Source organism: Halalkalibacterium ligniniphilum, assembly GCF_000334155.1.
Classification (GTDB): Bacteria; Bacillota; Bacilli; order Bacillales; family Bacillaceae_D; genus Halalkalibacterium; species Halalkalibacterium ligniniphilum.
Genome location: NZ_ANNK01000054.1, coordinates 1 through 57671 on the forward strand (window position 1 = coordinate 1; position 57671 = coordinate 57671).

Below are 57671 nucleotides of genomic sequence, written 5' to 3' on the forward strand. Positions count from 1 at the left end.
CCACGAATCCATGTATTCGTGGCAACCTCCCCTATCCATATGGAATATAAGCTAAAAATGACGCCTGACCAAGTCGTCGAAACAGCTGTTGCGTCAGTAAAATATGCAGCAAGTAAATTCCATCATGTTCAGTGGTCAGCTGAAGATGCAAGCCGCTCAGATTTTGCGTTTTTAGCGCAAATTATTGAAGAAGTGATTCAGGCGGGAGCCACAGTTATTAATCTGCCTGACACCGTTGGTTATACAACGCCGCAGGAAATTAAAAATATGTTCCTTTATTTAAAAGAACATGTTCCGAGCATTGATAAAGCGATCCTTTCAACGCATAATCATGATGATTTAGGGATGGCTGTTGCCAATTCTCTTGCTGCGATTCAAGCGGGCGCAAATCAAGTTGAATGCACGATTAATGGAATCGGTGAGCGGGCAGGAAACGCTGCGCTTGAAGAGATTGCCGTTGCCCTTAATATTCGCAAGGACCATTATCAAGCTGACACTGGTTTAACCTTAAAGGAGATTAAAAGAACAAGCTCGCTTGTCAGTAAGCTGACAGGGATGGTCGTTCCGAATAATAAAGCAGTTGTTGGACAGAATGCTTTTGCCCATGAGTCAGGCATTCATCAAGATGGGGTCCTGAAAAACAAGGAAACCTATGAAATCATTACGCCTGAGCTTGTCGGAGTTTCATCGAACTCAATGGTGCTTGGTAAGCATTCAGGAAGACATGCATTTAAAGAAAAGCTGAAGGAGCTTGGATTTACTGGAACCGAAGATCAATTAAACAGAATATTCAAATCATTCAAAGATCTTGCGGATAAAAAGAAAGAAATCACCGAGGATGATTTGTTTGCCTTGATGACCGATCAAACTGTAGGTGATTCTGTTTCTCATTACGAGCTTGAGACATTGCAAGTGAATTTTGGAACGAATAATATTCCAACGGCAACCGTAACGATGAAGCTTCCTTCTGGTGAAGTCGTTCAAGAGGCAGCTACAGGTTCTGGAAGTGTGGAAGCAATTTATAACACTTTAGAGCGTGTGCTTGCAGTTCCTGCAATACTGGAAGACTATCGGATTCAATCAATTACAGGCGGACGTGATGCGTTAGCTGATGTGTTTGTAAAGCTCCGCTATGAAGGTGTTGAAACAAGCGGTCGCGGAACAGCCCATGATGTGCTAGAAGCCTCAGCAAAAGCCTATTTAAATGCAATTAATCGGACCATCAATCGAAAGCGTTATGCAGAAGTAAATGCAATGAGTATTGAAGCATAAGGAGGGAAGAGCAAATGAATAAAAAGATTGCGGTTCTTCCTGGTGACGGAATTGGCCCAGAGGTTGTAGCTTCGGCGATTTCAGTATTAGATGAAGTGGCAAATCAATTTGGTCATTCTTTTACGTATACCTATGGGAAGCTGGGTGGTAAAGCGATTGATGAGGATGGAGAACCTTTACCTGAAAAAACGATAGCGATCTGTAAAGAGAGTGATGGCATTTTATTGGGGGCTGTGGGTGGACCGAAATGGGATGGACTTCCAGGTCACCTTCGTCCTGAAAAAGGACTTCTTGGTCTTAGAAAAGAGCTTGAGCTTTTTGCAAACCTACGGCCAGTTGCAATTTTTGACAGTCTCCGTAAGGCGTCATCCTTAAAAGAAGAAGTCATTGAAGACGTTGATTTGCTATTCGTTCGTGAGCTCACTGGCGGTATTTATTTTGGTGAACCACGAGAGCGGAGAGGAGCAGGCGAAGAGGAAGTTGCCATTGATACACTTGTTTATTCAAGAGCTGAGATGAGACGAATTATTCGCAAAGCTTTCGAACTTGCAAAAGTAAGAAAAAATCATGTAACTTCGGTAGATAAAGCAAATGTCCTTGAAACGAGTCGGATGTGGAGAGAAGTGGCTGAAGAAGTAGCGCAAGAGTTTCCAGAGGTAGAGCTTGAGCATATGCTTGTGGATAATGCAGCGATGCAGCTTATTCGCCAGCCAAAGCAATTTGACGTGATTGTGACTGAAAATATGTTTGGTGATATTTTAAGCGATCAAGCATCCATGCTTACAGGATCCCTCGGTATGCTACCATCAGCAAGCTTGAGTAGTGATGGACCTGGCTTATATGAGCCGATTCACGGTTCGGCCCCAGACATTGCTGGAAAAGGCCTCGCCAATCCACTTGCTACAATCTCATCGGCTGCGATGATGTTGAAATATTCATTTGGGTTGATCAAAGAGGGCGATGCAGTAGAGAAAGCAATTAATGAAGTATTAACGAATGGTTACCGAACAGCAGATATTTGTGAAGATGGGAAAGAGCCTCTTTCGACAGAGCAAATGACGAAAAAAGTTGTAGATGTTTTACGAAAGAATGCAGCGATTCAAGCTTAGTCTTCTACGATATTTTTAAGAAAGGAAGTGCAAAACGATGGCGCCAAAAACAATCATTGAAAAAATATGGGATGCTCATACCGTCATGTCTGAAGAAGGAAAGCCTAGCTTGCTTTATATTGACTTGCATATGGTGCATGAGGTCACCTCGCCACAAGCGTTTGAAGGGTTACGTATGGCTAAGCGTAAGGTCCGTCGCCCAGATTTAACGTTTGCAACAATGGATCATAATGTGCCAACGACTGATCGTTACAACATTCAAGACATCATTGCCCGAACGCAAATGGAAACCTTGGCAAGAAACTGTGAAGAATTTGGCATTGATATTGCTGATTTGGAAAGCCCTGATAATGGTATTGTCCATGTGATTGGGCCTGAGCTAGGATTAACCCAGCCTGGGAAAACGATTGTGTGTGGAGATAGTCACACATCGACTCACGGTGCATTCGGGGCTTTAGCATTCGGAATCGGTACAAGTGAAGTAGAGCATGTTCTTGCAACTCAAACGTTATGGCAATCAAAGCCAAAAACGTTGGAAGTAAAAGTGACAGGAGAATTATCTCCTTCCCTTTCGGCCAAAGATATTATCCTTGCAATTATCTCAAAATTTGGAGTGGATTTTGGAACAGGTTCTGTCATTGAATTTACGGGAGAGGCGATTCGCGGCTTGTCAATGGAAGGTCGTATGACCATCTGTAACATGTCCATTGAAGCTGGAGCAAAAGCCGGCTTGATAAGCCCTGATCAAGTGACTTTTGATTATTTAGAAGGTCGGGACTTTGTACCAAAGGGCGAAAAATTTTTAGAAATCGTTGAAAAATGGAAGAGCTTTGCTTCAGATGAAGGAGCCACATATGATCGCACAGTCACCATTGATGCAAGTGAAATCGAACCTATGGTGACATGGGGTACGAACCCATCTCAAGGTGTTGGTGTAAACCAAGTCGTACCAAGTCCTGAGGATGCGAAAAACGATACGGAAAGACGGGCGATTGAACAGTCCTTAGCTTATATGGATCTTAAACCAGGAACACGGATGACAGACATTAAAATTCAGCATGTGTTTATTGGTTCTTGTACGAATTCTCGCCTAAGTGACCTTCGTGCAGCAGCTTCAGTGGTAAAAGGACGCAAAGTAGCTGAGAATGTACGGGCACTCGTTGTGCCTGGCTCACAGCAAGTGAAAAAGCGGGCGGAGCAAGAGGGACTTGATCAAATTTTTAGAGAAGCTGGCTTTGAGTGGCGTGATTCTGGCTGCAGTATGTGTTTAAGTATGAATCCAGATGTTGTTCCAGAAGGAGAACGATGTGCCTCCACGTCAAACCGTAATTTTGAAGGGCGTCAAGGAAAAGGAGCACGGACACATCTTGTCAGTCCTGAAATGGCGGCAGCAGCTGCGATTGCCGGTCATTTTGTAGACGTCCGCTCATTTTCATCAAGTCCACAACCAGCTTAACGATTGGAGGTATGGAAATGGAACCGATTATTGAACATAAAGGATCAATTGCTGCTTTAAATCGCGTGAATGTTGATACTGACCAAATTATTCCGAAGCAATTTTTAAAACGTGTCGAACGAACAGGCTTTGGTCAATTTCTCTTTTTTGATTGGCGCTTTTTAAAAGACGGTCAAGAAAATCCAGAATTTGAATTGAACCGCCCTCATGCCAAAGGAGCATCTATTTTGGTCGCAGGTCCAAACTTTGGCTGTGGTTCGTCAAGAGAGCATGCGCCTTGGGCATTGCAGGATTATGGGTTTCGTGTTGTTATTGCACCAAGCTTTGCTGATATTTTTTATAATAACTGTGTGAAAAATGGAATTCTTCCGATCCGCTTAGAAAAGGAAAAAGTTGACGAATTACTTGAAAAAGGAAAAGACCAAGCGTATGAGCTTGATGTTGATTTGAAAAATCAAGTAATCAAAAGCACAGATGGCTTCACAGCTTCTTTTGACATTGACCCTTATTGGAAAGAAATGCTCCTAAATGGGTGGGACGAGATTGGCTTAACCCTTCGTTATGAGGAGCAAATCGAACAATTTGAAAAACAGCGTGCATAAATGAAAGCAGCTAGGAGCTACCTAACATTTTGTTTAGGGAGCTCTTTTTTACAGGAAAAAACGCAAGAATTGTATTTCAATAGGCTTATTGATACACTTAACTGAAGAAATATTCTTTGCTCATGCAGAGAAGAGTGGAGCGATCGTATGGACGACAAACAATTAAAGCGAAAGGACAATGTCGTTTTATATCCAGGTCTAGTTAAGCGCTTAATCGAGAAAGGCATGGATGCATTAAAAGATAAAGACCCTAAAAGCGCAATCGCTTTTTTCAAAGATGCGGAAGCACATGAGCCAGACCATCCACAAGTACTATTCGGCAAAGTTCTATGCTTAATAGAACTAGGTCAGCTTGAAGAAGCAGTTGCTTTGACAGATACGATGCTGCGAGAAGATATTGGAACCTATTACGATAATTTGCAAGTACATATTTCACTCCTTGTCCAGCTTGGACGTTATGATGAAGTGGTTGAAATGCTCGATGCTGTCCTTTCTGAAGAACGCTTGCCACCAAAGCAAGCAGAATCTTTTTACCAATTGCTTCATTTCAGTCGACAAATGACTGAGGATACATACATAAAAAATGAAACATCACAAGCAGAAGAAGAAATCCCTAAAGAATTATTCAACCAACTTGAATCAGTAAATGCTGAGCAACAGTGGAATAGCATACAGCTTCTAAAAAAATTTAATCAAAAGGAAGTCATAAGGGCTTTTATTCAATACGTAGAAAATAAAGAGAAAGATTCTGTTTTAAGAAGCTATGTTTTGCAGTTGCTTTCACAAAAAGCTGTGAGAGAAGCGATACATATTGAGAAAGACGGACGAAAGATGAAGGTGGTTCCAGCTGAATTAAGTGATTATGACCAACAGCAATTTGGCATGGATGTGATTGAACGACTTGGTGATGTATTAGAAACGAGTAATCCTAGCTTGTATCAAATGGCAACACAGCTTTGGTGGCATTATTTATTTATTCTCTATCCGTTTTTACCAATGCCAGTAGATGTAAACTTGTGGACGGCAGCAGTGACTGTGGCAGTTCATGAAACAAATGGTGTTCCATTTGATGAAGAGGAAATTGCTGAAATTTGCCACTGTGACACCCGTGAGATGCTAGAAAAGGCAGAGCACATTCTAGAACAAGAAAGTCAAGTTTTTCAGGGAGCTGAGCTTGACCGTTCGTAATAGATCGTACCTTGAAATACGTGGGTTCTATGGTATAATGGAGTGGTTGTCAAGCAGAGATTTACAATGGAAAAAGATAGTTCGTAAAGTTGGAGGGAACAAATAAATGACTGTAAAATGGGAAAAGCTAGAGGGAAATCAAGGTGTTTTAACAGTAGACGTTGAAGCAGAAAAAGTAAACGAAGCGTTAGATCAAGCATTTAAAAAGGTTGTTAAAAAAGTAAATGTACCTGGCTTCCGTAAAGGGAAGGTACCTCGTAGCTTATTCGAAAAGCAATTTGGTGTAGAAGCTCTTTATCAAGATGCACTTGATATTCTTTTGCCAGAAGCTTATTCAAAAGCAATTGATGAAACAGGAATCGAGCCAGTTGACCGCCCTGAAATTGATATTGAACAAATGGAAAAAGGCAGCAACCTTGTATTCAAAGCTACGGTTGTAGTGAAACCAGAAGTAACGCTTGGGGAATACAAAGGACTTGAAGTAGAAGAAAAAGATATCACTGTAACAGACGAAGATATTGACAACGAACTGAAGCAATTACAAGAGCGTCATGCAGAGCTTGTCGTTGTTGAAGATAGTGCAATCGAAACAGGTGATACAGCTGTTCTTGATTTTGAAGGCTTTGTTGACGGAGAACCGTTTGAAGGTGGAAAGGCAGAAAATTATTCCCTTGAAATTGGTTCAGGTCAATTCATTCCAGGCTTTGAAGAACAACTTATTGGCTTAAAGCCAGGCGAAGAAAAAGACGTAGAAGTTACGTTCCCTGAAGAATATCATGCGGAAGATTTAGCTGGTAAGCCTGCAACGTTCAAAGTAAAAATTCATGAAGTAAAACGTAAAGAGCTTCCTGCTTTAGATGATGAGTTCGCCAAGGATGTAAGTGAAAACGTTGAAACACTAGAGGAATTGAAAAAAGAGTTAAAAGAAAAGCTTGAAAAAGATCGTGAGCACGAAGCATATCATGACAAGCGTGATACACTTGTAGAAAAAGCGACTGAAAATGCAACGATCGATATTCCTGAAGTGATGATCAAAACAGAAACAGACCGCATGCTTCAAGAATTTGAGCAACGTTTACAAATGCAGGGTATGAACCTTGAAATGTACTACCAATTTTCAGGTACAGATGAAGCAGGAATGCGTGAACAATTTAAGAATGATGCTGAGAAGCGTGTTCGCATGAATCTAACGCTTGAAGCGATTGCAAACGCTGAAAATCTTGAGGCAACAGACGAAGATATTGAAAAAGAATTTGAAAAAATGGCTGAGATGTATAAACGTCCTGTGGATGAAATTAAAAACATTTTTGCAGCTCAAGGTGGAACCGAAGGCATTAAAGGTGATTTGAGAATTCAAAAAGCGATTGAGTTCCTTGTTGACAACAGCAAAGCTGTTTAAGTAAATATGGATTCTGTAGACAAGGCGCGAATTTTCGTGCCTTGTCTTACACTATTTTTTAGGGTGCATGAGAACGGAGCAATAGACTGTGAAGCTTTGCTAATCATGTATGAGAAGATCGCTAAATGAACAAGCTGAAAGAAGTGACTGGCAAAATTGGGTTTGAAAAGAGGAATTTTCTTTGCATTTATTGAATGTATATTCAATAGGTACATACAATGAAGGAAAGAATCCTGTGCTGGAATCTAATTGAACTTGTTTCGGTGATGCTGTCATTCTACATAGATAACGATTAACTACTCAACCATAAATTTATTCACTATACCATATTGCAAAAAAGAATCGTATTACATAAACAGTGAGTGGTTTTATTTACGTTATTGAAAGCTTCTGTGATACAATGGCAAAATAAAGAGACTTGTTTGCTACCAATGTGTATCGACTAAAAGCGAAACAGATGTGAAGATGTCACCAGAGTGGTACAATAATCCGTAAGGGGTGATCCGATGTTTAAGTTTAACGATGAAAAAGGACAACTAAAATGTTCTTTTTGTGGAAAGACACAGGACCAAGTTCGTAAGCTTGTGGCAGGACCTGGTGTCTATATATGTGATGAATGTATTGAGCTTTGCACAGAAATTGTCGAAGAGGAGCTTGGTACAGAAGAAGAAGTAGAATTCCAAGAAATACCAAAACCGCATGAGATTCGTGAAATTCTTGATGATTATGTCATTGGACAGGATCAAGCGAAAAAATCATTGTCAGTTGCGGTATACAATCATTACAAGCGAATTAACTCCCTAAGCAAATCTGAGGAAGTAGAGCTTGCGAAAAGTAATATTTGTATGATTGGACCAACAGGTAGCGGTAAAACGCTTCTTGCGCAAACGCTGGCCCGGATTTTGAACGTACCGTTTGCGATTGCAGATGCTACATCCCTTACTGAAGCTGGATATGTTGGGGAAGACGTAGAAAATATTTTGCTTAAATTGATTCAAGCAGCTGATTACGACGTAGAAAAGGCTGAAAAAGGGATCATTTATATTGATGAAATTGATAAGGTGGCACGTAAATCAGAGAATCCATCCATCACACGTGACGTTTCAGGTGAAGGGGTTCAACAAGCCCTACTTAAAATCCTTGAAGGGACGACTGCAAGTGTACCGCCTCAAGGTGGACGTAAGCACCCTCACCAAGAGTTTATACAAATTGATACGACAAACATTCTCTTTATTTGTGGTGGGGCTTTTGATGGTATCGAGCAAATTATTAAACGACGTCTCGGTAAGAAAGTGATTGGATTTGGTTCAGAAACAAAGCAAGAAGATTTAAAGCCAGGAGAATATTTAGGCAAGGTGTTACCTGAGGATTTACTTCGTTTTGGCCTAATTCCTGAGTTCATTGGTCGTTTGCCGGTGATTTCAAGCTTACAGCCTTTAGATGAGGATGCGCTTATCGAAATTTTAACCAAACCGAAGAATGCACTAGTCAAACAATATGTGAAGCTTCTCGAACTTGATGAAGTGAAGCTAGAATTTACGGATGAGGCGCTTCGGGAAATTGCGAAAAAAGCAATTGAGCGCAAAACGGGTGCTCGTGGCTTACGTTCGATAATCGAAAGTCTTATGCTTGATGTGATGTTTGACCTGCCTGCTCGCGATGATGTGGATACATGTATTATTCATGAAAAGTGTGTCACAGATAATGAAGCACCAATTTTAAAAACAAAAGACGGTTCAGAAATTAAAATGAGGAAAAGTGAACCAAAAGAAAGTGCTTAAGCACGAACAGCCACTCCTTTTAAAAGGGGTGGCTTTTGTATTGGTAATTTTTATGAGAGCATGAAATTTTATGAAAAGGTAACATACTTCAACAAGAAAGCCAGGTTTAAGCCCAACCACAAAGGGAATTTTTCCGATCTTCTTCGTTTACTAGAGTCGTTCACGGAGATACTAAGAAAAACTTAGACATCATCTGGGAGGCTATTTATGAACTGGACAGGCATGGCATTGCTAATTCAATTATTCTTTGGTGTGGTCATTGGGCTTTACTTTTGGAATTTGCTAAAAAACCAGCGCACGCAGCGGGTATCCATTGATCGTGAATCCCGAAAAGAAATGGAGCAATTACGGAAAATGCGGGCCATTTCTTTAAGTGAGCCCCTTGCTGAAAAAGTAAGACCTGTTAGCTTTGATGAGATTGTTGGTCAGAGAGAAGGCATCCGTTCCCTTCGTGCTGCATTATGCGGACCCAACCCACAGCATGTGATTATTTATGGTCCCCCTGGTGTAGGGAAAACGGCTGCTGCGAGACTTGTATTGGAAGAGGCGAAAAAAAATCAACAGTCTCCTTTTGCGAAGGAGGCGGTCTTTGTTGAACTAGACGGAACGACTGCTCGCTTTGATGAACGAGGAATTGCTGATCCTCTCATTGGCTCCGTTCATGATCCTATTTACCAAGGTGCTGGGGCGATGGGGCAGGCAGGCATCCCGCAACCGAAGCAAGGAGCTGTTACAAAAGCGCACGGTGGCATTTTGTTTATTGATGAAATTGGAGAGCTTCATTCGATTCAAATAAACAAGCTGCTAAAGGTGCTTGAGGATCGAAAAGTATTTTTAGAAAGTGCTTATTATAGCGAGGAAAATCATCAAATCCCACCACATATTCATGAAATCTTTCAAAAAGGGCTGCCGGCTGATTTTCGCCTTGTTGGTGCAACAACACGTACACCAGAAGAAATTCCTCCAGCCATTCGCTCACGCTGTCTTGAAGTCTTTTTCCATTCTTTAAATCAAGAGGAAATCGTCGCCATCACTGAAAAAGCAGTAAACAAAGTTGGTTTTCAAGCAGAGCAGTCTGCACTCGAAAAAATTTCACAATACGCAACGAACGGTCGAGAAGCAGTAAACATTGTTCAAATTGCTGCAGGAATTGCGACAACAGAAAGCCGAACCAAACTAACGGTTCGAGATGTGGAATGGGTACTTCATTCAAGCCAGCTGTCACCTCGTATAGAGCGTCGAGTTCATTCGGAGCCTCTTGTTGGGGTCGTAAACGGATTGGCTGTTTTTGGTCCGAATACGGGTGCGTTGCTTGAAATTGAAGTGAATGTTATTTCAAATCAAGGAAAGGGTACGATCAATATTACTGGAATTGCTGAGGAAGAGCGGACGGGAAATCAAATGCGATCCATCCGCCGAAAAAGTATGGCAAAAGGGTCTGTTGAGAACGTTGTGACGGTGCTTAGAAGAATGGGGGTTCCAACAAGGGATTATGATATTCATGTGAATTTTCCAGGTGGCGCACCTGTGGATGGCCCTTCAGCGGGGATTGCCATCGCTACAGGGATTTATTCAGCAATTCGAGAAGAAAAAGTAGACAACCGACTTGCAATGACAGGTGAATTGGGGATTCATGGGGCAATTAAGCCTGTGGGAGGGGTTGTTGCCAAAGTAGAAGCAGCCAAATTAGCAGGTGTGACACGCATCTTTATTCCAAAGGACAATGAACAGGCGATTTTAAAGGAGATTCAAGGGATTGAAGTTATCCCTGTCCGTCATCTAGAGGAGGTTCTTGCTGAAGCGATTATCCGTGATGAAGCCAATGAGGAAATCATACCGGCAACAAGTCCATTGAAATATCCTGTAACACCTGTTTAAGATTAGACAAAGGATCAGCGATAAGATAAAATTGAGAAAGATCGATGAACGAGGATTGACGCAAGACCTATGTTACGTGTGACAATTTGTGTATGGAAAAGATGGGCACATGAATGACGGTGGATCTATGCGTCTGTTACAGAAAATCAATACGGATTTTGTAGAAGGATGTTTGGGGGTATGAGCGGATGGACGAAAAAAAGAGACGGCAAATTCCACTTTTGCCTTTACGGGGATTGCTCGTCTTTCCGACGATGGTCCTTCATTTAGATGTAGGCCGTCAAAAATCGGTACAAGCGTTAGAGCATGCGATGGTGGATGATCATCATATTTTATTAGCGACACAAAAAGAGATTTCTATTGATGATCCTACAGAGGAAGAAATTTATTCTGTCGGAACGCTGGCGAAAGTGAAGCAAATGTTAAAGCTTCCGAATGGGACGGTTCGGGTCCTGGTAGAAGGATTGAAGCGGGCTAAAATTGAACGATATACGGAGAACGATTCTTTTATTGAAGTAGAAATGAGCGTTTTGTCAGAGGAAGATGAGGAAGAATCGGCAGAGACGAAAGCGCTAATGCGCAATGTCCTGCAAATGTTTGAGCAGTACATTAAGCTTTCAAAAAAAGTTTCCGCTGAAACCTTGGCTTCTGTTTCGGATATTGTGGATCCAGGTCGGTTGGCTGATGTGATTGCTTCCCATCTTCCGTTAAAGGTAGCCGAAAAACAAGGGCTTTTGGAAATGACATCCGTTCAAGAACGGTTGCTTCACATTGTGGAAATTTTGAATAATGAGCAGGAAGTCTTAGGACTTGAGAAAAAAATTGGCCAACGTGTAAAAAAATCAATGGAAAAAACCCAGAAGGAATACTACCTTCGGGAGCAAATGAAGGCGATCCAAAAGGAATTAGGTGAAAAAGAAGGGAAAGCAGGGGAAGTTGCGACCCTTCGAGAAAAAATTGAAGAAGCAGAAATGCCAAGCAATGTGGAAGAAAAAGCGCTAAAAGAGCTAGAGCGATACGAAAAAATGCCAGCTAGCTCTGCGGAGAGCTCGGTGCTGCGAAATTATATTGATTGGCTTATCCAATTGCCTTGGAAGAAAGAAACGGAGGACATTCTAGACGTTCATCGTGCAGAGGATATTTTGAACGAAGATCATTATGGCTTGGACAAGGTGAAAGAACGAGTACTGGAATACTTAGCAGTACAACAGCTAACGAAAGAATTAAAAGGGCCGATTCTTTGCTTATCTGGTCCTCCAGGTGTTGGAAAAACCTCACTTGCCCGTTCGATCGCTCGGGCGCTCGACCGCCAATTTGTTCGGATTTCCTTAGGGGGTGTCCGTGATGAAGCAGAAATTCGCGGTCACCGTCGCACGTATGTCGGAGCCATGCCAGGTCGAATCATTCAAGGGATGAAAAAAGCAGGTTCTGTGAACCCTGTTTTCCTGCTTGATGAAATTGATAAAATGGCTAACGATTTCCGTGGCGATCCTGCAGCAGCGCTTTTGGAAGTACTTGATCCTGAACAAAATCACACCTTTAGTGATCATTACATCGAAGAACCCTATGATTTGTCGAAAGTCATGTTTGTGACAACCGCTAATAATATTGCGACCATTCCAGGCCCTTTGCTTGATCGGATGGAGATTATTCCAATTGCCGGCTATACAGAAGTAGAAAAGTTACACATTTCTCGAGGGCATTTGTTGCCAAAGCAAATGAAGGAGCACGGCTTAACGAAAGGAAAGCTCCAAGCAAAGGATGAAGCGATTCAAAAGGTCATTCGCTATTATACGAGAGAAGCGGGTGTGCGGAATTTAGAACGTCAAATTGCAACCCTATGTCGGAAGGCAGCAAAGAAAATTGTTGCAGGTGAGAAAAAGCGCGTCATGTTAACGGCTAAGACAGTAGAGGAAATGCTCGGTAAGCCTCGTTTTCGCTATGGATTAGCTGAGGAACAGGATCAGGTCGGTGCTGCCACCGGGCTTGCTTATACGACGGCAGGAGGAGATACATTATCCATTGAAGTGTCAGTTGTTCCTGGAAAAGGAAAGCTTATTCTTACAGGGAAGCTCGGCGATGTGATGAAAGAGTCTGCCCAAGCCGCATTTAGTTACATTCGTTCCCGTTCTAAGGAGCTTGAAATCGACCCAGGGTTTCATGAGAAAAATGATATTCATATTCATGTTCCAGAAGGAGCGACACCGAAAGATGGACCATCTGCAGGAATTACAATGGCAACCGCTCTCATTTCAGCCTTGACGGGGCGTGTTGTTAAAAAAGAAGTGGGGATGACTGGGGAAATTACATTGCGAGGAAGAGTCTTACCGATTGGCGGTCTTAAGGAAAAATCGATGAGTGCTCATCGCGCAGGGCTAAAAACGATCATCATTCCGAAAGATAATGAAAAAGACATAGAAGATGTTCCAGAAAGTGTTCGCAGCGAGTTAACATACATTCTTGTAGAACACTTAGATGAAGTACTGAAACATGCGTTGGGAGAGAAAAAATGAAAGTAACAAAGGCAGAGCTTGCAGCAGTGGCTGTGAAGCCTGAGCAATATCCAAATACATTGTTGCCTGAAGTCGCTTTAGCTGGCCGTTCAAATGTTGGGAAATCATCGTTTATTAATAAAATGATGAATCGTAAAAGTTTAGCGCGCACGTCGCAAAGACCTGGAAAGACACAAACACTTAATTTTTATGCGATTAATGATCAGTTACATTTCGTTGATGTACCAGGCTATGGCTTTGCAAAAGTCTCAAAAAAAGAGCGAGAAGCATGGGGACGGATGATTGAAACATTTATCCAGCAGCGAGAGCAGCTGAAAGCAGTGATTCAAATTATTGATATTCGCCACGAGCCAACGAAGGATGACCAATTAATGTATGATTGGTTGAAGCACTTTGAAATACCTGTGATATTGGTGGCTACAAAGTGTGATAAGATTCCAAAGGGAAAATGGGAGAAACATAAGAAGATTATTTCTAAAGTATTGAATAAGGATAAGAATGATCCAATTGTTGTTTTTTCATCGGAAACAGGCTACGGTAAAGACGATGCTTGGAAAACAATTTTAAGCTATTTGTAAGTTCATAAACACATGTTAAAACCCTTTGCAGCTATATTAAATTGCAAAGGGTTTTAGGTTATGGCAATCGTAGCTTGATTAAATCTATCTTCTTCTCATCAGAAGGAAAACACCAAACAGGATCAGAGCGAAGGGCCAAAAACCATCAAAAAGGGTTAAAATATTTTTTGACCAAAGAAAGACGTTTGTTGAAAATAGCATAAAGAGTGAAAAAAGCAGAAGTGCCAAGCCGAGACCGAGCCCACCTTGCTTTGTTTTTAAATAAAGAATTGAGTAAGAAAGCCCCAAAATAAGCGTGAGCATTGCCCAGTGAGAAGGCCAAAAAGGAAAGAAAGCAATGCCGTGATAGTGGAGGCCAAGTCCAAGGAGCAGGAGTCCAGGGAATAAGGACCCGTTGTCACGACTAAAAAGAAATTGAATGGAAAAAGCAAGTCCTAAAAGAACAAAAATAGACGGCCATGTAAGCAACTGCTCTCGATAAGGAAGGGGATATTGTTGAAGGAGAAAATACCCACCGAGTCCAGTCAAGAGAACTCCTGTAAAAACACGTTGCTGCTTCATTATGTACTCCTTTCGTTACGTGCACCTTACATACAAAGAATCACTAATAAGTTAAATGCTTAAAAGTGGATCATAGACTTTCCAATTTTGGTTATCCTAAAAGTGCAGAATCGTTGCAACTTGAGATTAGAAACAATACCATCATAATAGCATAGGCTTTCATCATCTGTTCACAAAATCATTTAATCTAGATGAACATCCATGTTATAATAATTATAAATTAGGTTCGGAGCGAGTCCAACCATTGAACGTTACTTTAAGGGGTGAGTGAAGAAATGCATATTCTTGTTGTCGGACTAAACTACAAATCAGCCCCTGTTGAAATTCGTGAAAAATTTTCATTTCAGGAAACGGAGCTTCCATTAGCCCTTCATGAGCTTCGAAAAATGAAGAGCATCTTGGAGTGTACGATTGTTTCGACATGTAACCGTACGGAAATTTACGTTGTTGCGGACCAGCTGCATACAGGCCGACATTTCACAAAATCATTTTTAGCGAACTGGTTCGATTTACCGAAAGAAGAATTTTCTCCTTTTCTTGATATTCGCGAAGACCACCATGCGATTGAGCATCTTTTTCGTGTGACAGCAGGACTTGATTCAATGATTTTAGGTGAAACACAAATTCTTGGCCAGGTTCGTGACAGCTTTTTACTCGCTCAGCAAGAGCAAGTCACTGGCTCAATTTTTAATCATTTATTTAAGCAAGCAGTAACGTTAGCGAAGCGTTCCCATTCAGAAACAGATATTGGGCAAAATGCTGTCTCCGTTAGTTACGCTGCCGTAGAGCTTGGAAAGAAAATTTTTGGTGATTTTAAAGACAAGCATGTATTGATTCTTGGTGCTGGTCAAATGAGTGAACTTACAGCGAAGCATCTCCATGCGAATGGCGCGAAAAAAATAACGGTCATTAATCGTACGGAAGAAAAGGCGGCTGAGCTTGCTGTCAGGTTCCTTGGTCAATCTCGCCCGATGAATGAACTGTCCCAAGCGATTGTCGATGCAGATATTTTAATCAGTTCAACAGGTTCTCGTGATTATGTCGTCACATCCGATCTTGTGTCTTCCATGCTGAAAAAGCGGAAAGGACGGCCTCTTTTTATGGTGGACATTGCTGTTCCAAGAGATTTGGAGCCAAGCTTAGCTCAGTTTGATGACGTCTACCTTTATGACATCGATGATTTGCAGAACATCGTTGAAGCAAACTTAGAGGAGCGTAGACGTGAAGCGGAAAAAATTGAGCTTATGATTGAAGCAGAAATTGACGAATTTAAAAGCTGGTTAAATACCCTGGGCGTCGTTCCAGTCATTACAGCGCTTCGTACGAAAGCTTTGACGGTTCAGGAGGAGACGATGGAAAGCATTGAGCGAAAGCTACCGAACTTATCTGAACGGGAGTTAAAGGTATTAAATAAACATACAAAGAGTATCGTTAATCAGTTGCTGCGAGACCCGATTACAAAAGTCAAAGAGCTAGCAGGAGAGCCGGGGGCAGAACAAGCATTGGATTTATTTACGAAAATTTTTGCCCTTGAAGAAGAGCTTGCTCACCTAGAAGCACAGGAAAAAGTGAAAGGTGCCGAGCAGGAGTGGGAAGCAAAGAAAAAGGAAGCTGTATCGGTCAAAAATCAGTCTCATGATGTTGTTCGCTCTTAACTAACGTCATGGAGTGGGAAGTATGAGTTGGATGAATTGGATCTTTCCTGTCACGATTGTTCTGTATAGCCTGAGCGTACTTGGGTATTTTATCGACTTTTTACAAAACAACCGGAAGGTCAATCGAATTGCCTTCTGGTTGCTTTTAATTGTATGGGTATTGCAAACGGTTTTTTTTATCTTTCGGGCGATGGAATTAAATCGTATCCCAATTATTACCCCGTTTGAAGGGCTCTTTTTTTATGCTTGGATCGTAGTAACCCTTTCTCTTGTGATAAACTGGTACTTTCGCGTCGCGTTTCTTGTTTTTTTTACAAATGTCGTCGGCTTTGTCATGATGGCGTTTAGTCTGTTCACGCCTGATGGCGATGTACCAGATTCCCTTTCAACGTTATTAATTTCGGAGCTTTTAATCATTCATGTTTCCGTAATTTTGTTGTCGTATGCGGCCTTTACCCTAGCCTTTGCTTTTTCGATTATGTATGTGATCCAGCATCAAATGCTAAAGCGTAAAGCATGGGGAAAGCGGTTGTTACGATTTGGCTCATTATCCAAGCTCGATATGTACGCTTCTTCAGCGACAATCATTGCCTTCCCCCTTTTTTTAATCGGGATCATTTTAGGATTTGTATGGGCTTCGATACAGTTTGGGGAATTGCCTTGGCTCGATGCAAAAGTGATTTCGTCTCTTATCGTCTTAAGTGCTTATGCGCTCTATCTTTACCAACGATTTGTAAAGCTTTTACGTGGCTACAACATGGCGCTATTAAACATTGCTTGTTTTTTGCTTATTCTCATTAACTATTTTCTATCAAGCAATTTATCTTCATTTCACTTATGGTATTAGAGATGGGCATGAACAGGCTTTACTGATAACGAAAGAAATGAACGCTTTAAGATACATTCAAGGTGAGACTACGCCCGTTAACTGGCTTAATGTCCACCTTTTCTTTATAATAAATAGAAGAGAAGAAGTTGATGGAGGATGGAAATGCGTAAAATAGTGATTGGATCAAGACGAAGTAACCTAGCTCTTACCCAAACAGAATGGGTGATTGAACAGCTTAAAAAACTGGGGCTACCGTATGAATTTGAAATTAAAAAAATTGTGACGAAAGGCGATCAAATTTTAGACGTGACCCTTTCAAAGGTAGGCGGTAAGGGTCTTTTCGTCAAAGAAATTGAGCAAGCGATGGCGAACAAAGAAATTGACATTGCCGTTCACAGCATGAAGGATGTTCCCTCTGTTTTACCTGATGGGTTTACACTAGCAGCGACGACAAAACGTGTCGATCCAAGAGATGCGTTTATTTCAAACGAGCACGTAAAGCTGTCAGACCTTCCAGCAGGTTCGGTCGTTGGGACGAGTAGTTTACGTCGTTCTGCGCAGCTTCTAGCCACACGTCCTGATTTAGAAATAAAATGGATCCGCGGAAATATTGAAACAAGACTTCGAAAGCTAAAAGAGGAAGGATTTGATGCCATCATTTTAGCGGCTGCTGGTCTTGAACGGATGGGATGGTCTCAAGATGTCGTCACTGAATATTTAGAGGCTGATGTTTGTGTACCTGCGGTTGGGCAAGGAGCTCTTGGAATTGAGTGCCGCTCAGATGATGAAGAGGTCATTAATCTTTTGAAACAGATTAATGATGCAGAAACAGAAAGAACCGTGGCAGCAGAGCGATCATTTTTACACCGGATGGAAGGCGGCTGTCAAGTACCGATTGCAGGCTATGCAACAGTGACAAAAGACGATCAAATCGAGTTAACAGCACTAGTTGGTTCTCCTGACGGCAAAACCATTTTAAAAGAGACGAAGCAAGGAGCAGATCCAATTGCATTAGGGGCTGAAGTATCAAGCCTTCTTTTAAAGAAAGGTGCAAAAGAGATTTTAGACAAAGTTAAAAACGAGCTTGATCAGAAATGATGGACAAGCCCTTGAGTGGGAAGCGTGTTCTTGTTACACGAGCAAAAGAACAGGCCAAGTCATTGTCTGTCCTTATCAAAAATGAGGGTGGCATTCCAATTGAGATTCCTCTTATCGCATTTCAACGGCCAAGAAATAAAGAAGCATTTCAGCATATAGAAAGGGAGCTTGAAACCTACGACTGGATCATTTTTACAAGTGCCAACGGTGTACGTTTTTTTCTTGAGTCCTTACAAGAACAACAAATACGAAGTCTGCCCAAGGTGGCTGTTGTAGGACGGAAAACGGAAAAAGCACTGAAGGGGTACGGCATTACCCCTTCGCTTATTCCTGATAAGTTTGTGGCAGAAAGCTTGGCTGACGCTTTATTGGCTGAGGTGAGTGATGGTCAGCGGCTCCTGTTCGCACGGGGGAATTTGTCAAGGCCATTTTTGCCACGGGTTTTTGAAGAAAGAGGGTTTGCTGTGACCGAATTAACGGTCTATGAAACCATCATCCCAAAAGAGGCTGAGCATACGTTGCTGGATGCTTTGCAAAATGAGTCCATTGATATTTTTACGTTCACAAGCTCGTCTACCGTGAAGCATTTTCATTCATTGCTTGCCAATCAGTCATGGTCGGAATGGACAAAGTCAGCCGTTTTTGCTTATATTGGACCGATTGCTGCAAACACAGCAAAAGAAAAGGGACTCCCTATCCATGTTGTGGCAGACCCTTACACAAGCGAAGGACTAATTGATGCATTAAGTTCTTATTTAAAAGGAGGTACATTAAAATGAGTCATGAACTTCACTTTGACAGACACCGTCGCCTTCGCCAAACGGCGAGCATTCGTAAGATGGTGAGGGAAACGAGCTTACATATAAATGATTTTATCTACCCTGTTTTTGTTACAGAAGGAGAGCAAGTAAAAAACGAGGTTGCTTCGATGCCGAATGTGTTTCAATGGTCTCTTGATTTACTTGATGGAGAAATAGATGAAGTCGTTTCTCTCGGTATTCCTGCCGTCATTGTTTTCGGTGTTCCTGCTCATAAAGATGCGGTTGGATCATCAGCTTATAACGATCAAGGCATCGTACAGAAAGCGATACGTCAGATTAAAAAGAATCACCCAGACTTAACGGTGATTGCTGATACTTGCTTATGTCAATTTACGGATCATGGGCATTGTGGCATTATTGAGGATGGTAACGTTTTAAATGATCCGACCCTTGATTTATTAGCGAAAACAGCGATTTCTCAAGCAGAAGCGGGAGCAGACATTATTGCTCCTTCTAACATGATGGATGGGTTTGTGGCAGCGATTCGTCACGGACTAGATGAAGCGGGCTACACAGATGTACCGATCATGTCCTATGCGGTAAAATATGCTTCTGCCTTTTACGGGCCGTTTCGCGATGCAGCGCATAGTTCGCCAGCGTTTGGAGATCGGAAAACCTACCAAATGGACCCAGCGAACCGCCTTGAGGCGTTACGTGAAGCTCGTTCAGATATAAAGGAAGGCGCTGATTTCCTCATTGTCAAGCCAGCTCTTTCCTACTTAGATATTATCCGCGACGTAAAAAATGAAACGGGCTACCCAATTGTTGCCTATAATGTTTCAGGTGAATATTCGATGATGAAGGCAGCAGCCTTGCAAGGCTGGATTGATGAAAAGAGCATCGTTCTTGAAAAGCTCACAAGTATGAAGCGAGCAGGTGCTGATTTGATCTTAACGTATTATGCGAAAGACGTAGCCCGTTGGCTGCTTGAATCCTAAGAAGAGGTGATCATGTGAGAACGTTTGAGAAGTCGAAAGCAGCGTTTGAAAAAGCAAAGCCCCTTATGCCCGGAGGTGTAAACAGCCCTGTACGTGCCTTTAAATCCGTGAAAATGGACCCTGTTTTCATGGAGCGTGGTGAAGGTTCAACGATTTATGATGTGGACGGAAATGAATACATTGACTATGTCCTATCCTGGGGACCTCTTATTCTAGGACATGCAGATAAGCAAGTGATTGAGCAAGTAAAAAAGACAGCTGAGCTTGGAACAAGCTTCGGTGCACCAAGTGAGTGGGAAACAAAGCTTGCTGAGCTTGTGATTGAGCGTGTTCCTTCTGTAGAAGTCGTACGGATGGTGAACTCTGGAACAGAAGCAACAATGAGTGCTCTTCGCCTTGCTCGAGGCTATACAGGAAGAAACAAGATTTTAAAATTTGAGGGCTGTTATCATGGTCATGGCGATTCATTGTTGATCAAGGCGGGCTCAGGTGTGGCTACACTTGGCTTACCGGATAGTCCCGGCGTACCTGAATCGGTCGCTCAAAATACACTGACTCTTCCTTACAACGACCTTGAGAGTGTTAACTATGTTTTCGACAAGTTTGGTGAAGACATTGCTGCTGTCATTGTTGAGCCTGTCGCTGGGAACATGGGAGTTGTCCCTCCAGAGCCAGGCTTTTTGCAAGAGCTTCGTCGAATCACGGAAGAGAACGGTACGCTCCTCATTTTTGATGAAGTAATGACAGGCTTTAGAGTTGGCTATCAATGCGCCCAAGGAAGATTCGGCATTACTCCTGATTTAACTTGTCTTGGTAAAGTGATTGGTGGTGGCTTACCTGTTGGAGCGTATGGTGGCAAACGTGAAATCATGGAAAACATTGCACCAAGCGGCCCGATCTATCAAGCAGGAACACTATCAGGGAACCCACTTGCTATGGCAGCAGGATATGAGACGTTATCTCAGCTAACGGAAGCGGATTACGAACGCTTTGAGCAGCTTGGAGAGCGGTTAGCAACAGGTCTTTCAGAAGCGGCGACAAAACATGGAATCCCTCATTATACAACACACGCAGGTTCGATGGTTGGCTTCTTTTTTACAGACACAAAGGTTACTAATTTCAAAGAAGCGTCAACGTCAAACTTGGATTTCTTTGCTCGTTACTTCCAAGAAATGCTTCAGCAAGGAGTGTCTTTACCACCGTCTCAATTTGAGGGCATGTTCTTATCGACGAAGCATACAGAAGCAGATATTGAAAAAACAATTTCGGCTGCAGAAGTGGCCTTTTCAAAACTAAAAGGATAATGGATAAAGCCTGACTTCCTCGGGTTCTTTACAAGCATGGCATCATCGCTTGTGTGAATCAGGAAGCGGGCTTTTTTTATTACTTCTCACTTTCCTCTTTAAGCTCGCCCTACTTTTTATACATAAATCTACTAGCCTTTTCATAAGGTGTAATGTACTGAACATGATCGTAACTGCAGGGTTGAGTAGAGATGAGGAGGAATGTAAAATGACACAAGAACATCCGTCAAAATTAACATTTTCGATTGAAGAATCAGTTTGGTTAAATAAAGGACAGGAAATAAAAGAAATTTTATCCATGTCGTTAGAGCCAGATATTTCAATTGAAGAAAAGGGCACTCATGTATTCATTAAGGGCGGCTTACGTCTTGTCGGAGAGTATCTTCCAGTGAAGCATGGAGAAGCGTTTGATGCGAATGCCCCTTTTCTTCAGGAACAAGTCTCTTTTCGTTCTGTTGAAGAAATGTCAATAGGTGATGATGGGACAGGTGAAATCAAACATGTTTTTCCTATTGATGTCACCATTCCGTTAAGTCGAATCCAAAATTTAGAAGATGTGTTTGTAGAGGTGGAATCGTTTGATTATGACCTTCCAGAAAAAAGTTGCATTCAGCTGACTGCTGATGTAGCAATTAGCGGGATGACAGGAGTTGAAGAAGAGCCAAAGGCAAATGCTGAGCCAACAAAAAGTAGGGAGGGACAAGAACAGCAGCTTCCTCCTGTGTTACCGATCGCACCGGCACTAGAGCCGATTCCTTCTACCTTTCAATTTGAAGCAAGAAAAGAGAAGAAAGAGTGGCAAGAATACAAGGAAAAAACGGTGAAAAAGATAGATCCAGAAGATGTACCCACACAAGAAGAAGGGGAGCAGAATAGCAAAAAAGATCGTTCGATTCAAGAGGGAAGGGAAAGAAACGAAGCATCCCTATGGGCAGCGTTCCCAAATGAATATAAAGAGAAAACGGTTGAATTGAATGTATTAGAACAAAAGCAAGCTTTGAAACCAAAAACAGATGAGCATTCGGAAATGTTTGCATCTACGTTAGAAGAGGAAAAACAGGATTCCGATTCTCACAAAGAGTTGGATGAACAGGTGGCTGAGCCAGCTATGAGAGCGGAGGAAGAGAAAGAGCCTGAACCGAGCGTTATTACACTTGATGGAAAAGTGGAACGAGATGGGGAACAAGGAGCGGTTGTCCATTTAACTTCTCACCAGCAGAGAGAACGTGAAGATCCTGTTGTCCAAAAGCAAGAGGAGGATATTCAAAAGAACAAGGAGGATGGATTACCAACGCCTAGAGAAGAGAACGCGTTATATTTAACAAAAATGCTTACAAAAGGAGAAGAACAATTTTCAAAGTTAAAAATGTGCATTATCCAACAGAATGAGTCACTCGATACCATTGCTGAACGTTATGAGGTGAGTACAAGTCAGCTCATTCGCGTCAATCGGTTAAATGAAGCACGAGTGGAGGAAGGGCAAATTTTATATATCCCTGTCTCTTCAAATTCGTAAGGGAGGGGTGATACGATGGATTTGCTCGGACAGCTTAAAAAACATTATCCATATCGCAACGTCGAATTCATTAACGACAACGTCATCAAAACGGAGCATGGTCGTAAACGGGTGCAAGCATGGGTTGATGAGCAGTTACTTGACTGGCATGTCCATTGGCGAGACCATTGTTTTTCAAGTCCATTTGTCCTTACAAACCGAATGATTCGAACCAATGAGGGGACAGCGGCTATTCGTTGGAAAGAGTGCTGGATTACGCTTCATGATGAATTAGGCACACCTTTCCCACAAAAATCCTATGAGAAGCAATGGGGGAAACTGTTAGGTAAGATGCTCCAATATGGGATTTCAACCGAAAAAAAGCTCCAAGAAGATAACGAAGCCTCCATTAACATGGACGAACTTGCCCCATTATTGCGAAAGTTCCCAAATGAAAAAAGACGAGTGCTTACACCTTATTTTGAAGAAGGACAGAAGCGCTTGAATATGGCTGGCCAAATCAAAGCCTTTTATCAAAAAGAGCCACTTCCCCTTCTTCAGCCTGATCTGACCATAAAGCGTGGTCGAAAAGTTCATGATGTTCTCGTATGGTGTGGTGATTTTGGCAAACCAATGCGTGGATATCGACCTGTTCGTGCATTTTTACAAACATGGTTGGAAAAAAACGGAGAACAATCATTGCAAAAGCTTTTTTCAGAAATGAATCTACAGTTTGATTTACGTGGGAACCAAGGTTTTTTGCTCATGGCTGAATGTTTACAGCCTATGGAGTTACTTCCCTTCTTCCATACATTAGAAGGGGAGCAGACCATTGACGACATTGACGATTGCTTTGAAAACATGAGACCCATGTGGGAGCAAAGCCGTCAGCTTGTGGAACAGCTTAGTAAATGGATGGATGAAGCGAAAAAGAAGGTGGGCACCTCATGATCAATCTGCAACCTAATTATGAAGCCATTTTATATCATTACGACCTTTATCCTGAGGAAATTGAAGACCTCGGAAAAATAAAAAAAGTGGTAACAAGGCATGGTATGTTTGCGTTGAAGGAAACGGACATGACAAGAGAGCAAGCAGACTGGTTTGTCCATTGTGTGCGCAAGCTTGGTAAGCTTGGCTACAATAGAGTGATTCCTTTGTTGTCAACGAAGTTCGGCGAATATACGATTTCAGATGGGGCCCATTGCTATTATGTGATGCCATGGGTTGAGGAGGTTCCTTATGGAGCACGAGAATCACAAGAAGAAAAGCTCATTGACCAGCTTGGCATTATCCATCGATTGACAGTAAAAACCCAGCCCTTTTCAAAAGAAACGTTAGAAGCATCATACAAACAACGATTACAACAATGGGAGATGAAAATGCTCGAAGTTCATCGATTTGCTGATGTTGCTGAAAGAAAAAGTTACATGTCACCCTTTGAGCTGACGCTTTTGACCCATGTTGTCCGACTTGAACAATATAGTGAAGCAGCAAAAGCTCATTTAAAAGCATGGTACGATACTTGTCTTGAAAAAGAGAAATATCGCAGTGTTTTATGTCATGGACGTATCAATCGCTCTCATGCCTTTTTTGACGAAAATTTCGATCCGATTTTAATTAATTTTGAACGAGTGGCTCTTGATACACCTGCCCGTGACTTGGCTAGCTTTTGTCGGCAAAGCTTTCCCCATGCACTCTGGTCAGAAGGAGAAATCTGGAAGTGGTTTGACCGCTATGAACAGCACTTGCCATTGCTAGAAGAGGAAAAAAATCTTCTTAGTGCTTATCTTACATTTCCAGAGCCGATTGTGTTCGCCATTGAAGCCTACAGCAAAAAAAACGGAGAAATATCTGAGATGATGCATGTACATCGCTTAGAGAAGAGATTACTTGCGATGCGAAAAGTACAGCGACTTACACAGAAACTTGTACCTGTAAAGGAAAGCTAGACGTTCTCTTTTAACGAGGAGAACGTTTTTTGCTGTATCTTTTTAAAATAACCTTAAAAGAAGACAGCAATAGAGGAAAATGAGAAAGGTAAGGATAATGACATCGAATGTCGTGGGAAAAAGAAGCGTACGTAAAAATTGAAAAATGATTAAAGGGAGCAAGCATTGGGCGAAGGCAGATCGAATTCGAAAAAACCAAGGGGGGCGATGATGCTTATGATAGCGACGCATCCTTTGTCTGTCTCCTTTCAACATCCACGTTACCATTTTAATCATTATTTTATAGCCTATGCTTATGAAGAAAAAGGTGTGCATGTTGTAAGAGTAGGATAGAGAGGCTTTTAGAAAAAAGGACCGGACAACAGAGAAACAGCATTGCTTGGTTTGCTGTCCTCAAACTTACACGAGATTCATCCCCTTTTTTACTGAAAAAATAAGTATAAAAAAACAAAAAAATGGGGATGCTCGTATTGACGAATAAAGGCAAACAACGCTAAAATAAACCATACGAAATTTGAAATGCGAAGACAGGGAAGAGTAGGTCCAAAACCCTTTTAGAGAGGGGAGCCATTTGCTGAAAGGCTTCCTAGGATGTATGGATTGAAGGTCGCCCTTGAGCAGCTTTGCTGAACAACAGAGTAAGCAAAGCCGGTGAACAGCCGTTAATGTCCATGAAGTGTGTAAGTGATCATCGCTTACAAACAAAGGTGGTACCGCGAAAGTAACTCTCTTCGTCCTTTGGATGAAGGGGGTTTTTTGTTTTTATTTAGGAAAAAAGCGAGGAGGATGATGAGATGGAAAAACAAGAAATTTCCATGCCAACAAAATATAACCCACAAGAAACGGAACCCAAATGGTATCCATACTGGGTAAATGGAGCGTTTTTTAAAGCAAAAGGGGATGAAGCAAAGAAGCCGTATACGATTGTCATTCCACCTCCGAATGTAACAGGAAAGCTTCACTTAGGTCATGCATGGGATACAACGCTGCAGGATATTTTATCTCGTGTGAAGCGCATGCAGGGGTATGATACGTTATGGTTGCCAGGGATGGACCATGCAGGAATTGCAACCCAAGCAAAGGTAGAGGCGAAGCTCCGTGAGCAAGGAACCTCCCGTTATGAATTAGGACGCGAGGGGTTTCTTGAAAAAGCTTGGGAATGGAAGGAAGAATACGCAGATTTTATACGTCAGCAATGGGCGAAGCTCGGTCTTTCCCTCGATTATTCCCGGGAACGTTTTACCCTAGATGAAGGGCTGTCAAAGGCTGTTCGGGAAGTGTTTGTTAAGTTGTATGAAAAGGGGCTTATTTATCGAGGCGAATACATTATTAACTGGGACCCTGAAACAAAAACTGCCCTTTCGGATATTGAAGTCATTTATAAGGATGTCCAAGGTGCGTTTTATCATATGAACTATCCTCTCACAGACGGTAGTGGCCATATTGAAGTGGCGACAACTCGTCCAGAAACGATGCTTGGAGATACAGCTGTTGCTGTCCACCCAGAGGATGAGCGTTACAAGCACTTAATTGGTAAAACGGTTACGTTGCCGATAACGGGGCGAGAAATTCCAATTGTCGCCGATGATTATGTTGATATGGAATTTGGTTCAGGTGCGGTGAAGATCACACCTGCACATGATCCGAATGATTTTGAAATCGGAAACCGTCACAACCTTGAGCGTATTCTTATCATGAATGAGGATGGTTCAATGAATGAAAACGCAGGAAAGTATCAAGGGCTTGATCGCTTTGCCTGCCGTAAGCAAATTGTAAAAGACCTTCAAGAAGAGGGTGTGCTTTTTAAGATTGAAGAGCATACTCATTCAGTTGGACATTCAGAACGAAGCGGAGCGGTCGTTGAGCCGTATCTTTCAACACAATGGTTTGTAAAAATGCAGCCCCTTGCAGAAGAGGCCATCAAGCTACAGAACACAGATGGGAAAGTGAACTTTGTACCAGAGCGCTTTGAAAAAACCTATTTACACTGGATGGAAAACATTCGAGACTGGTGTATTTCACGTCAGCTTTGGTGGGGGCACCGCATTCCTGCTTGGTACCATAAGGAAACAGGCGAAGTGTATGTTGGTCATGAAGCACCAGAGGATGAGGAAAATTGGAAGCAAGATGAAGATGTCCTTGACACATGGTTTAGTTCAGCGCTTTGGCCTTTCTCAACAATGGGCTGGCCAGATACGGATGCTCCTGATTTCAAGCGTTTTTATTCAACAGATGTGCTTGTGACTGGCTATGACATCATCTTCTTCTGGGTTTCACGGATGATTTTTCAAGGGCTTGAGTTTACAGGTAAGCGTCCATTTAAAGATGTGCTTATCCATGGGCTTGTGCGTGACGACCAAGGACGGAAAATGAGTAAATCATTAGGGAACGGTGTTGACCCGATGGAGGTTATCGACAAATACGGTGCAGATTCACTCCGTTTCTTTCTGTCGACTGGCAGTTCCCCAGGAAATGATTTACGATTCCACTGGGAAAAAGTCGAATCAACGTGGAATTTCGGGAATAAAATTTGGAATGCTTCCCGCTTTGCGCTCATGAATATGGATGGCTTAGCATACGAGGAAATTGACCTGAATGGCGAAAAATCGACGGCAGATAAGTGGATTTTAACCCGTTTGCAAGAGACGATTGAAGATGTTACTCGCCTTATTGATACGTATGAATTCGGTGAGGTTGGCCGAATCCTATACAACTTCATTTGGGATGACTTCTGTGACTGGTATATTGAAATGGCGAAGCTGCCTCTTTACGGCGACGATGAAGCTGCCAGGAAGACAACGCGTTCGATTCTTGCGTACGTCTTAGATCAAACGATGCGGCTCCTTCATCCGATCATGCCGTTTATTACCGAGGAAATATGGCAGCACCTGCCTCATGAAGGTGAATCGATCACCGTTGCCTCATGGCCTGAAAAGCGTGAAGACTTCATGTTTTCTGATGCAGTAAAAGACATGGAGCTTCTTAAAGAGGTGATTCGTTCCGTCCGCAACACGAGAGCAGAGCTAAATGTTCCAATGAGTAAAGAAATTGAGCTACACATCCGAGCAAAAGATGAAGGAGTCTTAAGCCAGCTTGAACGCAATCAAAGCTACATTGAGAAGTTCTGTAACCCAAGCGAATTAAAGCTCGGGATCGATTTACCGACACCAGAAAAATCGATGTCCAATGTATTGTCCGGCGTAGAGCTTTACTTACCGCTTGCAGGACTTTTAGATCTTGATGCGGAGATTGCCCGTCTTCAAAAAGAAGAGGAAAAGCTGAATAAGGAAGTTGAGCGTGTCCAGAAAAAGCTTAGCAACCAAGGGTTTATCGCAAAAGCCCCTGAAAAAGTCATCGAAGAAGAAAAAGCGAAAGAAGCCGATTACCTAGAAAAACGTGAAGCGGTGCGTGCCCGGATTGCTGAGTTAAAAGGATAACCATCAAATAGGTTGCCTAAGACATTTTGTCTCGGCAGCCTATTTTTCTCATCCTACAATGTTTTTTAGCGAATGAATTAGGAGAAGAAGAGCGGAATTCCATGCTATAATGGATTCATTTGCTTAAAAATCATTTATATGATGGTCGAATAGAAGAGAGTGAAGATGACAAAGATATTTTTTGAAAATAGAGGTTCTATTCATTTTTACTGCTCTGCTTGTAAGTTTAGTAGGCTGTGGGAAGGAATCAGAAAATGGAGAAGTCAGTGAGCAAACGAGTGAATAAACCGAATCTTCAACAGTTGAAGAAAATCCGATTGTTACAATAACGATGGAAAACGGTGAAGATATTATCCTTGAATTGTATCCTGACATTGCTCCAAATACAGTTAATAACTTTATTTCTTTCATTGAAGAAGGCTAGAGGTAATAATAGTTCTTTCATTGATTTTTCTTCCATTGAAAGTTGACGACGGTTGTCGCTATAATCAGAACAAAGAGATACAGGAGCTAGGGAGCTGAGAGAGATGCATACAGCTGAAGAGGCAATTGAATGGATTCATTCACTCTTGCCATTTGGGATGAAACCTGGACTGAAGCGAATGGAGTGGATGCTTGAAGCGTTAGGGAATCCGGAAAAACAGATTGATTACATTCACATCGGTGGGACAAATGGCAAAGGGTCCACCGTTAGTTATATGCGAAACGTTCTTGAGGCGGGAGGATACAAAATTGGTACGTTTACTTCTCCTTATATAGAGTTGTTTCAAGAACGAATATCTGTCAATGGACAACCAATAAGTGATGAAGATCTCCTCGATGGTTGTGTTCGGATTCGTCCCCTTGTAGAGGAATTACAAAAAAGTGAGTTAGGTAGCCCGACAGAGTTTGAGGTGATTACAGCCCTTGCGTTTGACTATTTTGCGAACAAGGTGAAGCCAGATCTTGTGCTACTTGAAGTTGGCTTAGGAGGAAGAATGGACTCGACCAATGTCATTCAACCACTTCTCTCGATTATTACGTCCATTGGCCATGATCATATGCATATTTTAGGTGATACACTTGGGGAAATTGCTTATGAAAAAGCAGGGATTATTAAAGAAAAAGTTCCGGTTGTGACTGCTGTAGAACAGGATGAGGCTTGGGAGGTTATTGACAGAATCGCTGCGGAAAGAGGAGCGACAGTCTATCGATATAACCGAGATTTTATGACTTCGAATCTTTTGGTGACAGAGGATGAGCAAAGCTTTACGACCAAAACGCCTTTTCGCGCCCATTTTGATTATAGGCTTCAAATGAAAGGACCCCATCAAATTTCAAATGCGGCTCTTGCCATTATGGGTCTCGACATTTTATGTGCTTATTATTCTTTTCAATTGGACGAACAAGCATTTAAGCAAGGACTTTGGAATACGACATGGATTGGACGATTTGAAACGGTGAGTCATGCGCCCTTGACGATAGTAGATGGCGCCCACAATGCCGAAGGGTGGGAAGCATTGGCCAAAACATTAGAGCTTCACTACCCAAGCTATACGTATCGCTTTGTCGTCGCCTGTACGAAAGAGAAGGATATGGAGAAGCTTCTTGCTCCTTTTCAACAGTGGGATGCACGATTTACATTTACGAGCTTTGAGTTTTTTCGTGCTGAACAAGCAAAGGTTTTATATGAGCAAGCACCAGTGAAAAATAAGCATATAGAGGAAGATTGGAAAAAAGCAATACGGCAGGAACAGCAAGCGCATCAAGAAGGAGAAATGCTCATTGTTTCTGGGTCGCTTTACTTTATTGCACTTGTTCGTAGATATTTGCTCAGTGAGCAGTCGAATCAAACGACCAGTGCTGTAGCTTTGGATTAGGAACAATCAAGAGTGAAAATGGAAGCCCCGTAAGCATGATTAGTAGCTTACGGGGTTTTCAAAATGTCTAATAACATTTAAAGAGGGCATCTCGATTAAATACGGTTGTGCCTCCTCCAGAGGTATACCCGATTCGATTGTTGCCCCTGACATTAAGGTTTCCACCGACTGCAATGGTGCCACCTGCTTCAATGAAAAGATTGTTATTAGCAGTAAGATCACCTGCTACAAAAAAATCACCAGATTGGGCAGAAATCTCTCCATTGTTGTGAACGGTCAACTGACCTAAAACAATGTCTTCCTCAATTTTTAACTCGGAATTGTTATGAAGTTGTAATTCTCCATCTAGAATAAAGCGTCTTGCTTCAATCGAGGAGTTATTGTGACCAGCATAGCTTCCAGCGTAAAACGTATCCTGTAGGGAGATAGTAGAATTGTTTCCATTAACAACCACTAGATTTCCTACCAACAAATTACTTTGAGAAGGAGTGATTGAGTCGTTATAAGCTACCTGATTATTAAAAACTAAATTGTTCGTAATCATTAAATTCCCATATATATTGAGATCAAGATTGTTTCGATTGATCGTAAAATCATCAAAAACAAGAGTAACTGGCTGATCTGGACTGCCAAACGTAATCCTATTAATGTTGCTGTTAATGGTTAACGAGCCAGCATAGAAAATCGGACTTCCATCAGAAGACATGATTTTTTCTTGAATAAGCTCAATCTGGCATTGGTCATCCCAATTGCGACATGAAGAAAGCTCAGAGCGTATGTCTACAGCTTCTTGCTTTGCTCGTGCAATTTCATTGTTATAGAAGCTTGCAAGTTCATTTTTATATGACAAGAGGGCCTCTGTTAATGCCGCTTTTTGCCCGTTTGTTAGTTCGCCCCTATCCTGCCGCCCTTGTCCTTGCCACCTCCAATTCCATAGCCAACTCAGGTCCCAATTGGATGGCATAGAACCACCCAAGAAAAACTCATCCGTTTTTGCTGGGATCATCTTTCGTTTTTCAGGTGTAATAATTTGACAAGGATCTTGAGAAGAAATGTCCACAAAGTCAGATAATACACTTTCAACTCCGTTATACGTCTGTGTCACTGCATACTGTCCAGGGGCTAGATTCTCGATCATTGTGTTGTGTAAATCGCTCACCTTTTCAATCTGATTTTCTTCATTAAGGCGATAAAGGGTGTAAAAAGCAGCCTTCTCTAATCCTTCAAGAATCTCCAAAGTCCTTTCACTGCTTGCCAACGTTAGCTTGTTTGGGCGAACGGTGGAAAATGCCTCTTGCTCTGCTTCCGACGGAAGACGACTTTCTGCTCCATTCACTGTTTGCCTCACATAGTATCCTGCTCCAATTGGCACATTCTCAATGAGTGTTATTGAACCATCTGTCCGAGCAACAGTACCTGCGACAGGGACATGGTCGCTCGTATAGACCTGAACCGTTGCCCCAGGCTCGAGTGCAGCTGAAGGGATTTTTAAGGCTCCAGTCGTTTGGTCACGCTCGGCATCCATTCCTTCAACAACCAATATTGGTGGTGGACATACATTTATAAAAGGAGATGGACCGCTTTCCATTCCTTCAACCACCTGTGTTACGTAATACCCGACACCATAAGGAACGTCTTGAAAGACATACGCCTCTTTCTCCTGAACCGTCTTTTCTACCAAAAAGTCTGGATCCGTTTCGTTACGAAGGATTACGGTCCCATTAGGTGTCATCCCTCGGACATAAATCATCCGTTCAGCATTTGGGATGCAGCCGTCTCCAAAAACAGTAAGAACATCAGGACGTTCGCTTAACGGGATAATAAAGTAGCTATCAACGGCTTCAACTGCGATAACTTCAAAGGTTGGCACATCGTCTGTTGATTCAATGAAGGGAATGGCCTCCTCCTGAATTCCTAAAAAGCCATAGCTTGTGAAATCAATGCGAATAAAATCAAACATTTCATCGGTGGCTTTTATAGGGTCTCCGTTTTCCTGTTCCACAAATGGAGTGAATCGGATGCTTCTGATTTGATAGGTGGATTCTTTACCATCCGTTTGCTGGAGCATTTTGCTAATTTCTTGTCTATATTCGATGGGCGTATTTGCTAGGGTTTGAAGAAAGGCTTGTGCATACGCGCGATTTAATATGTGCACATCGTCCTCACCTTCATCACGTAGTGCCAAAAAAGCCGTTCTTCCATCCTCTTGTGCTTTTTTTTGTTGTTCACGTATTAATGCCTCAAAGTAGGTCACGCCCATCTCGGCTACGTCATAGGAACGCTGCTGTTCATTTGTCATCGCTACTTGTCTAGCTGTTGAAAGAATCATCGTTAAAAACGCTGTTGCGGCGACAGCGATAACAGCCATAGTTAACAAGACTGTAAGAAGGGAAGACCCTTGCTGTTGATGAATGTCACGATTCATAAGCGGCGAAAATCCTTTCCAATTGTTCTACGAATCAGGGTGCTTGTTTCATACTGTTGCTGACCGTTATGGTCAAACAAAGCAATGCGTGTAACAGTAAGTATTGAAGTCCGAGGAGAAATGGTTATCTCGGCTGATGTTCCCTCTTTCGTTGAAGCGAAAAAGGATTGTCCAGTGTCATCCTTCAGTTCAAGAATGAGATGAACATTTGCTGGCGTAAGTTGTCCGTCAATTTCAAGCTGTACGTTCCCCTCATTGTTCACCGTTTGAATAAGGTAAGGCCTGTCTGTCGAGTTCTCATGGGCGGCTCTGAGCATTGTCAGGATCAGGTTTGCTTCTTGGCGCAGCTGACTATGGTTTTGAACCTGATTCGATGATTGGAATGCACCAAGTAGGACTTGAGAAATGAGAACAATAATAATGGATGAGAGAGCTAAGGTGAGCATCACTTCAACGAGTGTGAAGCCCGATTGATTTTTGTAGCATTTCACACATCTCACCTTCCTTCATGATTAAGCTCTGATATACGGAAATAATCGAACGATCCTGTTCCCTCTTCACCAGCAAGCATGACACCTACGTACCGTTGACCAGCTGTTCTTTTCATCGCATACCTTCCTTGATATTTTTCCCCGGTTCTCATGTTCAGCAGCTGAAAGGAAACATCCTGCTCCTGATCCGAAAATAAAGTTGGCGTAACCTCTATTTTAATAAGCCAGCGTTCATCGGCACGGGTCATATCTGTTTGAATTGATACTGGAGGTGAACAGGTTGGAGATTCATTCCCGTTTTTTCTTTCTCTAACGACAATTGCCCCTTTGGGAAATCGTGTCGAGCATCTGTGCCGCAAGCTAGGGTTTAACTCAAGAAGTAATCCTGTATCTGCCATGTATGACCCATTTGAATCAGTCGAGACTGCTGAGTCAAGAAAAACACCAGCACGATGAAAGGTAGAACGGTTTGATTTTTCTTTTTGAAAAGAAACAACCGTCTCAATTCGGTAGGCTGGATAAGAGATTGGCACAAATAACAGCTTTTCCGTGCTTTTGGTGAAGGAAGCACGAAGATGAACCGCGTGTTCAACATCCCATTGATCCTTGCACATCCCACCGTTACAGATTGCTCGCCCTGATTGAAGCAGTTCATGAGCGGTGAGCTGGCTACGTACATCTTGCAATTGATTTGTATAAGCAAAGGTTTCGGTTAATAATGTGTCAAAATTTGCATCTCGAAAGATTTGAACGTGAAGTTCATACAATGAAAAGTTCGGGTCTTTTTCTGCTATCGCCCGTACATAAAAGTTTCGCTGATTTCGTTCGATTTGACATGTACTTGCATCAAACTGTGGGATTGTTTGAAACACAGGGTGGCTACAAGGAATGATCGTTTGTCTGTCATCTGGTTGCTCAGGCTGATAATTCGTTTCTAGCACAACTGAAATTTCTCTTGCAAGGTCTGTGGCAAGCAGGCGTTCTTCATTTCGCGAAGAAAACAACATGCCTTGAGAAAAAAATGAAAAAAATGCAGTTAAAACAATGGAAAGGATCGCAATTGAAAGCAAAAGCTCAAGTAAGGTGAATCCAGACTGTTCACGTATAGAGATTTTCACGTTGTGTCTCACCAGCCTAATCAATAAAAATTTAGAGCGATTTACCACGTGGACGTTTCTTTTAAACTTATCTACTTTAGTATACAATACTAACGAACTACCTAGTTGTTATCATCGATTAAAAATGACTCACAGGGGGCATCTTTTATGGCTGTTAATATAGGATTCACCGTCCTCGCTGGTTTGATTGTCTTTCTTCTTTTTACTCAACTTAAATGGTTTGACTTGAAGAAACGATTATCTATAAGTAGCATTTCAGTGTTACTTGCATTGATTACACAGGTTTTTTACTATCTCTTTTCCTTTACCGTAGCCTTAACAGCTCTCGGCATACTTTTAGTTCTCTTTTCCTATTTATTAACGAAACTTGCAGAAGAGCATGCTAACCATCAAGAGGGTTTGGCTGAAGATAACATAGCTCAAAACGGCTTCTCTCATGACGAACAAGAAATATTGACTGTAAATAAAATAGAGGATGAGCAGCAAAGCAAGAAAAAGCAACGCTCACCTTTTTTAGGAGAAGCAGTCTTTGAAAAACAAGACAATGCTTTAGAAGTAGATAGATTAGTAGGTACTAGGCTGAACAGTACTTTAGAAGAACATGAAATGGATCGTGATGAAGCCAGCAACATTCATGGGACTGGACAAGGTAAGACAAGCAATGAAGATGTTGCAAGGATGGAAACAAAACCATTGGTAGATGAGGAAGATGAACTGACCCTTCTTGTGAATCAGCGTCTCTCACCTCTTTTGGATGACATAGAAAATGAAGAAACGCTTTTTCATAGAACGAATACATATGAAATGACGAAAGAGGAGCAGGAACAAAAGAAAAATGAACGTCATGAAAAAAATCTAGAGAGTTTCATACATAATCAGGAAAAAAATGAGGAACAAAGCCTAGATGTTTTCTCTTTGCAAACGGATCGGCGTGAATTGTTTACTCAGCTTGAAGAGGAAGCACAGTCAAACAAATAACGATTAAGGAGGGGGAGAATAGGTTGAATCGAATATTGTTTTTTAAAACATGGCTACTGTTATGTGGCTTAACTGCTTTCTTTCTCTCATTTTCGTATGCAGGCTCGTGGGCTTTTGAGCATTATGGAGTGCTTGAAGAGCGGTTACCTGAGCAAACAAGTGTTGGTGAGGTAAACGTTAGTAACGACAGGCTTTCCACTGCCAAGGAAAAGCTTGAGGAAGAAATGATTCAATGGAAGGACCGTGCGTCCATTTCCATTGTATTTTATGAGAAGCGAGAACTGTTAAGCTCAGAGTTTGTAAGCTTTCATATTGAAGAAGCCATTCAAGAAGCACAGCAGCAAGGAAAAGGAACGCTTGAAGGAGAGGTCAGTAGAAAAGAGGCTGATCGTGTGATAGAGCGTCTTGTTCCAGCTGATATTTTGCCTTTCGTTCAGCGAGATGCGTTATATCGATTTATTGAAGAACAGCTAGTCGATCTGCAAAAAGTGTCCATTGAAGTGGACATTAGTGATTATTTAACAGAGACCTATGCTGTTTCAGCTGAAGATGTGGCAGCCGTTGCCTCGATTCAATCAAATGAGCCTTTGCTCTATTTGCAACAGTGGGCACCCGTTTTGAATGACATGGTAATTGAGGCGAAGGGCTTCTTTTCCCTTCAAGGAGTAATGGAGGAGAACGGAGAAGCAATCGTGGAAGGAGATGCACTTCGTATTCTTAGCTCGGCACTCTATCAAGCATTTGTTCAGAGCAATTTTCAATTGATCGAACGACATATAGGACACATATTACCTCCTGAAATTGAGCCTGGCTATGACGCATATGTGAATCGAAATGAGATGGATTTAAAAGTGTACAATCCAAATCATCATTCATACCGACTCAAGGTAAGCTATGAGGGCAATGAATTGAGCGTAGCCTTAATTGGGAAAGCCTTTATCTATGATTATCGTCTTGAGCTTACGGAGGAAAGAGAAATTCAACCTGAGAGAGTCGTTCAATTTTCACCAACTCGGCGTAGCGGGGATCGCCAAGTGTTAGTGCTTGGTCAAACAGGGCATTTGTACACAATGTACCGAACCGTTTACCGTCTAACAGGGGAGGAAGTGGAATCAGAACGATGGAGTGAAGATTATTATCCTCCGCAGCATCAGATCGAAGAGTGGAGTCTTAAAGAACAGGATCAAGTGCCTCCACAACCGAGTGTAGATCCAACACCGTTAAACCCAGTTCCTCAAAGTCCTATTTTCCCTGAGGCAAATGGGGCATCATTCAGCGAATCACCTATTCGCGAAGCAGAATGGAATCAGAACGAAGAGGAGGAAGGTGGCTTTCAGGTTGGAGAGCCTTTTCATTCTGAACAAAATGAGGTAAGCCCAAACCATGCTTTAGAAGGGGCATCAAAAGGGGATTAAATGTAAGAAAAGAGGTGAGATGCATGTCAAAAGAACGGAAGCGACTAGGGAACTTACTTGTAGAAGCGGGTCTCATCACAGCAGAACAGTTACAAGAGACACTTATGACAAAAAAGGATGGGCAAAAGCTCGGTCATGCCTTAATCGAACGGAATTATCTCTCCGAGGAACAGCTCATTGAAGTTCTAGAATATCAGTTGGGTATTCCGCAAATTCGCTTGTACCGTTATCCTATTGATACGACGTTAATGAGTGTTGTCAGTAAAGAATTTGCCCTCAGAAATGAACTGATTCCGATTAAAAAAGAGGGCAACCGACTTTACGTAGCGATGGCTGACCCGATGGATTACTTTGCCATTGATGATTTACGTTTAGCCACAGGGTATCAAATTGAAACAATGATTGCTGCAAGAGAGGAAATTGCTCAAGCGATTCACAAATATTACACCCTTGAGGATTCCATCTTCGACCTAGACGTTACTGAGGAAGAGCTAGAATCTGTTATTCGTCAGGAGGACGATGATGCTCCTGCGATTAAGCTTGTTAACCAAATTCTTTTATTAGGCCTCAAGCAACATGCGAGTGATATTCATGTTGATCCCCAAGACAAGCATCTGCTCATTCGCTACCGAGTAGACGGGGTATTAAAAACGGAACGGGCTTTTCCAAAAAACATCCAAAATGTACTGGTTGCACGAATAAAAATTATGGCAAACCTGAACATTACAGAAACACGGTTACCTCAAGATGGACGAATTAATGTAACGCTGGAAGGGATGCCCGTTGACTTGCGAATATCAACGTTGCCAACCGTTTTTGGTGAAAGGATTGTCATCCGTATTTTAGATTTAGGAAGTAAGCGGACTATGCTCTCTCAGCTTGGTTTTAATAAAATCAACTATCAAAAATTCATAAAGCTTATCGAACAGCCGAGTGGGATGATTTTAATTACTGGACCGACCGGTGCGGGAAAATCATCGACGTTATATGCTGCGTTGACCCATCTAAATACTGATCATGTGAACATTATTACCATTGAGGACCCAGTTGAATATCAAATGGAAGGCATTAATCAGGTGCAAGTAAACAGTCAAATTGGGCTAACGTTTGCTACAGGTCTTCGGTCCATTTTGCGACAAGATCCGAACATTATCATGGTTGGCGAAATACGGGATTTGGAAACGGCAGAGATTGCCATTCGAGCGTCATTAACTGGACATCTTGTTTTAACAACTCTTCATACGAACAGTGCCATTGCCACCGTCCCTCGCTTGTTAGATATGGGGATAGAGCCATATTTGGTTGTTTCTTCGATCACTGGAATTGTCGCGCAGCGGCTTGTTCGACAGCTTTGCCAAGAGTGCAAAGAAATCGTGACTCTGACTGAAATGGAATTGGAGCTGTTTGAAAAACGTGGGATGGACGCTGACAGCATTTACAAAGCCAAAGGCTGCCCTCACTGCGGCGGAACTGGTTATAAAGGTCGACTAGCGATTCACGAGGTTCTTGTCATTGATGATGAAATGCGCCAAATGTTAATGAACAAACAACCGGTTTCGATGATTCGTGAATATGCGCTTCGTTCTGGGATGATTTTTCTGATTGATGATGGATTATTTAAAGTCAAACAAGGCTTGACAACGATAGAGGAAATCATGCGTGTCGTCGTTAATGAATAGGAGGGAGAGCAATGAAAGAACGATTAGAAGAGCTGCTGAAGGAAGCTTTTACAAAGGGTGCCTCCGACATTCATTTAACAGTTGGTCTGCCCCCGATGCTCCGTATTAATGGTGAGCTTGTTCGTTTTGCACAGGTCAGCCTAAAGCCTAGTGACACAGAGGGGATGGCAAAAGCAGTTATTCCTGAACCACTGTGGGAAAGGTTTCATAAACAAGGTGAGCTTGATTTTTCCTATGGTATTCCAGGCTTGTCTCGTTTTCGGATCAATACTTTTTTTCAACGTTCTTGCATCTGTCTTGCGATCCGTGTCGTACCAACTGTGATTCCAACATTGAGCCAATTGAACATGCCGTTAATCCTTCAACAGATCGCTAAAAAGCCTCAAGGTCTCGTCCTTGTGACTGGGCCAACAGGGAGCGGCAAGTCAACGACTCTTGCGGCTATGATCGATTATATTAATGAACATGAAAAAAAGCACATTATTACTCTAGAAGACCCAATTGAATATTTGCACAAGCATAAAAAATCCATCGTCAATCAGCGGGAGGTTGGGTTTGATACCCTTAATTTTGCGAATGGACTCAAAGGATGTCTTCGTCAAGACCCTGATATTATTCTTGTAGGAGAAATGCGCGATTTTGAAACCATTTCAATTGCTTTGACGGCAGCAGAAACTGGGCATCTCGTTCTCGGAACCTTACATACGACTGATGCACCATCAACGATTGATCGAATCATTGATGTGTTTCCACCAGCGCAACAGTCTCAAATAAGAATTCAGCTTTCCGCCGTTCTTGCGGCAGTCATTTCGCAACGACTATTTAAAACAAAAGACGGTAAAGGACGCAGAGCAGCAACAGAAATTCTTATCAACAACGCAGCAGTGAAAAACTTGATCCGGAATGGAAAAGTGCACCAAATTCAAAATGTAATGCAAACAAGCAGGGCGGCTGGTATGCATACATTGGAAATGTCAATTAGAGAATTATTAGAGCAGCGTGTTATTTCTCAGGAAGTCGCTGCGCCATACATAGATACAGGTGAACAATAAAATGGCTCTTTACAAGTATAAAGGACGAAATCGGCAAGGAAGAATCGTACAAGGTCGCATAAAAGGGGAGCATGAAAAGGACGTGCGCTTAGCCTTACGAGAAAACGGGGTGATTGCAACAGAAGTGACAGAATTAAAAGGGGTTCTCTATCAAGAGATCACCTTTAGGCGAAAAGTAAAATTACGTGATTTTGTGATTTACTTACGCCAATTTGCAACCATGGTTAAAGCGGGAATTTCCGTTGTGAATGCAACCGAAGTATTGGCAGAACAAACAACAAGCAAACCTCTTAAGCAAGCCCTTGAAAAGGTTTTAGATGATTTACGTGAGGGGAACTCATTTTCTGATTCGGCTGAGCGACAGCGACACATTTTTCCTCCTCTTTTTACAAATATGATTCGAGCTGGAGAAGCAGGGGGAAATGTTGATAACATTCTCGAAAGACTAGCCGAATACTATGAAAAGCAGCATCGTACAAAGCAAAAAGTAATGTCTGCTCTTTCTTATCCTTTCGTGGTAGGAATGATTGCGATGGTCGTTGTTGTATTTCTTCTTTCCTACGTTGTACCTGCCTTTGCAAATATTTTTCGCTCATATGGTGAAGAGCTTCCCCTTATGACACAATTTGTTCTTCAAGCAGGTGTTTGGTTTCAAGCATGGTGGTGGGGTTTGTTGATTTTTGGAGTCATTTTCTACAGCTTGTTTCGTTGGTGTAAGCAGATTCCTAAAGCTACCTATTATATTGATAGTATCCTGTTGAAGGTGCCTTTATTCGGACAACTGTTTCAAAAAGCGGCTCTTGCTCGTTTAACAAGGACGCTTAGCTCGCTCTTAGCAAGCTCGGTACCTGTATTGCAAGCATTCTCCATTGCTGAGCGAGTTGTTGGGAACGAAGTCATTGCGACAGTGATTCGTGGTTCGCGCAATTCGCTTGAGCGCGGCGAATCGATTACATCGCCAATGAAGGAGCATTGGGTGATTCCATTACTTGTTACGCAAATGATAGCTGTAGGAGAGAAAGCAGGCTCCTTAGATACAATGCTAGATAAAATCGCTGACTTTTATGAGGCTGAAGTAGATGCCACAACGGATCGATTGAAAACACTCATTGAACCATTCATGATTGTTTTATTAGCTGGTATCGTTGGAATCATCGTTGCAGCGATTGTCCTACCGATGTTTGAAATGTTTGGCACAATTAACTAGCAATAAAGCTTTCCAATTTATAGGGTTCTTTGGTATGATGATTTGTATAGGATAATACTTTAACAATACTAACAAATGTGGAATGCAATGAAAGGCTACCTGTATTTGGGCACTTGGGTAGCGTGGAGCAAGTAGTGCAACCGGCCAATTTTGTACCTAATATGGACAAAATTGGTTTTTGTTTGCGTTTAAAGCTGATAGGTTATGGGAACTGAGACTTTAGGCTTGTTAATATTATCATAAAAAATGTTAAAAAACTGGAATTTAGGAGGGGGACAAATGAAACAACAAGTATCAAAGCTTCTTAAAAATCAAAAAGGATTAACGCTCATTGAGTTACTTGCCGTTGTTGTCATTTTAGGCATTATTGCGGCGATTGCTGTACCGAGCATCGGCGGAATTATTGATAATAGTCGAAAGGATGCTCATGTGGCAAACGCCCAGCAAATGATTAGTTCAGCAAGACTAGCGGTTACAGGAAATGGAAGCCTACAGCCGAGAGGTGGGGACACGATCGAAATTTCACTCGAGTATTTGGAGGACGAAGGATATATTGAAACGGTCATTGATCCAGATGGAGATGAACAGAGCTATGATCGTGATGATTCGTTTGTAGCTGTATCCAGAGAAGGAACACAATATACATATGAAGTGACGCTCATCGGTGAGAAGAGAAGCATTTTGAGAAAAGGTGAATTCGAATTAGAAAGAGATATTGTGGAAGATAACTAGATTACGTTTATAGAATGGCAGACTCAAATGTGTAGGAGCAAGGTCCTTGTAGGTGACAGGTTGTAGCGATGAGATTCGATAGGATGCTTCAACTTTTCAGGATATAGGGTGTGTTTTCTAATAGAGTCTGTCTTTTTTTATTCGTTATGAAAATAAAGATTTTTTAACATCTGAGTTTATCGACGTAGTTAAAAATTTAAAGGCCTAAGTATAACAGCAACGAAGGCTTTCGCTATGAAGGACTTGGCGAAAAGCCAAGTTTTGTTTATCGTAAATTGGCGATAAAAGCAGGATTTTTCGAATGGAATTTTGAAAGAATACATGATTGGTTGTTTTTAAATTTGATGCTATATTCAAAGAGGTTTTAAAAAGAATGGAATGGTTCATCGCAGGTTACTTATTTGTTTTAGGTCTTTTACTTGGGTCCTTTTATAATGTCGTCGGTTTACGTGTACCGCTAGGGGCTTCGATCGTGAAGCCAAGGTCTCATTGTCCAGCGTGCCAACGGACGTTAACTCCACTAGAGTTAATTCCTGTCATTTCCTATTTTATGGTAAAAGGACGATGCCAAGGCTGTCGAACGAAGATTTCCTTTATGTACCCAATGGTTGAGCTATCGGTGGGAATCTTATTTGCTTCTGTTTATCTGTGGCAAGGCTTGAATGGAGAACTGATTGTGGCTCTTTCGTTCATTTCCTTATTTGCTATCATTTTTGTTAGTGATATTCGTTATATGGTTATTCCAGATAAGGTGTTACTATTTTTTGCTCCATTACTTCTTGTGCTACGATTGACGGTCGCACCACTTACACCTTGGTGGGAGCCCTTTGTCGGTGCAATGCTTGGGTTTGGACTCTTGCTAGTCATCGCTGTTGTAAGCAAAGGAGGTATGGGTGGAGGAGACGTGAAGCTGTTTGGTGTTCTTGGTTTGGTGCTTGGCTGGGAAGGTATCTTGCTAACCTTTTTATTATCCAGCTTCTACGGTGCAGCCGTTGGTGGTGTGGCGTTAGCGACTGGACGTATTAAGCGTGGGCAACCAATTCCATTTGCACCTTTTATTATGCTTGGCGCTTTGACGGCTTATGTTTTTGGTGAACTGCTAATTGAATGGTACGTAGGACGGTTTTTCCTCTGATTATTGAAGAAAAGCAAAAGCTAAGAAAGGCTAATATTTTAAAGCTGTCTAGCGAAGGCGCCGGCGGCACGAGGTCGTTCCTGCGAAAAAAAGCGTTTTCTAATCAGAGTTTCCAGCACTTGTCACGGCTGAGCAAGGCGTTTGCGCTTTGCTTAACGAATCAGAAAGTACGAAAATCATGATAACTTTCTGATAAAAAAAGACGAAGGCTCTCGCCATTAAGGACTTGGCGGTAAGCCAAGTTTTTCTAATTATTGCATACCCGCTTTTGGATATTTTTGAAAGAATGGAGGTCCATGAATGAGAAAGTGGTTTCGTGGTCGTAAACAGCTACGACATGCTCTAATTATTAAAGACCATGTTATTCGCTACGTGCAATGTCGAGGGCCTCAGCTTGATCAAATCGAACGTCTTGAAGAACGTTATCTGCCCCAAGGAATTATTGATAAAGGGAAAATGGTTGAACGAGAAACTGTGAGCATGATCGTGAAAGAGTGTGTCGAACGGTGGGGGATAGCTAGGGCGGCTGTGCAATTCTGTGTTCCAGATGCCTTTGTCACAATACGCTCACATCATGTGGATGGGAACGTTCCTGATGATGAAATCAAAGGTGAGCTTTATTTAAGCTTAGGAGAAACATTGCATTTGCCTTTTGATGACCCCATTTTTGATTACAAGGTTCTGGACACAAAAGCTAGGCAAAAGCAGGTGTTACTGGTTGCTGCACCAGAAAGCATGATCATGGAGTATGAAGAGTTATTGCGAGAAGTGTCCTTGAAGCCAATTGCTTTTGATTTAACGTCCCTTTGCCTTTATCGTCTTGCTGAAGCCTATGAACAGATTCAGCGAGATGATCACGTACTTTTTTTACAATATGACATTACTGCATACAATGTAACGATTTTTCATAGAGAAATTCCCGTTTTTACGAGGCATTTTCAGATTGAGTTGGACCGAAGAGAGTGGAAGCAACTGCCTGATGCAAAGGGGTATCATTTCAGTGGGGAGCAGCGTGGGTTGGAAGTGGAGTTTGATCAAGTGTTGAATGAGCTTGAACGAATGATCACTTTCTATCAATTCTCTGTGCAAAAAGGTCAAACAGGGGTAGATGCCCTTTATATTTTTGGAGATTTTCCTTATTTAGAGCAATTTTTTGAAAGGCTTGAAAAGAGGATCGATCTATCCTGTCAATTTATGAAACCTGTTCAAACTGAGTGTGGGTCCATTGACGTCGTCCCACTTCGATTTTATGAAAATCTTGGACTTGTTTTGAAAAAAGAGGTGCAAGAATGGCGTTAGAGATTAACTTACTTCCAGAAAAAGAGCGTCGTGATTTCACCACCCTTTTTCTTATTCTAATCATCCTTGTGTTCTTAACGGTTTTAGGTAGCATGATGTATGTTTTTATTGGTTCACTTAACGCTAAAAATGCTGAATTAGAGCAACAAATAGTTGCGAACCAACAAATGCTATCTGAAAGGACGGCTCAGCAAACGATAGGGGAAGCAGGAACTACTGCAGAATTGCAACATTCTATTCACGTTCTTGAACAACATATGGTTCCCGTCACTCCGGTGCTGGATTCGCTTGTCTCCCTCTTGCCTGAACGAGGTTTTTTTCTTGATCTGCGTTATGAACGCTATGGGCAGTTGGAGCTAAAGGTCCAGTTTGATCAGCTTGCTGAAGTGGCTTATTACCAAAAGCAGCTACAAACCTCGCCCATTGTCCTAGCAGCATCGTTAGCAGCGATCCATACAACGGAAATTTCTCTTGACGAGGAGGAAGGAGAACAAAACCCATTGCCTCGTTATCAAGGGGACTTTACGATTCAGCTTGATATGAAACAGATTCAAGAAGAAACGAGTGAACATTCATGAGGGTTCGATGGTTGAAAAGACACACGTATATCCTTGGAGCATTCTTTATCCTCTGTGCCTTGGCAGGGGTCATTTTTTATCGTTCCTTCATACAACCATTGCAAAACGAACAGCAGCAACTTGTTCGTTCGCTCGAAAATGGACAGCAGCTTCTAGCAGAAGTAGAACGACATGCAGCTGTTAGGGAAACAGAGCAACCGACAAGCTACCAGCTTCAGCAAAAGCTTCCTGTGAAGCCATTGCTTGATCAATTTGTGTTGTTGCTTGGGAGAGCAGAAAGCTTGTCAAATACAAGGCTTGTGTCTGTTCAAATGAACGATCCAATCCCGATGGAAGCGGAGTCTGCATCAATTCAATTCAATGAAGAAATCAGTGAGGGAATCGATGGGCAGGATCCACGTGTTTTAGAAGAACCTAATGTAGAATCTGAAAAAAGTGCACCTCAGATGTCTTCGTCACTACCAACTGAGCTTGATTTTACAAATGTTCGTCGGATTCAGGCACAGCTCATCATACAGGTAAGCAGCTATGAAGAATTACGACAATTTCTTGCTGAACTAGAGCAGCTTCCCCGTATTACCGAGATAGAGCGTGTGTCAGTTAGAGGTTGGGAAGAACAAGTCGAAGTGGGAGAAGAACGGGACATGCTTGAAGTGGATGTAGCCGTTTCAACCTTTTATTACGAAGGATTAGACGAGTTGGCTGAAGAAGCCCCAAGCTATGAATACCCAGAACAGGAAAAGAAGCAGCAGCCTTTCTATGAGTAACCATAGAAAGGCATATTGAAAAGCAAAATGTTGATTACCAGAAAAGGGTACATACATAATGAGGAATTTTTGTAAAAAATCTCTTTATCAGGAACGAGCAATCCTTTTGTTTATTAGGATAACTTGTTCCTTTTTAATTTAATAACGGCAATAATCTAAACTTGGTATTAAATAATTTTATAGAGGATATAAAAAAAAATAATTGGAATATTAAAATAATTCAAACTAAAATAAATAAATGAAGCCAGTAATCATAGGTGATCTTTTTACAAAATTAACTTATGAAGGATGTGACAGAATTTGTTAAAAGAAAATTTAACGAACAGGTCTAAAAAAGCAGCATTGATTGTTATTGATGTTCAAAATGATTATTGTTCACCGAATGGAGCGATGGATAAGTTGGGTAAAAATCTTGAGATGATTGAAGGCGCAATGGACAATTTAAAATTTGTCCTAACGTCCTTTCGTGAAAGACAACTACCGATCATTTTTGTTAAAACGGTTCATAGCTCCAATACTGATTCACTTGTTTGGAAACAGCGGCTATTAAACGCAGGTGATTCAGCAGGGATCTGCCGTGACAAATGGGGACAAGATTTTTATCAAATTAGACCTCGTGAAAATGAGCCAGTCGTTATAAAACATCGATATAGCGCATTTGTAGGTACAAACTTGGATATTTTGCTGAACTCAATGGGAATTAATACGCTTTTATTATGTGGATTTATTACAAATGTGTGTGTTGAGGGGACGGCACGAGATGGTTTCATGAGAGATTACAATGTGCTCACACTTTCTGATTGTACAGCTTCTTATGAAAAACAAGAATATTTAAGTGCCATACATAACCTTAATACCTATTTTGGAAATGTCGTACATTCGAGAGAACTATTAAATAAAAATTTTGAGAAAAAGGATGTAGTTATTAATGAATCGTAAGCAAATTATCCTGATGGTATTAACAATGGTAATAGCTCTTCTGACTGCCTGTGGTTCAAATGCGGAAGAGTCTTCTGCGATAGAGAATCAAAATGAACCAATCGTTTTTAAATTAACTCACATTGAAAGTCAAAATAGTGATTGGCAAAAAACGGCTGAAAAGTTCAATGAGGAATTATCAAATCTTTCAAATGGGCGGATGACAGTAGAAACATTTCCTGCAGGGCAGTTAGGACCAGAAGCGGATATGGTTGAACAAATCATTGCGGGAAATACAGATTTTGGTATTATTACGAATGCCTATATGGGAACCCGTGATGCTGAGGCGCTAAATGCATGGTTTATGCCGTTTTTGTTTTCGAAGATTGAAGATGCAAGTAAAATGAGAGAATCTGATTCAGCAAAACAAATGCTGGAAGAATTAGAGAAACAAGGGATTAAAGGAATGGATTATTTATTTGCTGGAAATCATCATGTACTAATGAAAAATGGAGGGATGATTTCAGGTCCAGATGATGTGACGGGAAAGAAAATCCGTGTAATTGGGAATCCTGTTGTGCAAGACTTTTGGATGAGAGCAGGCGCAAGCCCGATATCTCTTCCGCTGACAGAGGTGTACATGGCACTTGAAACAGGAATTGTAGATGGAATCCATATGAGTATTGATGGGACAGCAACCTCACAATTTTATGAAGTGGCAGATGATTTATCTTTATTAAGTCAAATATCATTTCCTGCGATTGTGATGATGAGTAAAGTAACCTATGATTCGCTTTCAAGTGAAGACCAAAAAATTGTCGAAGAAGCAATGAAAATTGCAGTAGATTGGGGCATTGAAAAGGTGATTTCGAGTGAAGAAGAGTATTTAAATGAACTTGAGGAAAAAAATGTGAACATTCATACTGTAGACGATCTTGATTCTGGTTTTCAAGAGATTCGAGATGCAATGTATGAAGAGTATTCTGAGACAAATCCTCTTATAAAGAAATTTATTGAGGAAGTCCAGGAATAAAAAATGTCGTTTAATTAATTTTTTACCGAGAAGAAAATGATTTTTAGGGTGGTCTCTTTAAGTTGGTTATTTACTTTAGAGACAACCTTTTTTTTTTTACTCACCTTATATTAGAGAAATATAAAATATATGGTTATTAATAAAGGACTTTAAACCCTGAAAAAAAGTGTCGAATTATTAGATAAAATAGATATTTAGACCTGAGCGGAAAAAATCCTTCCAAAGTAAAATGAAGGTGTAATTTAATAATATATTGATTGGAGGAAAAAAATGAAGAAGGTTGGTTTGTTTTTTCTCATTTTTATCTTTGCGTTGCCAATGCTTGCTTTAGCGAACGAAGATCGTGAAACACTTGATTTGACGTTCAGGGACACAGGTGATGACTATTGGGCGCAAGAATACATTGATCGAATGCGTGTGAAGGACGTTTTCCAAGGATATGATGATGGTTCGTTCCGTCCAAGTAATAATGTGACAAGATTACAAACGATTGTGACAGCTGTTCGATTGTTAGGCTTAGAGGAAGAAGCATTAGCGAAAGATCCTAGTACCCCTGTATTTTTTGAAGATGCAGAAAGCTATTTTTCAAATGAACGAAATCTTTGGGCAAAAGGATACATTCTTGTTGCTTTAGAACAAGGGCTTTTTGATACAAGTGAAACAGCAATCAATGCGAATCAACCTGCATCACGTGTATGGGTAGCAAGCATACTCGTTCGTGCATTAGGTTTAGAGGAGGAAGCTCTTCAAGCAATGACGACAGCCCCTCGATTCACAGATGCGAAGCAAATTCCAGCAGGTGCGATTGGTTATGTAAACATTGCATCTAACTATGGGATCATTACCGGAAAAGAAGACGGTCGTTTTGACCCGAATGCAAACATTACCCGAGCTCAAATGGCAGCTGTTCTTGATCGCACGTATGATGGTCTGCTTGAGGAACAGGGTGTAACGTATGTTCGTGGTGAGCTTTTAGCACATGATAGTGAAAATCGTACGCTAACGGTTAATGCATTTGATGGAGAACGTACATTCCAGTATGGAGAAGGGCTGCACATTCTTTTCAAAGGAAGATTGATTCAGCCAAACCAACTTCAAATTGGTGACCAGCTATCGTTGTCTGTATTAAACAATGCGGTAGTTGAAGCAGAAATTGTCGACGAGGCAGTGAAAGAACAGCTACTTAGTGACGAAATTCAAGAGTTTGAAGTAGAAGCAAAATATGAAAATGATGATGAGCTGGAGCTTGAATACAAGCTTCGAAAAGGACGAGTAAAAGCTGAAGTAGAAGAATCATTTGACGGTAGTGAGAGAGAGCTAAAAGGTGAAGAAGCGTTAGCTGAAATCACTCGTTATTTAGAGCAATGGGGATTATCTTCAAAAATGACGAACGAAGAAGTGGTTCAACGCATTCGTGCATCATTACCAGAACGAGATGATTTAATAGAATTGAAAATTGATGTGAAGTTTACAAATGGTGTGAAGGTAAAGCAAGAGTTTAAAGTGAAGAAAAAGGACGAGGAACGTGGCTCTTATAACGGAATTCACAAGCTCGAGCTAGAAATTAAAACCACTGATAACACGAAAGTAGAGTGGGATTACGAACATACCAAGGATGGAGAGGTAGAAGCTGAAGTAGAGTGGAAGCATAAAGGTAAAGAGCGTGAGTTAGAAGGCTCTGAAGCTCAAGAGGAAATTGAAGCAAGCCTTGACTCGATCGAAATAAACGATAGCATGTCTAATGAAGAGTTGGTCAATGCGTTTGTTCAAGCTAATGACTTAGACGTTGCAAAGGTAAAAGAAGTCAAAGTGAAAATTTACTTTGATACAGGCATTGAACGTAAAATTGAGTGGAAAAATTCGTTTCCAGATGTGAAAGAAGAAGATGATGACGATGATGATAAGGACGAGGAACGTGGTTCTTATAACGGGATTCAAAAGCTTGAATTAGAAATCAAAACCACTGAGGATACCCAAGTTAAATGGCAATATGAGCATGAAAACGATGGAGAGGTGGATGCGGAATTCAAGTGGGAAGGGAAGAATGATAAGCGCGAGCTAATGGGTACAAGAGCCCAAGAACAAATTGAAGCATATTTAAATTCGATTAATATAAGCGATAGCAGTTCCGATGAAGAATTAGTTGAAGCATTTATTTTAGTCAACGATTTAGACCGTTCAGCTGTAACTGAAGTGAAAGTGAAAATTTATTTTGACTCAGGTATAGAAAAGGAAGTCGAGTGGAAAAACGATTCTTTACAAGAAGATGAAGATGAAGATGAAGATGAAGATGTGAATGAGGTAAATCGTAATTGGTAGGTTGTTAGAAGAGAGTGGACATGTTCCACTCTCTTTGCTTTAGCTAAGGAAAGAATTTAACTAGAGGGGGGCAGTGAAAGTGAATTCGAGCCGTTTTCTCAGATCTTTTCTCAAAAAATGAAACTTTTTCCTTCTATATTGTTCTATCAATTACCTTCATATAATAGAATAAAAGTAAATAGTGAAGTTGCTTGAAAGGAGTGTTTTTAATATATGGAGCGGGACGACGATAAAATATCTGTCCGCTTAAATGGGAAAGTACAAAAAATTCGTGAGATACCAACAAAGAAGCGAGAGTTCTTTCAAAAAAAAACAGACAAGCCGTGGGACGAGCTTTTGCCCAAACCAGATAATTTAATTGAATTTAGCAAGCATCAAGAAGAGCGGAAACGGAATGAACAACCATTTTGGGATGATGGCAATCGAGAGCAGAGTCCTAAGCTTCCATTCAAACGAAAGAAGAAAAAGAAAAGTACGGACTTCTCTTATTCTTTAAAAAATGTTCCTGTTTTATTTATTGTTGCGGTTGTTTCCGCGATTGTAGTAGGTGTCAGCTTTGGCTTTACAATGTTAACAGTTTTTACAGGAAATGAGCCTGACATCGTATCAAGTGCTGAAGCAACGAACATTCCTCATTTTGAAGAAAAAAATACTCGGCTACCTCACTTAACTGTAGAAGTTGTACAAGGTGGCGCTTTTTCAACCCTTGAAAAAGGGCAGCAAGTCGCAGACTCAATAAAAGAAAAAAGTTTAGCAGCGGTTCTTTTCAGCCAAACCGAACCTATTTATCTATTTATGGGAATTGCTCAAGACCGTGCTAACTCGAAAGCGATTGGTCAAATTTATGAACAGAAAGGACAAGAAACCTATTTGAAATCGTACACGGTTTCACCAGCAACGATACAGGAGCAAGCTGTTGAGACAACAACTTCCCAGTGGTTCACTCAAATGGAGGAAATTTATAAAAGAATGATTGATTTATCCGTGGATGGGATAACGGGGAGTGGGGCCCAGGTGTCGAGAGAGTCCGTTGAAGAGATTCGCCTGCAAACATTGACTCTCCATGAGCAGGAAACAAAAGCATTTGAGCGTCTTCATCCATCTGCACAGCAACACGCTACTGCATTAAGTGAGGAAATGCTCAACGCTGGGAATCATTTGGCCGCTTACCAACAACAAGGAGACGAAATGTACCTATTGGAAGCACAACAAGCGTTGCTCGAGGTACTAGCTCACTATGAATCATTCATTCAAGCTGTTTCTTCTTAACTGACAAAAAACAGGGATAATCCTGTTTTTTTGTCAGTCGATAACAGATAATGTAATATTTCTAGGCTGTCTAGCTGCAATTAAGTGTCTACTAACGTAGCAAACATATAGTAGACCGATTAAAATTCAGACTTTTTCGAAAATGAATTGAGGGTTTTAGCGAAATTTGGTATTCTAAGTACAGACCTTGTACAATAATGATGTAGTCTTTTACATTTTTATTGGAAGAGGTGTCCCTTCATGAAACCATTTATTTTAGCCTCAGGCTCCCCGAGACGAAAACAACTTCTTGAACAAGTCCACTACACCTTTCAAGTCGTTACAAGCTCAATTGATGAACAGATTGATCCTACTCTTACACCTGAACAAACGGTTCAGCAATTAGCGCTTCAAAAAGCAAAGGATATAGCGATACAATACCCTGACGCCGTTGTTTTAGGCGCGGATACAGTTGTCGCTTACGAAGATCATATTCTTGGAAAACCGAGCGAACAAATGGAAGCAAAAGAGATGCTTTCCATGCTAGCTGGAAAAGCACATAACGTTTTTACAGGCGTTGCGTTGGTTTTCAATCAAGAATTTGAGACATTTGCTGAGAGGACAAGCGTTCAATTTTGGCCGTTAACAGAAGAAGAAATCAATGCGTATGTGGAAAGCGGCGAACCCTTTGATAAGGCAGGGTCCTATGGTATTCAAGGATTTGGATCTTATTTGGTCAAAGAAATAAAAGGAGATTATTTTAACGTCGTAGGCTTACCGCTCGCTCGAACGATGAGGGCTCTAGAAAAATTTGGTGTAAATGTCCCGTTCGAAAAAAATAGGATTTCCTGACTTTTTAAGCGTGTCAATATGTTCAACGATAATTGATGGTGACTCTTTTTTACTTTCTTCCGTTCCCCTATTGTAAAAAAACACTCCGTAATTTTTACATGATTCAACAGGACTCCGTACAAGTTAAGAAAGGAGAAATGCCCTTTTGACTGACTCAACATTACTTATCCGAGATGTCCCTCTCCGAGAACGACCGCGGGAGCGAATGCGAATGGAAGGGCCGCAGTCTTTGTCTAATCAAGAAATATTGGCAATTATGTTACGTACAGGTACGAAAAATGAGTCTGTGTTACAATTAGCTCAGCATGTTCTCGCCCATTTTGATGGATTACCTCTTTTAAAGGAGGCGACGGTAGAGGAACTTTGTCAAATTCGTGGCATTGGGGATGCGAAAGCCGTTGAAATTTGTGCAGCAATTGAATTAGGTCGTCGTATGCACAGCATGCAAAATGAAGACCGATACGTAATTCGCTCTCCTGAAGATGCTTCTCGGTATGTGATGGAGGATATGCGGTTCTTACAACAAGAACATTTTGTTTGTACTTACTTCACATAAATACTAATGAAATTGAACGTGTGAAATTATTATTCCGATACCGTTTTTGTCTAATTCGATTCTTTCTATAAACATGTTTAAAAATTGTTTTTTTTCTTCTGAAGTTAATTTAGACCAGTTTCGCTTCATGTTAGTAACAATCTTTTTAATCGTTTCTGCATCATAATCATCATCATCATTGCTGGAAGGTTTAATTCTTTCCAGTTTCTTTTTTGTGTCAGCTAATAAGGTTTTTGTTTCATTCATCCTAGAAGTAAACTCTTCATCAGTAATCCAATCAGCAGACCATGCTTTTTGGTATTTTTCACGTTGCTTTTCAATCTGCTTTAATTCTTTGTATAGTTTTTCATGTTCATCCTTGTTTTCATCTGTAACTTTTGGTAGCTGTTCAAATGTAAAAGCGTTCATGTAATCAACAAGAATTTTTTCTATCTTTTTTTCATTCACGCCAAAAGGTTTACGTTTATTCAAAGCGCAGGCTTGACAGCGGTAACGATTCGAAACCTGAATTTGCTCTTCATTTTTTCTTTTCCACATTGAACGTTCACTTGTTAATCGATTTCCACAATTAGGACAAATTAATTTCATCTGAAAGATAAAAATGGAGCTTGTATCTCTCTTCTTGAAATTTTGTCGGTTATATAAAAGCTTTTGCAGGTGAGCCCATTCCTCTTTACTTAGATAGGGTTCGTGTGTATCTTCCACAATCTCATCAAGCCACTTTGTAGCTCCGTAATAGACGGGGTTTTGTAAGATGTCTAATAGAGTTCTTATGTGCCACTTATACCCGCGTTTTGGCGGCATAGGACTGTTATCCATGTAATCAGACAGTCCTCGAATCGAATAACCCTCTTTGATTTTTTCTACCATCTTTAAATACCAGTTACCTTGATCTTCATCCTTCACTAAACGGTTATTTTCTTTCTTATAACCAAACGGAGCAGGAGCGCTCCATTGCCCTTGCCTAGCTTTTTCTATTTGCCCCATCCTAACACGCTCACCTAGATTTTCTCTTTCCCACTGAGCCATTGCTGCAACGAGAGTGATAAATAAACGACCAATCGCTGAACCAGTATCATAAACTTCTGTAGCAGACTTAAACGTGCAATTACTCTTTTCAAATACATCTAAAAGTTTGTACAAATCTACGACAGAACGAGTGAGTCGATCTAATCGATAGACTAAGACTGTATTAATCAAGCCTTGTTCAATGTGAGAAAGCATAAGCTCAAGTTGTGGACGGTTGGTGTCTTTAGCTGATAATCCTTCATCTACGTAAAATTTAAAATCATCCCAGTCGTGAACCCGGCAGAATGCTTTAAGTTTTTCCCTCTGTGCTGATATTGAGAATCCCTCACGAACTTGTTCTTCTGTGCTGACTCGTATATAAATAGCGACAGTCATAGTTGATTTCACCTCCTTAATATAATTTAGTTGCTTGTATTACACGGCCTAATATTTCTATGTGATCTTCCTTCAAATCATAAGTTGTAGGTTGATAAGAAGGATTGTTACTCATTGGAATTAAAGTAATATAATTTTTATTCATAATAACTTTTTTTAGAGTTACTTCCGAAGAATTGATGCGGATTGCCGCTATCTGCCCATTTTCTACTGAGGGTGTGCATTCACAAAGAACATAAGAACCTTCCTGAAATTCTAAATTCATGGAATTGCCGCTTACTTTAAGATAAAAATACTCTTTACCATGAGATAAAAACGTATTAAGTACCGGTAGGTATCCCTCAATATTCTCATCTGCGAAGATAGGCTCTCCTGCAGGTATTGTGCCAAGGATTGGAACTTGAGTGATGTTTGAATGGTCATTGTTTATAACTTCATACAGTGACGGTTCTTCTCTCACAAAGTTTCGCGACTTGCCGTGTGCATCACTGTCATAGTTCTTATCAGAAAAAATATCATCTAATTCGACATTGTAAACTTTAGCTAATTTTCTGATCGTATTTAAACTTGGAGTACGCTTTTCGTTCTCATAATGGTTGTATGTTTGTTTAGACACCCCAATTCTTTTTGCTACCTCTTCTTGGGTCCAACCTTCAATTTTTCGTAATTGTTTTAATTTTTCTCCATACATTTTTTATTCGCCCCTTTCAAAACTAATAATAAGGAAATTATTAGTGGATGTCAACAATACGTTGACAATTTATAAAAAAATAATGTAATTTGCAAGTTGACAACGCCTATCTGTTGATTTATTATAAAGTCAACAGATAGGCGACAACATTCTACAATGAAGGGGGGTGTAGATTTGGGGAGTATTTTAGAGGAAAAAAGAAAAGAATTAAACTTAACGCAAGAAGAAATGGCAAAACAGCTTGGAGTAACTAGACAATATTATAATGCGATTGAAAATAATAAAAAACAGCCTTCTGTTGATCTTGCAAAACAATTGGGAGCTATTGTGGGCATTGAATGGACTATTTTTTTTACTTAGTTAGTCAACATATAGGCGACTTTTGGAGGTGAGGCCTAATGGAATCAGTAACTAAGGTAAGTAAGCAGGTTTTAAAGAAGCAATTATTGCAAGAGATCTACTTAGAGGTTAGCAAAATTCACCAAGGGAAGGTGTGTGGTGATGAATCAACCAAGCGAAGCTACCAAACTTAAAATGCTTGAGTTTTTCATGAGGACTTCTGTTCCAAGAATTCTTAAAGAAATTGAGGAGGAGAAACAAAAGAAGGAGGTACAAAATGACAACAGGCGAAATGCTCGGCTTCACGAACCGGTTTAAGGAGATTATGACTTGTAAATCTTATCAACTAAAGCAAAAGCGTTTGGCAAATCTTATGTCTGATTTGGAACGCCTTTATCAAATACCGCTGTTTGGTCATGAGAGAATTCAAGATTTTCAAAAGAAGAATCCTTTCGTCATCCAGTTGTATGGCACCGTGTCAGCAGCGAGAAGTTTATAAAAAAAAAAAAAGGGGTGTTACTTTGAAAGGTTACGATAAAATCGGAAATTTCGGTCAGATTGTTTTTGATAAGGTCCACAAGCAACACCTGGCATCAATGGGTGCTGAGATGAAAAAGCAATATGAACGTGACCAGGTTAAGTCAGTTAAAGCAAACAATGTGGAAAGTTGCATCGAGGTCCGGTTTTTAAATGGTGACTTGTTTAAATATCTGCCGAATGGCACTTGGTATTGAGAGGGGTTAAGAACAAATGAGTGAGTCAAAAAATAACATTCGGTTACGAGACACCGTTGAAGGTTTAGAACTTCACATTTCTAAAATTGGAATTGTTGATAACGAAACTGCCAAAAAAACCCTAAGTGAAGATGCCAGTCAGTTGAAAGAATTCAAAAAAGAAACCTCTGCTGGAACAGAGGCTGAAAATATCACTTTGGCATCAAATTATAAGTTAGAACCAAGCGAGTTTAAGCAAATGCTAGATAAGGCTCCTAAAGGTTTAGTTACAGATGAACCGTTGCCACTTAAACCGTATACCGTTTCCAAGGAATACGACTAGGATCAATTTTAGATAAGAAATTCACAATATCTTTTCTGCCCTGATAAGTAGGTCTACCACGTGAATTTTGGGCCATTAGAATTAACGGCATTCCTGGAAAATGCCTTGAGAAACCAGTTCTAGCTTCATCGATAGAGTGAGATGAGTTTAGAACATGACTTTTTACAACAACGATTGCAAATGTAACGCCTTGCTCACGAACTACGGCACCATCAAATTGCATAAAGACACCCCCCTTCCTATTTCCATTATTCGACATAGTTTGTGGGGATTCCTGTAAAAATTATAAAAGGAGGAATAAGCTCATGATCAGAATCTATGACAATCCAACTCTTAGAAGTTATTTAACTCTTTTAAGATTAGAAGCAATGTTGGTTCAAACAGCAGAGTTGCTTGAAAAGAAAGGTCACCACGTTGAAAAACGTGAAATCCTGCAAGCGAAGAAAGCTATTCGGATCCGTCGAGTATGCATGAAGGGTGCGTTGAGGTTGAAGGAAGCACAGCTTAAAGTTTCATAGTTGACTCTTTATATGCACATCTAAGCGTTTGAAAGGGGGTGAGTAAATTGGGAGATTTAGGAGTTTCTGGTTGTTTGAAAATTGCGATATGTGATGGAGAAAATCAGACCAATACTTGGTTGCAAAACAATCCAGATGTCGAAGTGGTCGATATTAAGTTTTCATCCACAGAAGATGCAGAGATGGTCATGATCATTTATAGAAAGGAGTAAAGCAATGAACGCAGCGCAAGCGAGAAAGGTAACTGAGCAAAACTTAGAAAAGTTAGCAGAGACACAATTGAACGATGCGATCGCTGAATTGAGTCGATTGATAAAAGATGCGGCAGAAAAAGGTCATTCTAATGTAAGGATTTATGTGGACCAATTTTCAGCTCTTCGAAAGTTGGGATACGACAAACAAGTGGTTGGGCATTTCAAAAACCTAGGTTTCGGAGTGGAAACAGCAAACTGGGGAGCCACAGAAAAGGTCATTCGAGTCTATTGGGATTAGAAAAGCCGCCTTGGCAGAGGCGACTCATAGCAATACGTATTCGGTGTTAGTATACCACAAATTAGGAGGTCGTAAATAGATGATAAAAAATCCAGCCGAGGCAAATGGTAGGTTCCGAGAGGTTCAAGAGTTGAAAGTACAGCGTTCCAACATAAAAGTCCAGGAAGATCAGCGCAATGAGTTGTTAATGTCGTATGTCAAAAAGACTGGCCCAGTTATGGTTTATAAGGGTGACCAGGCTGTGATATTAGAAGTGAAGCCCAAGACCGTTAAAAAGTTGGACAAGGCTGCTCTTGCTGAATCGCTTGGGTTAAGTGTAAAACAGCTGTCTGCTGCCACAATGGCCAAGCTTGTTGAAAAAGGTCAACTTACAAGTGGACGCATTGCTGAATTTGAAAAAGTGGAAGTGACGGATCGTCTAGCACAACGCAAGGCGAGAAAGCGTGAAGTGGAACAATTTCGCAATCAAAAATAGGAGGTAGATACCTGTGAATGTAACAATAAAAATTGATGCACCTGAATTAGCTAGTGCCATTAATAATCTTGCTTCAGCCTTACAATCTAGCAACCTTGCTCCTGCCGTTGCGGTTGAGGAAAAGCCTAAGAAAGTTGAAAAAATAAAAGAAGAGCCTGAAAAGGCTGAAACGCCTCCTGCTGAAGAACCGCTTAAAGAAGCACCTGCAGAAAAAGACAAAACTATTTCGCTTGAAGAGGTCCGCGAGAAGCTTGCCCAGCTGTCAGTGGCTGGAAAGCAAAAAGAGGTTAAAGAACTCATCCAATCGTTTGGTGCGAAGAAGCTTGGTGATGTCTCTTCATCTGATTATGCAGCACTACTTAAAAAGGCGGAAGAACTATGAGTGGAGCTCATGCAGAACGAGCGCATGCGCTGCTAAGTGCTTCAGGTTCCAGCAGATGGTTAAAATGCACACCTAGTGTTCAGTTAGAGCAAGAGTTTGAAGAAACAACAAGTGAGTTTGCAGAGGAAGGAACAGCGGCTCATGAGCTGTCTGAGCTTTTCCTACAGCTGCATTTTGAACAGATTAACAAACGGACCTTCACCCGAAGGTTGAACAAATTCAAGAAGGAAAACGAGCATTACAGTGAGGGCATGGAGGAATATGTCAAGACCTATGTAGATGTAGTGATTGAACGGGCGAATGAGTCGTTTTCCGTTGCTAGTGATGCCCAGGTGTTGCTAGAACAGAGACTTGATTTTAGTCAATGGGTTCCAGATGGCTTTGGTACTGGTGACGTTGTGATCGTAGGGGACGGAACATTGGAAGTCATTGACCTTAAATATGGGAAAGGTGTGCCTGTCTCTGCAGAAGGAAATACTCAAATGCGACTATACGCACTTGGCGCTCTCAATCAGTACGGCATTCTCTACGACATTGAAACCGTTCGAATGACCATTGTACAACCTCGCTTGGATAGCATTTCGACGGATGAAATCGATGTGGATGAATTATTAACCTGGGCAGATGAGATAGTTAAGCCTAAAGCTGAAATGGCAGCTAACGGTGATGGAGAATTTTGTGCAGGCGATCATTGCCGCTTCTGTCGCGCAAAACATGTATGTAAAGCAAGAGCCGATGCGAATTTAGAAATGGCCAAGTATGATTTTCGTAATCCTAACCTGTTAAC

The 57671-nt window shown here is 41.2% G+C and carries 55 protein-coding genes, 1 pseudogene, 1 riboswitch and 1 other annotated feature (1 of these 58 running past the window's edge); of the genes and pseudogenes, 49 read left to right on the forward strand and 7 right to left on the reverse strand.

From position 1 onward, the window contains the following. The 10 genes from BLT_RS21410 to yihA all read left to right on the forward strand — a co-directional run. Positions 1-1272 (forward strand): 2-isopropylmalate synthase (locus BLT_RS21410; RefSeq protein ID WP_017726688.1); only part of this gene is annotated, 1272 nt, incomplete at its 5' end. Between the two features lie 14 nt (positions 1273-1286). Continuing rightward, a complete protein-coding gene (gene leuB, locus BLT_RS0104870) occupies positions 1287-2381 on the forward strand; it encodes a 3-isopropylmalate dehydrogenase (RefSeq protein WP_017726689.1) in 1095 nt (364 codons plus the stop codon). 37 nt (positions 2382-2418) lie between these two features. After that, positions 2419-3837 (forward strand): 3-isopropylmalate dehydratase large subunit, encoded by a 1419-nt coding sequence (gene leuC / locus BLT_RS0104875; protein ID WP_017726690.1) that lies wholly within the window; start codon positions 2419-2421, stop codon positions 3835-3837. Between the two features lie 17 nt (positions 3838-3854). Continuing rightward, on the forward strand, positions 3855-4439 hold the full coding sequence (gene leuD / locus BLT_RS0104880) for a 3-isopropylmalate dehydratase small subunit (protein ID WP_017726691.1): 585 nt from the start codon (positions 3855-3857) through the stop codon (positions 4437-4439). A gap of 147 nt (positions 4440-4586) precedes the next feature. Then, positions 4587-5627 (forward strand): tetratricopeptide repeat protein, encoded by a 1041-nt coding sequence (locus BLT_RS0104885; protein WP_017726692.1) that lies wholly within the window; start codon positions 4587-4589, stop codon positions 5625-5627. A 106-nt stretch (positions 5628-5733) separates the two neighbouring features. Then, positions 5734-7026: a trigger factor gene (gene tig, locus BLT_RS0104890; protein ID WP_017726693.1), complete on the forward strand. Its 1293-nt coding sequence runs from the start codon at positions 5734-5736 to the stop codon at positions 7024-7026. A 506-nt stretch (positions 7027-7532) separates the two neighbouring features. Continuing rightward, the gene (gene clpX / locus BLT_RS0104895; protein ID WP_017726694.1) at positions 7533-8807 is read left to right on the forward strand and encodes an ATP-dependent protease ATP-binding subunit ClpX; all 1275 of its coding nucleotides are present in this window, start codon (positions 7533-7535) and stop codon (positions 8805-8807) included. A gap of 207 nt (positions 8808-9014) precedes the next feature. Continuing rightward, positions 9015-10685 (forward strand): ATP-dependent protease LonB, encoded by a 1671-nt coding sequence (gene lonB / locus BLT_RS0104900; protein WP_017726695.1) that lies wholly within the window; start codon positions 9015-9017, stop codon positions 10683-10685. Positions 10686-10873: 188 nt separating this feature from the next. After that, positions 10874-13198, forward strand: coding sequence for an endopeptidase La (gene lon, locus BLT_RS0104905; protein WP_017726696.1), 2325 nt, complete (start codon positions 10874-10876; stop codon positions 13196-13198). Further along, the gene (gene yihA, locus BLT_RS0104910; RefSeq protein WP_017726697.1) at positions 13195-13776 is read left to right on the forward strand and encodes a ribosome biogenesis GTP-binding protein YihA/YsxC; all 582 of its coding nucleotides are present in this window, start codon (positions 13195-13197) and stop codon (positions 13774-13776) included. The genes lon and yihA overlap by 4 nt, the downstream gene beginning before the upstream one ends. 84 nt (positions 13777-13860) lie before the next feature. On the opposite strand, the gene BLT_RS0104915 is transcribed toward yihA, so the two are convergent. Beyond that, on the reverse strand, positions 13861-14337 hold the full coding sequence (locus BLT_RS0104915; RefSeq protein ID WP_017726698.1) for a LiaI-LiaF-like domain-containing protein: 477 nt from the start codon (positions 14335-14337) through the stop codon (positions 13861-13863). A gap of 275 nt (positions 14338-14612) precedes the next feature. On the opposite strand from BLT_RS0104915, the gene hemA reads away from it, so the two are divergent. The 12 genes from hemA to BLT_RS21420 all read left to right on the forward strand — a co-directional run bounded on the left by hemA (position 14613) and on the right by BLT_RS21420 (position 29725). After that, positions 14613-15992: a glutamyl-tRNA reductase gene (gene hemA / locus BLT_RS0104920; RefSeq protein WP_017726699.1), complete on the forward strand. Its 1380-nt coding sequence runs from the start codon at positions 14613-14615 to the stop codon at positions 15990-15992. A gap of 31 nt (positions 15993-16023) precedes the next feature. Beyond that, positions 16024-16839, forward strand: a complete 816-nt coding sequence (locus tag BLT_RS0104925) for a cytochrome C assembly family protein (protein ID WP_026104989.1) — start codon at positions 16024-16026, stop codon at positions 16837-16839. Positions 16840-16983: 144 nt separating this feature from the next. Next, positions 16984-17919 carry a hydroxymethylbilane synthase gene (gene hemC, locus BLT_RS0104930; protein WP_017726701.1) on the forward strand — a complete coding sequence of 312 codons (936 nt, stop codon included), beginning with the start codon at positions 16984-16986 and terminating at the stop codon, positions 17917-17919. Positions 17920-17930: 11 nt separating this feature from the next. Next, the gene (locus BLT_RS0104935; RefSeq protein WP_236611067.1) at positions 17931-18698 is read left to right on the forward strand and encodes a uroporphyrinogen-III synthase; all 768 of its coding nucleotides are present in this window, start codon (positions 17931-17933) and stop codon (positions 18696-18698) included. Next, positions 18695-19678, forward strand: coding sequence for a porphobilinogen synthase (hemB, locus tag BLT_RS0104940; protein ID WP_017726703.1), 984 nt, complete (start codon positions 18695-18697; stop codon positions 19676-19678). The genes BLT_RS0104935 and hemB overlap by 4 nt, the downstream gene beginning before the upstream one ends. Positions 19679-19692: 14 nt before the next feature. Continuing rightward, a complete protein-coding gene (hemL, locus tag BLT_RS0104945; protein WP_017726704.1) occupies positions 19693-20982 on the forward strand; it encodes a glutamate-1-semialdehyde 2,1-aminomutase in 1290 nt (429 codons plus the stop codon). Between the two features lie 208 nt (positions 20983-21190). Continuing rightward, complete coding sequence (spoVID, locus tag BLT_RS22605; protein WP_017726705.1) at positions 21191-22498, forward strand: stage VI sporulation protein D; 1308 nt, start codon at positions 21191-21193, stop codon at positions 22496-22498. Positions 22499-22513: 15 nt separating this feature from the next. Then, positions 22514-23428: a hypothetical protein gene (locus BLT_RS0104955; protein WP_017726706.1), complete on the forward strand. Its 915-nt coding sequence runs from the start codon at positions 22514-22516 to the stop codon at positions 23426-23428. After that, positions 23425-24429: a spore coat protein YsxE gene (gene ysxE, locus BLT_RS0104960; RefSeq protein WP_017726707.1), complete on the forward strand. Its 1005-nt coding sequence runs from the start codon at positions 23425-23427 to the stop codon at positions 24427-24429. Before BLT_RS0104955 ends, ysxE begins: the two co-directional genes overlap by 4 nt. A 515-nt stretch (positions 24430-24944) precedes the next feature. Continuing rightward, positions 24945-25171: a binding site (T-box leader), on the forward strand. A 52-nt stretch (positions 25172-25223) separates the two neighbouring features. Then, positions 25224-27866 (forward strand): valine--tRNA ligase, encoded by a 2643-nt coding sequence (locus tag BLT_RS0104970; RefSeq protein WP_017726709.1) that lies wholly within the window; start codon positions 25224-25226, stop codon positions 27864-27866. Between the two features lie 331 nt (positions 27867-28197). Further along, on the forward strand, positions 28198-28290 hold the full coding sequence (locus BLT_RS24915) for a peptidylprolyl isomerase (protein WP_152414280.1): 93 nt from the start codon (positions 28198-28200) through the stop codon (positions 28288-28290). Positions 28291-28393: 103 nt separating this feature from the next. After that, a complete protein-coding gene (locus BLT_RS21420) occupies positions 28394-29725 on the forward strand; it encodes a bifunctional folylpolyglutamate synthase/dihydrofolate synthase (protein WP_017726710.1) in 1332 nt (443 codons plus the stop codon). 67 nt (positions 29726-29792) lie between these two features. Here the strand turns inward: BLT_RS21420 and BLT_RS0104985 are convergent, their stop codons facing one another. From BLT_RS0104985 to BLT_RS0104995, 3 genes are read right to left on the reverse strand one after another with little or no spacing between them, the layout of a single operon-like run. After that, complete coding sequence (locus tag BLT_RS0104985; RefSeq protein WP_017726711.1) at positions 29793-32150, reverse strand: hypothetical protein; 2358 nt, start codon at positions 32148-32150, stop codon at positions 29793-29795. Continuing rightward, positions 32147-32641, reverse strand: a complete 495-nt coding sequence (locus BLT_RS0104990) for a PulJ/GspJ family protein (RefSeq protein WP_017726712.1) — start codon at positions 32639-32641, stop codon at positions 32147-32149. The genes BLT_RS0104985 and BLT_RS0104990 overlap by 4 nt, the downstream gene beginning before the upstream one ends. A 5-nt stretch (positions 32642-32646) precedes the next feature. Further along, positions 32647-33759 (reverse strand): type IV pilus modification PilV family protein, encoded by a 1113-nt coding sequence (locus tag BLT_RS0104995; RefSeq protein ID WP_017726713.1) that lies wholly within the window; start codon positions 33757-33759, stop codon positions 32647-32649. Positions 33760-33906: 147 nt separating this feature from the next. Here BLT_RS0104995 and BLT_RS0105000 point away from each other — a divergent pair, with 147 nt between their 5' ends. The 16 genes and pseudogenes from BLT_RS0105000 to BLT_RS21445 all read left to right on the forward strand — a co-directional run. Next, positions 33907-34737, forward strand: a complete 831-nt coding sequence (locus tag BLT_RS0105000; RefSeq protein WP_017726714.1) for an ABC transporter permease — start codon at positions 33907-33909, stop codon at positions 34735-34737. A gap of 23 nt (positions 34738-34760) precedes the next feature. Continuing rightward, positions 34761-36152, forward strand: coding sequence for a VanW family protein (locus BLT_RS0105005; RefSeq protein WP_017726715.1), 1392 nt, complete (start codon positions 34761-34763; stop codon positions 36150-36152). 23 nt (positions 36153-36175) lie between these two features. Further along, positions 36176-37831 carry a GspE/PulE family protein gene (locus tag BLT_RS0105010; protein ID WP_017726716.1) on the forward strand — a complete coding sequence of 552 codons (1656 nt, stop codon included), beginning with the start codon at positions 36176-36178 and terminating at the stop codon, positions 37829-37831. A gap of 11 nt (positions 37832-37842) precedes the next feature. After that, positions 37843-38883: a type IV pilus twitching motility protein PilT gene (locus BLT_RS0105015; protein ID WP_017726717.1), complete on the forward strand. Its 1041-nt coding sequence runs from the start codon at positions 37843-37845 to the stop codon at positions 38881-38883. Between the two features lies 1 nt (position 38884). Next, positions 38885-40090, forward strand: coding sequence for a type II secretion system F family protein (locus tag BLT_RS0105020; RefSeq protein ID WP_017726718.1), 1206 nt, complete (start codon positions 38885-38887; stop codon positions 40088-40090). 70 nt (positions 40091-40160) lie between these two features. Then, positions 40161-40245: riboswitch (cyclic di-GMP riboswitch) on the forward strand. 124 nt (positions 40246-40369) lie between these two features. Continuing rightward, the gene (locus tag BLT_RS21425) at positions 40370-40822 is read left to right on the forward strand and encodes a type II secretion system protein (protein WP_017726719.1); all 453 of its coding nucleotides are present in this window, start codon (positions 40370-40372) and stop codon (positions 40820-40822) included. Positions 40823-41195: 373 nt separating this feature from the next. Beyond that, entirely contained in the window at positions 41196-41957 is a 762-nt protein-coding gene (locus BLT_RS0105030; protein WP_017726720.1) for a prepilin peptidase, read from the forward strand. A gap of 300 nt (positions 41958-42257) precedes the next feature. Continuing rightward, positions 42258-43256 carry a type IV pilus biogenesis protein PilM gene (gene pilM, locus BLT_RS21430; protein WP_017726721.1) on the forward strand — a complete coding sequence of 333 codons (999 nt, stop codon included), beginning with the start codon at positions 42258-42260 and terminating at the stop codon, positions 43254-43256. Then, the gene (locus BLT_RS0105040) at positions 43247-43834 is read left to right on the forward strand and encodes a PilN domain-containing protein (RefSeq protein WP_017726722.1); all 588 of its coding nucleotides are present in this window, start codon (positions 43247-43249) and stop codon (positions 43832-43834) included. The genes pilM and BLT_RS0105040 overlap by 10 nt, the downstream gene beginning before the upstream one ends. Before the next feature lie 11 nt (positions 43835-43845). Then, positions 43846-44601 carry a type 4a pilus biogenesis protein PilO gene (pilO, locus tag BLT_RS0105045; protein WP_017726723.1) on the forward strand — a complete coding sequence of 252 codons (756 nt, stop codon included), beginning with the start codon at positions 43846-43848 and terminating at the stop codon, positions 44599-44601. 300 nt (positions 44602-44901) lie between these two features. Continuing rightward, entirely contained in the window at positions 44902-45540 is a 639-nt protein-coding gene (locus BLT_RS21435) for a cysteine hydrolase family protein (RefSeq protein WP_017726724.1), read from the forward strand. Further along, on the forward strand, positions 45530-46552 hold the full coding sequence (locus BLT_RS0105055; RefSeq protein ID WP_017726725.1) for a TRAP transporter substrate-binding protein: 1023 nt from the start codon (positions 45530-45532) through the stop codon (positions 46550-46552). Before BLT_RS21435 ends, BLT_RS0105055 begins: the two co-directional genes overlap by 11 nt. A gap of 270 nt (positions 46553-46822) precedes the next feature. After that, positions 46823-48871, forward strand: coding sequence for a YusW family protein (locus tag BLT_RS22610; RefSeq protein WP_017726726.1), 2049 nt, complete (start codon positions 46823-46825; stop codon positions 48869-48871). Positions 48872-49084: 213 nt separating this feature from the next. After that, positions 49085-50140, forward strand: coding sequence for a hypothetical protein (locus BLT_RS0105065; protein ID WP_017726727.1), 1056 nt, complete (start codon positions 49085-49087; stop codon positions 50138-50140). A 240-nt stretch (positions 50141-50380) separates the two neighbouring features. Beyond that, entirely contained in the window at positions 50381-50971 is a 591-nt protein-coding gene (locus tag BLT_RS0105070; RefSeq protein ID WP_017726728.1) for a Maf family protein, read from the forward strand. 145 nt (positions 50972-51116) lie between these two features. Beyond that, positions 51117-51518: pseudogene (locus BLT_RS21445) on the forward strand (UPF0758 domain-containing protein); the annotation flags it as partial. Positions 51519-51530: 12 nt separating this feature from the next. Here the strand turns inward: BLT_RS21445 and BLT_RS0105080 are convergent. Both BLT_RS0105080 and BLT_RS0105085 read right to left on the reverse strand, forming a co-directional pair. Continuing rightward, entirely contained in the window at positions 51531-52931 is a 1401-nt protein-coding gene (locus BLT_RS0105080; RefSeq protein ID WP_017726730.1) for a recombinase family protein, read from the reverse strand. Positions 52932-52947: 16 nt separating this feature from the next. Next, positions 52948-53622, reverse strand: coding sequence for a LexA family protein (locus BLT_RS0105085; protein ID WP_017726731.1), 675 nt, complete (start codon positions 53620-53622; stop codon positions 52948-52950). A 174-nt stretch (positions 53623-53796) separates the two neighbouring features. Between BLT_RS0105085 and BLT_RS0105090 the strand changes: the two genes are divergently transcribed. From BLT_RS0105090 to BLT_RS0105110, 5 genes are all read left to right on the forward strand, one after another. Further along, the gene (locus tag BLT_RS0105090; RefSeq protein WP_017726732.1) at positions 53797-53982 is read left to right on the forward strand and encodes a helix-turn-helix transcriptional regulator; all 186 of its coding nucleotides are present in this window, start codon (positions 53797-53799) and stop codon (positions 53980-53982) included. A gap of 38 nt (positions 53983-54020) precedes the next feature. Next, a complete protein-coding gene (locus tag BLT_RS24665) occupies positions 54021-54155 on the forward strand; it encodes a hypothetical protein (protein WP_017726733.1) in 135 nt (44 codons plus the stop codon). 83 nt (positions 54156-54238) lie between these two features. After that, positions 54239-54460, forward strand: a complete 222-nt coding sequence (locus BLT_RS0105100) for a hypothetical protein (protein WP_017726734.1) — start codon at positions 54239-54241, stop codon at positions 54458-54460. A 22-nt stretch (positions 54461-54482) separates the two neighbouring features. Next, positions 54483-54695 carry a hypothetical protein gene (locus BLT_RS0105105; protein WP_017726735.1) on the forward strand — a complete coding sequence of 71 codons (213 nt, stop codon included), beginning with the start codon at positions 54483-54485 and terminating at the stop codon, positions 54693-54695. Between the two features lie 16 nt (positions 54696-54711). Then, positions 54712-55017 carry a hypothetical protein gene (locus tag BLT_RS0105110; RefSeq protein WP_017726736.1) on the forward strand — a complete coding sequence of 102 codons (306 nt, stop codon included), beginning with the start codon at positions 54712-54714 and terminating at the stop codon, positions 55015-55017. Here the strand turns inward: BLT_RS0105110 and BLT_RS0105115 are convergent. Then, positions 54983-55240 (reverse strand): hypothetical protein, encoded by a 258-nt coding sequence (locus BLT_RS0105115; RefSeq protein ID WP_017726737.1) that lies wholly within the window; start codon positions 55238-55240, stop codon positions 54983-54985. The genes BLT_RS0105110 and BLT_RS0105115 overlap by 35 nt on opposite strands. 82 nt (positions 55241-55322) lie before the next feature. Here BLT_RS0105115 and BLT_RS0105120 point away from each other — a divergent pair, with 82 nt between their 5' ends. From BLT_RS0105120 to BLT_RS0105145, 6 genes are all read left to right on the forward strand, one after another. Then, entirely contained in the window at positions 55323-55535 is a 213-nt protein-coding gene (locus BLT_RS0105120; protein WP_017726738.1) for a hypothetical protein, read from the forward strand. A 47-nt stretch (positions 55536-55582) separates the two neighbouring features. Next, positions 55583-55747, forward strand: a complete 165-nt coding sequence (locus BLT_RS23960; RefSeq protein WP_017726739.1) for a hypothetical protein — start codon at positions 55583-55585, stop codon at positions 55745-55747. A 4-nt stretch (positions 55748-55751) separates the two neighbouring features. Beyond that, positions 55752-56027, forward strand: a complete 276-nt coding sequence (locus BLT_RS0105130) for a hypothetical protein (protein WP_017726740.1) — start codon at positions 55752-55754, stop codon at positions 56025-56027. Between the two features lie 79 nt (positions 56028-56106). After that, positions 56107-56502: a hypothetical protein gene (locus BLT_RS0105135; protein ID WP_017726741.1), complete on the forward strand. Its 396-nt coding sequence runs from the start codon at positions 56107-56109 to the stop codon at positions 56500-56502. 13 nt (positions 56503-56515) lie between these two features. Then, positions 56516-56884 carry a hypothetical protein gene (locus BLT_RS0105140; protein WP_017726742.1) on the forward strand — a complete coding sequence of 123 codons (369 nt, stop codon included), beginning with the start codon at positions 56516-56518 and terminating at the stop codon, positions 56882-56884. Continuing rightward, positions 56881-57671, forward strand: the 5' portion of a protein-coding gene (locus BLT_RS0105145; protein WP_017726743.1) for a DUF2800 domain-containing protein. 391 nt of this gene lie beyond the right edge of the window; 791 of the gene's 1182 nt are visible here — the first part of the coding sequence; it begins with the start codon at positions 56881-56883; the stop codon falls past the right edge of the window. Before BLT_RS0105140 ends, BLT_RS0105145 begins: the two co-directional genes overlap by 4 nt.

Bases quoted from the DNA above. Each gene is read 5' to 3' on its own strand.
- yihA (WP_017726697.1), top strand. From the start codon at position 13,195: ATGAAAGTAACAAAGGCAGAGCTTGCAGCAGTGGCTGTGAAGCCTGAG.
- BLT_RS0105020 (WP_017726718.1), top strand. From the start codon at position 38,885: ATGGCTCTTTACAAGTATAAAGGACGAAATCGGCAAGGAAGAATCGTA.
- BLT_RS22610 (WP_017726726.1), top strand. From the start codon at position 46,823: ATGAAGAAGGTTGGTTTGTTTTTTCTCATTTTTATCTTTGCGTTGCCA.
- BLT_RS0105115 (WP_017726737.1), bottom strand. From the start codon at position 55,240: ATGCAATTTGATGGTGCCGTAGTTCGTGAGCAAGGCGTTACATTTGCA.
- leuB (WP_017726689.1), top strand. From the start codon at position 1,287: ATGAATAAAAAGATTGCGGTTCTTCCTGGTGACGGAATTGGCCCAGAG.
- spoVID (WP_017726705.1), top strand. From the start codon at position 21,191: ATGACACAAGAACATCCGTCAAAATTAACATTTTCGATTGAAGAATCA.
- BLT_RS0104955 (WP_017726706.1), top strand. From the start codon at position 22,514: ATGGATTTGCTCGGACAGCTTAAAAAACATTATCCATATCGCAACGTC.
- lonB (WP_017726695.1), top strand. From the start codon at position 9,015: ATGAACTGGACAGGCATGGCATTGCTAATTCAATTATTCTTTGGTGTG.
- BLT_RS0105100 (WP_017726734.1), top strand. From the start codon at position 54,239: ATGACAACAGGCGAAATGCTCGGCTTCACGAACCGGTTTAAGGAGATT.
- BLT_RS0105030 (WP_017726720.1), top strand. From the start codon at position 41,196: ATGGAATGGTTCATCGCAGGTTACTTATTTGTTTTAGGTCTTTTACTT.
- BLT_RS21425 (WP_017726719.1), top strand. From the start codon at position 40,370: ATGAAACAACAAGTATCAAAGCTTCTTAAAAATCAAAAAGGATTAACG.
- BLT_RS0105135 (WP_017726741.1), top strand. From the start codon at position 56,107: ATGATAAAAAATCCAGCCGAGGCAAATGGTAGGTTCCGAGAGGTTCAA.
- hemA (WP_017726699.1), top strand. From the start codon at position 14,613: ATGCATATTCTTGTTGTCGGACTAAACTACAAATCAGCCCCTGTTGAA.
- BLT_RS0104885 (WP_017726692.1), top strand. From the start codon at position 4,587: ATGGACGACAAACAATTAAAGCGAAAGGACAATGTCGTTTTATATCCA.
- BLT_RS24665 (WP_017726733.1), top strand. From the start codon at position 54,021: ATGGAATCAGTAACTAAGGTAAGTAAGCAGGTTTTAAAGAAGCAATTA.
- BLT_RS0105110 (WP_017726736.1), top strand. From the start codon at position 54,712: ATGAGTGAGTCAAAAAATAACATTCGGTTACGAGACACCGTTGAAGGT.
- BLT_RS24915 (WP_152414280.1), top strand. From the start codon at position 28,198: ATGGAAAACGGTGAAGATATTATCCTTGAATTGTATCCTGACATTGCT.
- BLT_RS21420 (WP_017726710.1), top strand. From the start codon at position 28,394: ATGCATACAGCTGAAGAGGCAATTGAATGGATTCATTCACTCTTGCCA.
- BLT_RS0105130 (WP_017726740.1), top strand. From the start codon at position 55,752: ATGAACGCAGCGCAAGCGAGAAAGGTAACTGAGCAAAACTTAGAAAAG.
- tig (WP_017726693.1), top strand. From the start codon at position 5,734: ATGACTGTAAAATGGGAAAAGCTAGAGGGAAATCAAGGTGTTTTAACA.
- BLT_RS0104915 (WP_017726698.1), bottom strand. From the start codon at position 14,337: ATGAAGCAGCAACGTGTTTTTACAGGAGTTCTCTTGACTGGACTCGGT.
- BLT_RS0105015 (WP_017726717.1), top strand. From the start codon at position 37,843: ATGAAAGAACGATTAGAAGAGCTGCTGAAGGAAGCTTTTACAAAGGGT.
- hemB (WP_017726703.1), top strand. From the start codon at position 18,695: ATGAGTCATGAACTTCACTTTGACAGACACCGTCGCCTTCGCCAAACG.
- BLT_RS0104970 (WP_017726709.1), top strand. From the start codon at position 25,224: ATGGAAAAACAAGAAATTTCCATGCCAACAAAATATAACCCACAAGAA.
- BLT_RS0105040 (WP_017726722.1), top strand. From the start codon at position 43,247: ATGGCGTTAGAGATTAACTTACTTCCAGAAAAAGAGCGTCGTGATTTC.
- leuC (WP_017726690.1), top strand. From the start codon at position 2,419: ATGGCGCCAAAAACAATCATTGAAAAAATATGGGATGCTCATACCGTC.
- BLT_RS0105070 (WP_017726728.1), top strand. From the start codon at position 50,381: ATGAAACCATTTATTTTAGCCTCAGGCTCCCCGAGACGAAAACAACTT.
- BLT_RS0105010 (WP_017726716.1), top strand. From the start codon at position 36,176: ATGTCAAAAGAACGGAAGCGACTAGGGAACTTACTTGTAGAAGCGGGT.
- ysxE (WP_017726707.1), top strand. From the start codon at position 23,425: ATGATCAATCTGCAACCTAATTATGAAGCCATTTTATATCATTACGAC.
- BLT_RS0105065 (WP_017726727.1), top strand. From the start codon at position 49,085: ATGGAGCGGGACGACGATAAAATATCTGTCCGCTTAAATGGGAAAGTA.
- BLT_RS0105055 (WP_017726725.1), top strand. From the start codon at position 45,530: ATGAATCGTAAGCAAATTATCCTGATGGTATTAACAATGGTAATAGCT.
- hemC (WP_017726701.1), top strand. From the start codon at position 16,984: ATGCGTAAAATAGTGATTGGATCAAGACGAAGTAACCTAGCTCTTACC.
- BLT_RS0105085 (WP_017726731.1), bottom strand. From the start codon at position 53,622: ATGTATGGAGAAAAATTAAAACAATTACGAAAAATTGAAGGTTGGACC.
- lon (WP_017726696.1), top strand. From the start codon at position 10,874: ATGGACGAAAAAAAGAGACGGCAAATTCCACTTTTGCCTTTACGGGGA.
- BLT_RS0105120 (WP_017726738.1), top strand. From the start codon at position 55,323: ATGATCAGAATCTATGACAATCCAACTCTTAGAAGTTATTTAACTCTT.
- BLT_RS0104925 (WP_026104989.1), top strand. From the start codon at position 16,024: ATGAATTGGATCTTTCCTGTCACGATTGTTCTGTATAGCCTGAGCGTA.
- BLT_RS0105080 (WP_017726730.1), bottom strand. From the start codon at position 52,931: ATGACTGTCGCTATTTATATACGAGTCAGCACAGAAGAACAAGTTCGT.
- pilM (WP_017726721.1), top strand. From the start codon at position 42,258: ATGAGAAAGTGGTTTCGTGGTCGTAAACAGCTACGACATGCTCTAATT.
- BLT_RS0104985 (WP_017726711.1), bottom strand. From the start codon at position 32,150: ATGAATCGTGACATTCATCAACAGCAAGGGTCTTCCCTTCTTACAGTC.
- BLT_RS0105000 (WP_017726714.1), top strand. From the start codon at position 33,907: ATGGCTGTTAATATAGGATTCACCGTCCTCGCTGGTTTGATTGTCTTT.
- clpX (WP_017726694.1), top strand. From the start codon at position 7,533: ATGTTTAAGTTTAACGATGAAAAAGGACAACTAAAATGTTCTTTTTGT.
- leuD (WP_017726691.1), top strand. From the start codon at position 3,855: ATGGAACCGATTATTGAACATAAAGGATCAATTGCTGCTTTAAATCGC.